The sequence below is a fragment of the Nostoc sp. LEGE 06077 genome (assembly GCF_015207705.1).
In the GTDB taxonomy this organism is placed as follows: domain Bacteria; phylum Cyanobacteriota; class Cyanobacteriia; order Cyanobacteriales; family Nostocaceae; genus Nostoc_B.
Window position 1 is genome coordinate 1 of sequence record NZ_JADEWI010000031.1, and the last position, 57,671, is coordinate 57,671.

General features: G+C 41.1%; 50 protein-coding genes (1 of these 50 running past the window's edge). 34 read left to right on the forward strand and 16 right to left on the reverse strand.

Features of this window, described 5'->3' with window-relative positions:
- Nucleotides 1-217: 217 nt before the first annotated feature.
- Nucleotides 218-1,114, forward strand: coding sequence for a hypothetical protein (locus IQ244_RS18895; protein ID WP_193896867.1), 897 nt, complete (start codon nt 218-220; stop codon nt 1,112-1,114).
- Between the two features lie 212 nt (nt 1,115-1,326).
- Here IQ244_RS18895 and IQ244_RS18900 read toward each other — a convergent pair whose 3' ends face one another.
- On the reverse strand, nt 1,327-2,529 hold the full coding sequence (locus tag IQ244_RS18900; RefSeq protein ID WP_193896869.1) for a phosphoglycerate kinase: 1,203 nt from the start codon (nt 2,527-2,529) through the stop codon (nt 1,327-1,329).
- A gap of 88 nt (nt 2,530-2,617) precedes the next feature.
- On the opposite strand from IQ244_RS18900, the gene IQ244_RS18905 reads away from it, so the two are divergent.
- Nucleotides 2,618-3,025 (forward strand): universal stress protein, encoded by a 408-nt coding sequence (locus IQ244_RS18905; protein WP_193896871.1) that lies wholly within the window; start codon nt 2,618-2,620, stop codon nt 3,023-3,025.
- 408 nt (nt 3,026-3,433) lie between these two features.
- Here IQ244_RS18905 and IQ244_RS18910 read toward each other — a convergent pair whose 3' ends face one another.
- Nucleotides 3,434-4,696 carry a hypothetical protein gene (locus IQ244_RS18910; protein ID WP_193896873.1) on the reverse strand — a complete coding sequence of 421 codons (1,263 nt, stop codon included), beginning with the start codon at nt 4,694-4,696 and terminating at the stop codon, nt 3,434-3,436.
- Between the two features lie 429 nt (nt 4,697-5,125).
- Here IQ244_RS18910 and IQ244_RS18915 point away from each other — a divergent pair, with 429 nt between their 5' ends.
- From IQ244_RS18915 to IQ244_RS18925, 3 genes are all read left to right on the forward strand, one after another.
- On the forward strand, nt 5,126-6,454 hold the full coding sequence (locus tag IQ244_RS18915; RefSeq protein ID WP_193896875.1) for an acetyl ornithine aminotransferase family protein: 1,329 nt from the start codon (nt 5,126-5,128) through the stop codon (nt 6,452-6,454).
- Nucleotides 6,455-6,537: 83 nt separating this feature from the next.
- Nucleotides 6,538-7,455, forward strand: a complete 918-nt coding sequence (locus IQ244_RS18920) for a DUF1338 domain-containing protein (protein ID WP_193896877.1) — start codon at nt 6,538-6,540, stop codon at nt 7,453-7,455.
- A gap of 221 nt (nt 7,456-7,676) precedes the next feature.
- Nucleotides 7,677-8,030: a hypothetical protein gene (locus tag IQ244_RS18925; protein ID WP_193896879.1), complete on the forward strand. Its 354-nt coding sequence runs from the start codon at nt 7,677-7,679 to the stop codon at nt 8,028-8,030.
- Between the two features lie 94 nt (nt 8,031-8,124).
- On the opposite strand, the gene IQ244_RS18930 is transcribed toward IQ244_RS18925, so the two are convergent.
- Nucleotides 8,125-8,673, reverse strand: a complete 549-nt coding sequence (locus tag IQ244_RS18930; protein ID WP_193896881.1) for a pentapeptide repeat-containing protein — start codon at nt 8,671-8,673, stop codon at nt 8,125-8,127.
- Nucleotides 8,674-10,096: 1,423 nt separating this feature from the next.
- Between IQ244_RS18930 and IQ244_RS18935 the strand changes: the two genes are divergently transcribed.
- From IQ244_RS18935 to IQ244_RS18975, 9 genes are all read left to right on the forward strand, one after another.
- Nucleotides 10,097-11,017, forward strand: a complete 921-nt coding sequence (locus IQ244_RS18935; protein ID WP_193896883.1) for a DUF11 domain-containing protein — start codon at nt 10,097-10,099, stop codon at nt 11,015-11,017.
- Nucleotide 11,018: 1 nt separating this feature from the next.
- Nucleotides 11,019-14,678, forward strand: coding sequence for a hypothetical protein (locus IQ244_RS18940; protein WP_193896885.1), 3,660 nt, complete (start codon nt 11,019-11,021; stop codon nt 14,676-14,678).
- A gap of 9 nt (nt 14,679-14,687) precedes the next feature.
- The gene (locus IQ244_RS18945) at nt 14,688-16,865 is read left to right on the forward strand and encodes an OmpA family protein (protein WP_193896887.1); all 2,178 of its coding nucleotides are present in this window, start codon (nt 14,688-14,690) and stop codon (nt 16,863-16,865) included.
- 211 nt (nt 16,866-17,076) lie between these two features.
- Entirely contained in the window at nt 17,077-19,710 is a 2,634-nt protein-coding gene (locus tag IQ244_RS18950; protein WP_193896889.1) for a beta strand repeat-containing protein, read from the forward strand.
- Nucleotides 19,711-19,716: 6 nt separating this feature from the next.
- On the forward strand, nt 19,717-19,884 hold the full coding sequence (locus IQ244_RS18955; RefSeq protein ID WP_193896891.1) for a hypothetical protein: 168 nt from the start codon (nt 19,717-19,719) through the stop codon (nt 19,882-19,884).
- A 349-nt stretch (nt 19,885-20,233) separates the two neighbouring features.
- The gene (locus IQ244_RS18960) at nt 20,234-21,724 is read left to right on the forward strand and encodes a DUF1800 domain-containing protein (protein ID WP_193896893.1); all 1,491 of its coding nucleotides are present in this window, start codon (nt 20,234-20,236) and stop codon (nt 21,722-21,724) included.
- Nucleotides 21,725-21,801: 77 nt separating this feature from the next.
- Nucleotides 21,802-23,028, forward strand: coding sequence for a DUF1501 domain-containing protein (locus tag IQ244_RS18965; RefSeq protein WP_193896895.1), 1,227 nt, complete (start codon nt 21,802-21,804; stop codon nt 23,026-23,028).
- A gap of 151 nt (nt 23,029-23,179) precedes the next feature.
- On the forward strand, nt 23,180-24,469 hold the full coding sequence (locus IQ244_RS18970) for an amino acid permease (RefSeq protein ID WP_193896897.1): 1,290 nt from the start codon (nt 23,180-23,182) through the stop codon (nt 24,467-24,469).
- Nucleotides 24,466-25,011, forward strand: coding sequence for an RNA 2'-phosphotransferase (locus IQ244_RS18975; RefSeq protein WP_193896899.1), 546 nt, complete (start codon nt 24,466-24,468; stop codon nt 25,009-25,011). The genes IQ244_RS18970 and IQ244_RS18975 overlap by 4 nt, the downstream gene beginning before the upstream one ends.
- Nucleotides 25,012-25,024: 13 nt before the next feature.
- Here the strand turns inward: IQ244_RS18975 and IQ244_RS18980 are convergent, their stop codons facing one another.
- The gene (locus IQ244_RS18980; RefSeq protein WP_193896901.1) at nt 25,025-25,453 is read right to left on the reverse strand and encodes a hypothetical protein; all 429 of its coding nucleotides are present in this window, start codon (nt 25,451-25,453) and stop codon (nt 25,025-25,027) included.
- A 757-nt stretch (nt 25,454-26,210) separates the two neighbouring features.
- On the opposite strand from IQ244_RS18980, the gene crtA reads away from it, so the two are divergent.
- Nucleotides 26,211-27,104 carry a cyanoexosortase A gene (gene crtA, locus IQ244_RS18985; RefSeq protein ID WP_193896903.1) on the forward strand — a complete coding sequence of 298 codons (894 nt, stop codon included), beginning with the start codon at nt 26,211-26,213 and terminating at the stop codon, nt 27,102-27,104.
- A gap of 200 nt (nt 27,105-27,304) precedes the next feature.
- Nucleotides 27,305-28,024, forward strand: a complete 720-nt coding sequence (locus IQ244_RS18990) for an HpsJ family protein (RefSeq protein ID WP_193896906.1) — start codon at nt 27,305-27,307, stop codon at nt 28,022-28,024.
- A gap of 88 nt (nt 28,025-28,112) precedes the next feature.
- On the opposite strand, the gene rpe is transcribed toward IQ244_RS18990, so the two are convergent.
- Nucleotides 28,113-28,820: a ribulose-phosphate 3-epimerase gene (rpe, locus tag IQ244_RS18995; protein WP_193896908.1), complete on the reverse strand. Its 708-nt coding sequence runs from the start codon at nt 28,818-28,820 to the stop codon at nt 28,113-28,115.
- 193 nt (nt 28,821-29,013) lie between these two features.
- Here rpe and IQ244_RS19000 point away from each other — a divergent pair, with 193 nt between their 5' ends.
- Together IQ244_RS19000 and IQ244_RS19005 are read left to right on the forward strand one after the other, a co-directional pair.
- Complete coding sequence (locus IQ244_RS19000) at nt 29,014-30,603, forward strand: S8 family serine peptidase (protein ID WP_193896910.1); 1,590 nt, start codon at nt 29,014-29,016, stop codon at nt 30,601-30,603.
- A 242-nt stretch (nt 30,604-30,845) separates the two neighbouring features.
- Nucleotides 30,846-32,171: a serpin family protein gene (locus IQ244_RS19005; RefSeq protein WP_193896912.1), complete on the forward strand. Its 1,326-nt coding sequence runs from the start codon at nt 30,846-30,848 to the stop codon at nt 32,169-32,171.
- 46 nt (nt 32,172-32,217) lie between these two features.
- Here the strand turns inward: IQ244_RS19005 and IQ244_RS19010 are convergent, their stop codons facing one another.
- On the reverse strand, nt 32,218-33,396 hold the full coding sequence (locus IQ244_RS19010) for an AI-2E family transporter (protein ID WP_193896914.1): 1,179 nt from the start codon (nt 33,394-33,396) through the stop codon (nt 32,218-32,220).
- A 108-nt stretch (nt 33,397-33,504) separates the two neighbouring features.
- Here IQ244_RS19010 and IQ244_RS19015 point away from each other — a divergent pair, with 108 nt between their 5' ends.
- Both IQ244_RS19015 and IQ244_RS19020 read left to right on the forward strand, forming a co-directional pair.
- The gene (locus tag IQ244_RS19015; RefSeq protein ID WP_193896916.1) at nt 33,505-33,936 is read left to right on the forward strand and encodes a hypothetical protein; all 432 of its coding nucleotides are present in this window, start codon (nt 33,505-33,507) and stop codon (nt 33,934-33,936) included.
- A 280-nt stretch (nt 33,937-34,216) separates the two neighbouring features.
- A complete protein-coding gene (locus IQ244_RS19020; protein ID WP_193896918.1) occupies nt 34,217-35,650 on the forward strand; it encodes an LCP family protein in 1,434 nt (477 codons plus the stop codon).
- A 79-nt stretch (nt 35,651-35,729) separates the two neighbouring features.
- Here the strand turns inward: IQ244_RS19020 and IQ244_RS19025 are convergent, their stop codons facing one another.
- Complete coding sequence (locus IQ244_RS19025) at nt 35,730-36,392, reverse strand: hypothetical protein (protein ID WP_193896920.1); 663 nt, start codon at nt 36,390-36,392, stop codon at nt 35,730-35,732.
- 327 nt (nt 36,393-36,719) lie between these two features.
- Nucleotides 36,720-37,082, reverse strand: coding sequence for a four-helix bundle copper-binding protein (locus IQ244_RS19030; RefSeq protein ID WP_193897002.1), 363 nt, complete (start codon nt 37,080-37,082; stop codon nt 36,720-36,722).
- A 756-nt stretch (nt 37,083-37,838) separates the two neighbouring features.
- Between IQ244_RS19030 and IQ244_RS33010 the strand changes: the two genes are divergently transcribed.
- A complete protein-coding gene (locus IQ244_RS33010; RefSeq protein WP_265578938.1) occupies nt 37,839-37,970 on the forward strand; it encodes a hypothetical protein in 132 nt (43 codons plus the stop codon).
- A gap of 285 nt (nt 37,971-38,255) precedes the next feature.
- Entirely contained in the window at nt 38,256-40,841 is a 2,586-nt protein-coding gene (locus IQ244_RS19035) for a GAF domain-containing protein (RefSeq protein WP_193896929.1), read from the forward strand.
- Between the two features lie 56 nt (nt 40,842-40,897).
- Here the strand turns inward: IQ244_RS19035 and IQ244_RS19040 are convergent, their stop codons facing one another.
- Nucleotides 40,898-41,476, reverse strand: coding sequence for a DUF2808 domain-containing protein (locus IQ244_RS19040; protein ID WP_193897004.1), 579 nt, complete (start codon nt 41,474-41,476; stop codon nt 40,898-40,900).
- A 289-nt stretch (nt 41,477-41,765) separates the two neighbouring features.
- On the opposite strand from IQ244_RS19040, the gene IQ244_RS19045 reads away from it, so the two are divergent.
- Nucleotides 41,766-42,257, forward strand: a complete 492-nt coding sequence (locus IQ244_RS19045; protein ID WP_193896931.1) for a hypothetical protein — start codon at nt 41,766-41,768, stop codon at nt 42,255-42,257.
- A 126-nt stretch (nt 42,258-42,383) separates the two neighbouring features.
- Here IQ244_RS19045 and IQ244_RS19050 read toward each other — a convergent pair whose 3' ends face one another.
- The 5 genes from IQ244_RS19050 to IQ244_RS19070 form a co-directional block, all read right to left on the reverse strand.
- Nucleotides 42,384-42,686 carry a TMEM165/GDT1 family protein gene (locus IQ244_RS19050; protein WP_193896933.1) on the reverse strand — a complete coding sequence of 101 codons (303 nt, stop codon included), beginning with the start codon at nt 42,684-42,686 and terminating at the stop codon, nt 42,384-42,386.
- A gap of 60 nt (nt 42,687-42,746) precedes the next feature.
- The gene (locus IQ244_RS19055) at nt 42,747-43,163 is read right to left on the reverse strand and encodes a TMEM165/GDT1 family protein (protein ID WP_193896935.1); all 417 of its coding nucleotides are present in this window, start codon (nt 43,161-43,163) and stop codon (nt 42,747-42,749) included.
- 363 nt (nt 43,164-43,526) lie between these two features.
- The gene (locus IQ244_RS19060; protein WP_193896937.1) at nt 43,527-44,210 is read right to left on the reverse strand and encodes a J domain-containing protein; all 684 of its coding nucleotides are present in this window, start codon (nt 44,208-44,210) and stop codon (nt 43,527-43,529) included.
- Nucleotides 44,211-44,399: 189 nt separating this feature from the next.
- Nucleotides 44,400-44,993, reverse strand: a complete 594-nt coding sequence (locus IQ244_RS19065) for an ATP-dependent Clp protease proteolytic subunit (protein WP_193896939.1) — start codon at nt 44,991-44,993, stop codon at nt 44,400-44,402.
- Nucleotides 44,994-45,193: 200 nt separating this feature from the next.
- Nucleotides 45,194-45,856 (reverse strand): ATP-dependent Clp protease proteolytic subunit, encoded by a 663-nt coding sequence (locus IQ244_RS19070; RefSeq protein WP_193896941.1) that lies wholly within the window; start codon nt 45,854-45,856, stop codon nt 45,194-45,196.
- Nucleotides 45,857-46,234: 378 nt separating this feature from the next.
- On the opposite strand from IQ244_RS19070, the gene IQ244_RS19075 reads away from it, so the two are divergent.
- The 3 genes from IQ244_RS19075 (at nt 46,235) to IQ244_RS19085 (ending at nt 50,021) form a co-directional block, all read left to right on the forward strand.
- Nucleotides 46,235-47,491, forward strand: coding sequence for a vWA domain-containing protein (locus IQ244_RS19075; protein WP_193896943.1), 1,257 nt, complete (start codon nt 46,235-46,237; stop codon nt 47,489-47,491).
- Nucleotides 47,488-48,768 carry a vWA domain-containing protein gene (locus IQ244_RS19080; protein ID WP_193896946.1) on the forward strand — a complete coding sequence of 427 codons (1,281 nt, stop codon included), beginning with the start codon at nt 47,488-47,490 and terminating at the stop codon, nt 48,766-48,768. Before IQ244_RS19075 ends, IQ244_RS19080 begins: the two co-directional genes overlap by 4 nt.
- 353 nt (nt 48,769-49,121) lie before the next feature.
- Nucleotides 49,122-50,021, forward strand: a complete 900-nt coding sequence (locus IQ244_RS19085) for a hypothetical protein (protein ID WP_193896948.1) — start codon at nt 49,122-49,124, stop codon at nt 50,019-50,021.
- Between the two features lie 342 nt (nt 50,022-50,363).
- On the opposite strand, the gene IQ244_RS19090 is transcribed toward IQ244_RS19085, so the two are convergent.
- Nucleotides 50,364-50,681 (reverse strand): hypothetical protein, encoded by a 318-nt coding sequence (locus IQ244_RS19090; protein ID WP_193897008.1) that lies wholly within the window; start codon nt 50,679-50,681, stop codon nt 50,364-50,366.
- A 38-nt stretch (nt 50,682-50,719) separates the two neighbouring features.
- On the opposite strand from IQ244_RS19090, the gene IQ244_RS19095 reads away from it, so the two are divergent.
- From IQ244_RS19095 to ureC, 6 genes are all read left to right on the forward strand, one after another.
- Nucleotides 50,720-51,616: an urease accessory protein UreD gene (locus IQ244_RS19095; RefSeq protein ID WP_193896950.1), complete on the forward strand. Its 897-nt coding sequence runs from the start codon at nt 50,720-50,722 to the stop codon at nt 51,614-51,616.
- Nucleotides 51,617-51,638: 22 nt separating this feature from the next.
- On the forward strand, nt 51,639-51,941 hold the full coding sequence (gene ureA / locus IQ244_RS19100) for an urease subunit gamma (protein ID WP_193896952.1): 303 nt from the start codon (nt 51,639-51,641) through the stop codon (nt 51,939-51,941).
- Between the two features lie 119 nt (nt 51,942-52,060).
- On the forward strand, nt 52,061-52,675 hold the full coding sequence (locus IQ244_RS19105; RefSeq protein WP_228059018.1) for a hypothetical protein: 615 nt from the start codon (nt 52,061-52,063) through the stop codon (nt 52,673-52,675).
- 2 nt (nt 52,676-52,677) lie between these two features.
- Nucleotides 52,678-52,992, forward strand: coding sequence for an urease subunit beta (locus IQ244_RS19110; protein WP_193896960.1), 315 nt, complete (start codon nt 52,678-52,680; stop codon nt 52,990-52,992).
- Between the two features lie 28 nt (nt 52,993-53,020).
- Complete coding sequence (locus tag IQ244_RS19115) at nt 53,021-53,698, forward strand: Coq4 family protein (protein ID WP_193896962.1); 678 nt, start codon at nt 53,021-53,023, stop codon at nt 53,696-53,698.
- A 30-nt stretch (nt 53,699-53,728) separates the two neighbouring features.
- Nucleotides 53,729-55,435, forward strand: a complete 1,707-nt coding sequence (ureC, locus tag IQ244_RS19120; RefSeq protein ID WP_193896964.1) for an urease subunit alpha — start codon at nt 53,729-53,731, stop codon at nt 55,433-55,435.
- Nucleotides 55,436-55,493: 58 nt separating this feature from the next.
- Here ureC and IQ244_RS19125 read toward each other — a convergent pair whose 3' ends face one another.
- Nucleotides 55,494-56,270: a hypothetical protein gene (locus IQ244_RS19125; protein WP_193896966.1), complete on the reverse strand. Its 777-nt coding sequence runs from the start codon at nt 56,268-56,270 to the stop codon at nt 55,494-55,496.
- 548 nt (nt 56,271-56,818) lie between these two features.
- Between IQ244_RS19125 and IQ244_RS19130 the strand changes: the two genes are divergently transcribed.
- Together IQ244_RS19130 and IQ244_RS19135 are read left to right on the forward strand one after the other, a co-directional pair.
- Entirely contained in the window at nt 56,819-57,283 is a 465-nt protein-coding gene (locus IQ244_RS19130) for a hypothetical protein (protein WP_193896968.1), read from the forward strand.
- 99 nt (nt 57,284-57,382) lie between these two features.
- A protein-coding gene (locus IQ244_RS19135) for a tetratricopeptide repeat protein (protein ID WP_193896970.1) crosses the window boundary here: on the forward strand, nt 57,383-57,671 show its 5' portion. 2,207 nt of this gene lie beyond the right edge of the window; the window shows 289 of its 2,496 coding nt (coding positions 1-289); its start codon is at nt 57,383-57,385; its stop codon lies off the right edge, out of view.

The window sequence follows — 57,671 nt, forward strand, 5'->3', positions numbered from 1 at the left end:
CCAATTCCGATTTATTGCTTGGATTTAATCACCTAATTTTTACAATGAACCAATTTAAACCTTTTTTCTCTTCTGGATAATTTCATTTATTTACTACTTGCTTATTTCGGAAAGTGACAGAAGAGGGCTATTCCCCACCCACACAAGTAATTTCAATAATCAAGTCGGATTCCTATATTGTGTGTTAGGTAGAGTATTACCGCAGTTTGCACAGGGTATGGCAGAACCAATCAAAATTCTTTTACAAACCACAATTCCCACCACTGAAAACGACTGGAGCATTTTTAGATTCTCAATGCTACAGGAATATTTAGCATCGATTCAAGATGATCAGGGGAATGCTGTCTTTACAGTTGTAGCACGCGATCGCACATCAGATGCAGAAGGTAATGATCCCATTTTAGGTAGCCTTGACCAATCTGATTTTGATGAACTTTGGTTATTTGCTTTAGATGTTGGTGACGGTTTAACAGCCAAAGATATTGTCGGAATTAACGCTTTTCGCCGACGTGGTGGCGGGATTTTAACCACACGCGATCATCAAGATATGGGTTGTTCTATGTGCGATTTAATTGATATTGGCGATATTCATTATTTCAATAGCAAAAATCCCGACCCTGATCAATCTCGTTGGTGTCGAGATGACCCGTATACAACTTATATTTCATGGCCCAATTATCATTCAGGGGCGAATGGTGACTATCAAAAAATCACTGTTCTTGAACCAATTCACGAACTATTAAAAAACCCCAATTCACCTTCAGGTGTAATTGAATTTTTCCCCGCCCATCCCCACGAAGGAGGTATTGGTATACCTCCTAGCCATTCTCAGGCGCAGGTAATTGCTTTAGGAAAAAGCTTAGTTACAGGTCGTAATTTTAATTTAATTGTCGCAATTGACCATTACCAAGATACCCAAGGTAATAATTTAGGACGTACTGTCGCTAACTCTAGTTTTCATCATTTTGTTGATTACAACTGGGATATTACCAAAGGCTGTCCTAGTTTTGTTGATGAACCGCCTGGAGATGGGATGAAAAATGAGCCACAGGCTGTAGAAGATATTAAAACCTATGTTCGGAATCTGGCTTTGTGGCTGGCAAAAAAAGGCTGAAGTCTGAAGTCTGAAGTCTGAAGTCTGAAGTCTGAAGTCTGAAGTCTGAAGTCTGAAGTCTGAAATGATGAAACTTTTACAGTCAGGCTTTTAGCAATTCATAATGGGTTAGCGTATTGTCAAGATGAAGTATGAAGATGAAAGTATGAAATTTCACACTTCATACTTCACCCTAGCCTGCGGCAAGCCGCTACGCGTCTACATACTTCTAATTACGCTTCATCTAAAGCCGCAATACCGGGCAGAACTTTGCCTTCGAGTAATTCTAAGCTTGCGCCGCCACCGGTAGAGATATGACTCATTTGATCAGCCAAACCTACTTTTTCCACAGCCGCAACGGAGTCACCACCACCGATAATAGTAGTTGTACCTGTTTTGCTAATGTCTGCGAGAGTATGTGCGATCGCTTCTGTACCGACAGCAAATTTATCAAACTCAAACACGCCCATCGGCCCATTCCAAATTACGGTCTTACAGTCAGCCAAAGCTTCTTGGAAGACTTTTACAGAGTCAGGGCCAATATCCAAACCCATACTATCGCCAGGGATATTCTCAATGCTGACAGTGGTTGCATTTGCATCGGGGGCAAACTTATCTGCTGCGACTACATCTGTAGGTAACAAGAAAGTAACGCCTTTTTCCTTAGCTTTTGCTTCCAAAGATTTCGCTAGTTCTAGCTTGTCTTCTTCTACCAAAGATTTACCAACATTTAAACCACGGGCTTTGTAGAAGGTGAAAATCATCCCACCACCAATAATCAGCTTGTCGCACTTCTCTAAGAGAGTTTCAATTACGCCAATTTTGCTAGATACTTTGGAACCACCAACAATTGCGGCTAAAGGACGTTGGGGATTTTCAATTGCATTTTGGAGGTATTGCAATTCCTTTTCCACCAAATATCCAGCCACAGAAGGACTCAGGAATTGAGTCACCCCTTCAGTAGAAGCATGGGCGCGGTGTGCAGTACCGAAAGCATCATTTACATAAAAGTCAGCATTAGCCGCTAGTTTTTTTGCAAATTCTGGATCGTTTTTCTCTTCTTCTTTGTAAAAACGCACATTTTCTAGTAACAGCACTTGCCCGTTTTGCAAAGCGCCAACTTTCGCAGCGACCTCATCGCCGATAGAGTCATCAGTTTTAACAACCTCTTGACCCAACAACTCAGACAAGCGCTTGGCAACTGGTGTTAAACGCAGTTTCTCATCCACGCCCTTGGGACGACCAAAGTGGCTTACTAGAATTACCTTAGCACCCTTCTTTGTTAAATCTTGGATGGTTGGCAGCGCAGCGCGGATACGAGTATCATCGGTAATGTTGCCTTGATCATCAACAGGCACATTAAAGTCAACCCGCACTAAGGCACGTTTACCAGAAATATCAGCCGCCGATAAACTTGCTAAACTTTTTTTGGACACAGCCAAACCCTCCTGATTGCCTTTTTGTTATCGTTTTGAAAGTATATCCATCAAGATTTTACCGGAGTCTGGGGTGCGGAGGTGAGATATGTTTAAGACAGTGTTATTTCCAATCGATCAAAGTCGGGAAGCACGGGAAGCTGCTGATGTAGTCGCCAATATCGTGCAGAAGTACGGAAGCCGCTTGGTATTGCTATCTGTGGTGGAGGAACCCTCCGCAGAAGCAACCAGTGCTGATCCGATGGTGTCACCACAGGTAGTTGCCAAACTACTAGAAAATGCTCAAGCCTTATTCTTACAGGAGGGTATTCAGTCTGAAGTTTTAGAACGTCAAGGTAAACCAGCATTTACTATTTGTGATGTTGCTGATGAAATTGGCGCAGATCTAATTATTATGGGCTGTCGAGGGCTTGGCTTAACAGATGAGGGTGCAACTGAAAGCGTGACGACACGGGTGATTAATCTTTCTCCTTGCCCAGTTTTGATAGTGCCTTAATTATTTTGCTAGGTGCATACTGGCAAAACAAATTGCTGGTTTAAATCAATACGTCGCCAAAAAAAGAATAGATGATAAAGGGCTGATGTAGTGAAGTTATTTTCTGACACAATAACTTAAAAGCTAGTTTCAGCCCATTTTTGTCTGCGATTTATAGCAGGTGACAGGTTACAGGTTAAAGAGTTGAAAGTTTTTGAGTGATACCTGATTTTTACGTTGTTGGCATTCCCCCATCTTAGGTTATTGAGAATGGTACAAAATATCAAACAAGCAGCAAGAAACTATAGCAATCCTATTTGATTTACAAATTTACTCGTCAAGAAAGGGAACGGGGAACAGGGAACAGGAAAAAGATTCGTTTGTATCTTATTTAGGACTGCTATATCAGCCTATACTTCAGAAGTGGAGTTATTTCTTGACTAAAAAATATGCTGTAGCATACTCAGGTAATTGCCTAATATGTTGGTTAAATTCTTGCCGATTTTGAAAAATTCCGGCTAAAAAATCGAGTTGATACAGATTTGGTAAAAATGCTCCACCTGTATCTGCAATTACTCCCATTCTGAGATTTTTTCGTCCGCCTTGGGTATTCTCTATTACTACTATTTTACCTACCCCAATATTCAAAACATCTCCAGCAAAGGTCACTCCTGGTTTAATCGAAATTTTGGCATCTATTTTGTGACCATAACCTTTAATGGCATCTACCTTTTTAAAATACCAATAACGTTTTTGGGCGGTGCCTTTTAAACCCCGGATATAAGACATCCCATTATTTCGATCTACATTGAAAAATGCTTGAGAGCCATCAGTGAAGTTAATCAAAATAGTACCCTGTAAAAGTGCTTCTTCTAACCCATCGCGGGTCAGATAAGCTAAGGGTTGAACTTTGCCAAATTCTTTACCTCCAGGTTCATAAATGCCTGATAAAACATCTTGCTTAGTATATTTAGTATAGAATTTATCTGTAGCTGCATTATCTTTTAAACTATAAATTGGTGTATTAAATTTAGCTGTTTTAGTGCGAGAACCTGGATGTTTAAAAACCGCGTATTTGGTGATGCGTAGCTGTTTTTGACTAGTGTTTTGCTTGTTGTAAGCATTCCATTTAATAACCCGAAAATTCTTATTAATAAAGTTTGGATCTTGCAGACGGGTTGGACGATTATTCGCAATGTCTTCTTTTAAGACAACAATCATAAAGTCTAAAGTTTTCAGAACGTCTTCTACACTGACTCCTTGAGTTCCTAACAAACCTTTACGTTGGATATCTGGATCGTCAGCAGTGTGATCTTGGAAGTATTGACGGGTATTAACCAGGGTACTTAATAAATCTGGCTGATTGAAATTAACTTTACTCGCTGGTAATTTAGTTGGAGATAAAATCTGATTACCATTAATACTAAATTTATAATTCTTCCACTCATCGATAACTGGATATCCTACAGATACTGATGCTGCATATCTATCCAGCGGATTTATGCTGAAAGTTTGCATTGCAGCCAAGGAAACTTGTGGTTGAGATAAAGCAAAATTATCCTGAATGTTCTCTGCTTGAGCTAGTTCTGTGTTTTTTGCCGGAGAGGATAAATAGCTATGGACGAGGGTAGTAGTTAATAAGGCGGCGATACCCAAAGAGAGGCTGAGTTTTTGACGGAAAAAGTTACTCATAGGTGGGAAAAAATTTCTATTAATCAATAATAATTACACTTGCTTAATATCCGGGTGATATTAATTTGACAATCCAGAAACCATGATTACAATAGTGGCATTATAACTGGTGCAAATTTCATCCATACCTGATCAAGCAGCATAACTCTGTTAGCTTTGGCAAGTTCATCTTGGTGTAATTAGCGTAGCAAAAATCAGTACTTCCCATATTCAGTAAATTATAGATACTCAGTAAGAGCATAGCCATGAAACTCTTGTGCTAAATCGTTCGGAGAATTCATGAAGAATTTTCGAGATTTATGCAGAAGAAAATAACTCATATTACCGTTTTTCTGTCAATACGTAACATTTATACAAATGGCAGCAAATGATACTGTCAAAAATCTTACATGACTGTTTAATCATCAATAATCTAAAAAAATCTAAAAAATGTTAAGTATATCCATTAATCAACCCTTACCTAGTGTGCCGCGGTTGGTAACAACTTTACCAGGAACTCGCGCTAAAGCAATTGTAGAACGCGATCGCGCTGTAACTTCCCCATCTTATACCCGTGACTATCCTTTAGTAGTGGCTCGCGGGCAAGGTTGTATGGTGGAAGACGTGGATGGCAATGTATTTTTAGATATGACTGCTGGTATCGCTGTTACTGCTACCGGACACGCCCACCCGGAAGTTGTCAAAGCTATTCAAGAACAGTCGGCTTGTTTGCTGCATATGTCAGGGACGGATTTTTATTATGAATCGATGGTGGAATTGGCGGAGAAGTTAGCGTTTCGCGCCCCGTTCCCCGAAGGTGCAAAGGTATTTTTTACTAACTCTGGGGCGGAGTCTAACGAAGGAGCAATTAAACTAGCTCGATATTACACCAAGCGATCGCTCATCGTGGCTTTTTTGGGTGCATTCCACGGACGCACTTACGGCGCAATGTCTTTGACGGGTTCTAAAACAGTGCAACGGGCTAACTTTGGGGCGTTAGTTCCTGGTGTAACGCACATTCCTTACGGTACTCATGCAAGTTTAGATTATTTAGAAACACAACTATTTAATACCATGCTACCGCCCCAGGAAGTTGCAGCGATTTTTGTCGAGCCAATTCAAGGGGAAGGCGGTTATATTGTCCCGGAAGATGGATTTTTGCAAAGAATTCGAGATATCTGCGATCGCTACGGCATATTAATGGTAGTAGATGAAGTGCAATCAGGAATGGGGCGTACAGGTCGCCTATTTGCCGTTGAACATTGGGGAGTGATGCCTGATATTATCACCACAGCTAAAGGTATCGCCAGTGGTTTACCTCTCGGTGCAATTCTCGCCCGCCCAGAATTAATGACATGGCCGCCTGGTTCCCACGCCACCACCTTTGGCGGAAATCCTGTGGCTTGTGCGGCGGGTTTGGCAACTCTACGACTTTTAGAAAGTGGCTTAATTACCAACGCCACCCAAATGGGGGAATTATTACAAGCTGGCTTAACCCAGTTGCACCAAAAATTTCCCCAAATGTCTTTACCCAGAGGCAAAGGTTTAATGGTAGCGGTAGATTTAATTGATGCAGTCGGTAATTATGATAGTAAACTACGCGATCGCATCATCCAAGAAGCCTTTTTACGTGGTTTATTATTACTTGGTTGTGGTAAAGCCGCCATTCGTTTTTGTCCACCCTTAATTATTGACAGCCACCAAATCCAAACCGCCCTCGATATTCTCTCAGATATTCTCAAAAGTGTTGAGTCTTCAGTGCTGAGTGCTGAGTGCTGAGTTAAAAATTCTACTTCTTCCCCTGCTTCACTCACTCTGTCCCCTGTCACCTATTCCCTATTCCCTGTTTCCTTCTTCTATATATGAACCCCGAACTCGCATCTTACCTCTGGGAAGGACTTTGGCAAGAATACAAAGCCAGAGTCAACTATGCTCAAATCTATCAAAATATGATCATCTCTGCGGGGGGAACCGTCGCCAATGATCATATTGCTTTTCGGTCTTTGCGTTTAGTAGTCGATAGTCCCCAAGGCGAAATTAACTTAGGTATCAACCACTTAGCACAAATAGCCGAAGCCTTGGGTTACGAACCAGCGGGTGAATATACATTTGCCGCAACCCATCTTTATGCGCGTCACTATCGCCATCCCCAACAAGCAGAATTCGATTTACCTAAACTGTTTATTAGTGAATTAATTGTTGATGAATTACCAGAAAATATTGCCCAACTCATTTATCAAACAGTATCCGCAATTCCCAACGAAAGTATCTCTGCCTTGACACTTGTTTTACCAGATGGAAATAATCTTGCCAGCACTACCCAACAATTAAAGCAAACTTTCACTCGACCTTGGCAAATTCCTCGACGTTCCGTTGTGGAGGAAGTGAATAAAATCACCCAATATGGCGCTTGGGTATTGTTGCATGGTTACGCTGTCAACCACTTTACAGGTTATATTAACCGCCAAAATACTACTGCATATCCAGATATAGATACCACTGCTGAAGCTTTGGCTAACTTGGGCGTACCAATGAAAGCCGAAATCGAAGGGGATGTGACTTGTGGTTTGCGCCAAACCGCAACCCAAGCAGTGACAGAAATGGTGAGTGTGGTAGATGACAGTAGTCATGCAGAAATCCAGATTCCTTGGACTTACGCTTATTATGAACTTGCCCAGCGTTACCTCATAGAAACTGAACCGGGAAAGCCACAACTATTTGATGCTTTTTTAGGTAAAAATGCTCAACAATTATTTGAAATGACCAGAAAAATAGCCTAAACAACCCCACAAAGATTTTCTCTGAAGACGGGGTGTAAGGACTTTGAGTACCTCAACTCTTCTCTAAAACCTCAAGTTCCCATAAGTCCTAATTCTTTAACCTGTCCCCTGTCTCCTGTAACCTGATTATTTAGGAAACATAAGCTCCTGATGGACATTCATGGTAAACGTAAGATTTAATCGAAGTATTTTGAGTAGTTAGGATTTTTTGCAAGAAACAGATGAACAAAATTATACTAAGCTTACTTTCGACCCCTGTATTGATTAGTTCGATTTTGTCGATGACAGCGATGTTTAATCAAGCACAAGCAGCAGAACCAGAGGTAAAAGCTACAGAAGACCGTTTATCTTGTATCCGCAACAAGCATAAGGTTGGCTTAGTGTGTGCAAGAGTTTCTGTGTTAGCACAAATTCCTAGAGAACAGGCTGAGGTAGAGTTCTCTAATGATAATGTGCCGATGCTGGAGTTTAGTGACCAAGAAAGCGATATGGCAATTACTTTGTTTGGTTGTGACTGTGCAGCCTGCATCAATTCGTTGCGTCAGATGAGTGGTGCTAAACCTTTGGTTTATTAAACTTGCATAGGCGATCGCTTTAATTTTAGCTGTTGTAGACAAAAATTTTTAGGGACACGATCGCTTGTTGTGTCCCTATTGCATTCTGTACTCACTAGTAACAGCCAGCCCAAGTTACCCATTTATGAGATAAACCTATATGCAGTACTTTGCCAGTCATCTCATATTCCGTAACAATTGCTTTGGTGAAATCAGCACCTCTAATTTCTGCTTCATTAATGTTACTAGCAATCAAATTTGCTTTCCGAAGATTAGCACCACTGAAATCTGCACCACTCATTTCCGCTTCACTGAGGTTTGCACCTAGCAGGTTTGCTAGTAACAAATTAGCACCCCGCAAATCTGCACGGCTGAGATTAGTTCCTTCAAGGTTAGACCTAATCAAGTCTGCACCTATTAAGTTGACTTCACTTAAGTTTGCACCACTCAGATTGCTACCACTGATATCTGCATCAGTCAGATTTGCTCGACTAAAGTTACATCCACTTAAGTTAGCGTGACTTAAATCGGTTCCACTTAAGTCAGCTTCAACAAAGTTTGCTCCCCTCAAGTCAGCACCACCAAGATTAACTTGATGCAGATTTGCACCCACAAAATCTCGCTCTCCTGCTGCATATAAATTCAGGAGTTTGTTAGCATCCATATTTTCACCTCAACACGTCTATAGGTACGCAAGTCTGTGCATTAACACTACCCAAACCACACTAAAGACTATTTTTTGAGTTGCTATAGCAATTGGGAATTTTCAGAAAAGCTCGTTCTTTTATTGTCCTATGCTTTACTCGATTTGTAACTGTTACTTCATGGAAATATACTTATAGCATTTTTCTGGAGTCCTCGTTAGCTAAAAAAACTCGTCTTGTTTCTCCTGACGGACTTTTTTCTTTTCCAAATACACTATTTTGATAATTTATTGACTTTTTCATTCTCTAACATTTAAATGCCTCTATTATTTGTGTAGGTAGGGATAGAGAAGAGGAAAAGAAGTAACAGAGGTGTACTGAGTTTTTTTCTCCAAATTAAATCATATTTGATTTCTAGATAAAAATGATGGGTTTTCGAGGTGGTACATAATCTTTTATAAGTTAACTAACTACTCGAAGAGAGATTGATGTGAGTAAAAGCGATTAATCAGCCAGCTTTTACATCATGACATTAGGGGAAAACTCGCAGAGATTATTAATTTATAATCTTCTGGCTCAGTATGATCACTTGCAGGGAAAATAAACCTAAAAATTTGATTGAGTAAATTAGTAAATACTAGGAAAATTTTAAGTTTTCGATAAGATACTTGTAGCAAAGAATCATGATATTCACATAGATATTTACCATTCTTGGTGTTTGAAAAATAACAACAATGATCTTTCTGTGAATAAATTGCCATTTAATCTTGCTATGGTTATATTTGTTTTAATTAAGCCGCTGCATCTACCTGAATTCTTAGCGCATTTACCTAAACACTGATAATAGTATTAACCATTGTTTTCTACCTCAGAATAAGTAGATATACAACAGAAAATACCATCAGAGTGATTGTCATTTTCAAATTACTCTCATTCAGAACTATCAAATAAATATTTTGTAGAGATTGGAACTACATCAATAATGGTGTGTCTATCTGCTTGAGAAGGTCATTAGTTACTTGTAGTGTTCTACTTGCCTTGAGGGAAGTCGAAAGGAGCAGAAGTATTTGTCCTTTGCAAATACAAATGAATAATGAATATGGACGAAATTTAAAGGTAGTTATGTAATTTAGATATGGTTTAGCTTAGTTAAAAGCTGGATGGAACATAAAACTGCTGGGAATTTCCGAATAAATATTGGAATTAATGAAACTCAAGCAAAATTTAATTAAAACAATAAATATGAATTTCATGTGTTGATTAAAAAAACATCTGGATATAAATAATAGTTGAAGGAAAAGCATAATATTCGACTTGTATATTTGGTTTTGAGCAAAGGGTATTTTAAATAATCATGATTAATTATTTTCAATAATAAACATCATCATTTTGACTACTCATAATTTGTTCTTTTGAAGAATAAACATATTTATTAACATAGCTATGAAGTTCATAAAAGACTGGAAGCAAAGTTATATCCTCTTGCTTCTGTTGCTTCCTGGAATTTTTTCTGTTGGCATTTCAGCGGTAATCGCTGATGAAACTACTAATACAGCAGTGTTGGGAGGCGACAATATTCAGCCTGTTACTTCTAATACTGTGTTCTTTACTAGAGGTGCAACTGCTTTAGAAATTATCAAAACTGCCGATCGCATCGCCGTGGAACCAGGAGATACAGTTGTTTATCGGCTTGCTATCCGCAACACTGGTACTTCTCCAGCTAGTAATATCACCCTTACAGATACTCTTCCCCTTGGATTGAATTTCGAGACGCGATCGCTGCAAGTATCTTTAACCAGCAATAACACCACTACACCTATAACTGTATCGAGTAGCCGAGATAACCGCACAGTAACCATCAACTACGCTGGTACTATCCCTGCACAGGGAACGATGAATGTTGTCTATGCAGTCACCGTCACACCCGATGCTGTTCGCGGAACAGGGAAAAACTTAGCAGTCGCCGCCGCAGGTAATATCCGCAGTAACACAGCCAGCCATTTACTTAAAATTCGTCCCGGTATTATCTCCGATTGTGCAACTTTGATTGGACGAGTCTTCGTTGATAAAAACTTTGATGGCGAACAACAACCAGGAGAACCAGGAATACCCAACGCCGTAATTTACATGGATGACGGGAACCGCATTCTTACCGATGCTAATGGGATATTCTCTCTAGCCAATGTGATTGCTGGGAATCGGACTGGAACTTTAGATTTAACCAGCCTACCCGGATATAGCCTTGCTCCTAACCTCTACAACATTGAGAGAAATAGCCAATCGCGCCTCGTCCGACTCGCACCCAGAAGCATGGGAAGGATGAATTTTGGAGTTACTCCAGCGTCAGGAGAGGGACGTAATTAAGATGACGCAGATTACTGTTAAAAAACGTGACTTAACTTTACTCAGCCTTTGTAGTGCATTTCCTATCCTCCCAATTGCGGCGGCGACTGCACAAACACCGCCACAAACACAACAAAAAGTTGAATCTCCCAATGTACCAGAGTTAATTGCACCTGTAGAAGATGATCTTGAAGCTATTTTCTCACCACCAAGACCAAGCCAACCTGATAAATTAGTCACTTCAGATCAGGTGGAGTTGTTCACTTCTATAGAAACGACAGAAGAAAATCAGACGAAGATTTCCTCAGATCAGATAGACTCTTTCACTTCTGGAGAGAAAGCCGAAAACAAGCAGACGGAAGAAAAAGCAGAAACCCCTATTTCCTCAGAAATCCGTATTATCACACCAGTTGCAGGCGTAACGACTGCCAAAACCACTAACTTGGGAGTTCAATATCATCCTACTAACCAAGTAACGGTGACATTGAATGGTAAACCTATTGATGCGGCTATCTCTAACTATTTACACAAAGACGAAGCACAGCAGCTAAACACCTTAATTTGGTATAACTTGCCGTTAAACAAAGGTGAAAATACCATAACTGCTCAAGGCGCTGATGGTAAATCAACCAGTATAAAAGTCACTGTAGAGGAAGTGCAGAAAAAAATTGCGATCGCACCTACCCAAGAACCCCGAATCCCCGCAGATGGACGTTCTCTCATCACCTTAGAAGGTAAAATTACTGACGAAAAAGGCGAAATCATCACCGAAGATATTCCTGTCACCTTAACAGCTAGTGCAGGTCAATTTGTCGGTGCAGACCAAGATAAAGATGCACCAGGGTTTCAGGTACTTGCGCGGAAAGGTGAGTTTACAGCCACACTCCAAGCGGGTTTAATCGCTCAAAACGTGAAAATTCGCGCGGCGATTAATCAAGATGCAGAACTTGAAGCTTATACAAATGTAGAATTTATTACCAACTTGCGTCCTTCCTTAGCCACAGGTAGCATCAACGTGAGGATTGGCGCAGGCGGTACAGATTACCGAGGTAGCTTCCGCGACTATCTCAACCCTGATAAAATCGGTCGCACAAGTGTAGATATAGATGCAGCAGTCTTCGCCACGAGTAAAGTTGGAGATTGGTTATTTACAGGCGCATTTAATAGCAAACGTCCCCTCAATCAAGATTGCAACGGAGATAATCGCCTGTTTGGTGGTATCCAATCTTGTGAAAAAGACTATCCCGTCTATGGTGATAGTTCTAGCTTTACTAACACTGCACCTTCTACAGATAGTGTCTATGCTCGCATTGAACGCACACCAGACATCCCAGGCGCAGAATCAGACTATTTTATGTGGGGTGACTACAACACCGAAGAATTTGCTAGATCATCCCAGTTATATACAGCTACCACAAGACATCTACACGGCTTCAAAGGTAATTACAACTTCGGCAACCTGCAACTAACAGCCTTGTATGCCAACAATATTCAAGGTTTCCAACGAGATGCAATTACCCCTAATGGGACAAGCGGTTACTACTTTCTTTCACGTCGCTTGGTAGTTCCTGGTAGTGAAAACGTCTTTATTGAAGCCGAAGAAATCAATCGTCCCGGTACAGTCTTGGAACGTAAATCCTTATCTCGTGGTTCCGACTATGAAATAGATTACGATCGCGGTACATTATTATTCCGTCGTCCAATTCTCGCCACAGAATTAAACCCCTTTGGGAAAAACTTAGTACGGCGCATCGTCGTTACTTATCAAAACGACGCAGGGGAAGACAGCAAGCTTTACGCTGGACGACTGCAATATAACCTGAGAAATTCCGACAACCTCAATACTAAAAACGGACATCCATTTATCGGTGCAAGTTACCTCAGAGAAGACCAAGGACAGCAAGATTTTGAACTATACGGAATCGATTTCTTTGCACCTTTGGGAAATTCTGGGCAAATTATCGGGGAATACGCCCACTCTCGCCATAATACCCTCGCCTTTGGTAACGTCAGTGGTTCCGCGTACCGTTTAGAAGCCAGTGCGAATCTCGGTAAAAACTTTCAAGGACAAGCTTACTATCGTTCTGTCACCGAAAACTTTGCCAATAACGCCACTTGGAGTTTCACCCCCGGACAAACTCGCTACGGTGCAGCCTTAACTGGGAAACTGGGACAAACCACCAGCTTTAATCTAGGGTACGATCGCGAAGACAATTTTGGTATCGCCCCAGCCGAACGCACCCAGTTAGTTGACTTATTCAATCCCCAACCCCAAGCCGCACCAGGAAGCAAAATTAATAATTCCCTCACCACCATCCGCGCAGGTATTCAACAAAAAATTGGTCAATCTGATTTAAGTCTGGAATACGTCAACCGTTCCCGTGAAGACCACATTACTAACAAATTCAATGGAAACGCCAGCCAGTTAGTCTCTCGTCTGGACGTTCCCTTATCTGAATCACTCACATTTCGCGCGCAAAACGAACTCAACTTAAGTAAAAGCGACCCACTCTATCCCAACCGCACAACTTTCGGCTTAGATTGGGCATTGTATCCTGGCGTAAGTATGCGACTAGCACACCAATTTTATGAAGGTGGCTTATTACAAGGCAACAGCATCACCAGCCTAGATACAATTGTCGAACACAAATTTTCGCCCGACACCACCGTCAGAGGTCGTTACTCGATTTTAGGCGGCGCTGATGGGATGACTGACCAAGGTTCCATAGCGCTAAATCACGGTATCCGCCTCGCACCAGGATTGAAATTAAGCCTCGGTTACGAACACATCTTCAAAGATATTTTTGGAGATTCCGCCACAGGCATCAGATTTGCTCAACCCTATGCAGTCGGACAAAGTGCTTCCTCATTAGGTTTGTTTGCTGGCGATGTTTACAGCATTGGCTTAGATTATACCGATAACCCCAACTTCCAAGCCAACGCCAGATTAGAACATCGTAGTGGCAGCGAAGGCAATCATACAGTAATTTCCGCAGCCGCATCAGGTAAACTTTCCCCCGCCATCACAGCGGCGGTACGCTATCAACAAGCAGGCGGCGCAAATCAACTATTGCAAGGATTAGGAGACACCGCAAATCTGCGCTTCGGTTTAGCTTACCGTGACCCCAACGACGATAAATTCAATGCTTTATTAGGGTATGAATATCGCCAAAACCCCGCAACTACACCCGATACCTTATTAGCCGGGAGTGGTAACGGTTCCATAGATCATATTTTCTCAGCCGAGGCGATTTATGCACCCAACTGGCAATGGGAATTGTATGGTAAATATGCCTTCCGCAGCAGTTCTAGCTCCCTGTCCGAGGATTTTACCAACCATAGCAGCGTTCATTTAGCGCAGTTACGAGCAACTTACCAATTAAACTACCGCACAGATGTAGCCGTCGAAGGACGTTGGTTAGGTCAACCAGACCAAGGTTTTAACGAATTTGGTTTAGCTGTAGAAGGTGGGTATCATTTAACATCTGATTTACGAATTGGATTAGGTTACGCCTTTGGTGAAGCGAGCGATCGCGATTTTAGCGGTTATCGCTCCGCAGGCGGCCCCTATTTAAACATTAGTTTTAAACTCAATGAACTTTTCGGTGGTTTCGGTAGGCAAAAAGTAGTACCACCACAACAGCAAGAGTCAGTAGTTCAACCCGTAGCTTTAGGGAAGTGAGAAAAAACGATGATCCAAAAAACTACATCTTATTCCCTAACACTTACACAACAACCATCTCTCACTCTTCTTTCTTCGCGTACTTTGCGTCCTTTGCGGTTCGTTTTATCTTTACTTGTAATAATAACCCTGCCACAAATTGCAGTTGCTCAACCATCCCCCACATCCTTACGAGTCATAGTCAACAGTAACCAAGACGGACAAATACAACCAGACGACAAACTCACCTTACGCGAAGCCATTGAAGTAGTAAATGGTAATCTCTCCGTAGAAAAACTGAGTAACCAAGAAAAAGCGCAGATACAACCCAGTAATGACAACGCGCGAATTGAATTTAACTTACCGTCAAATCAAACCACTATCCAACTACAGCAAGAATTACCACCCCTAGCCACACCAAAATTAATCATAGACGGTACTAGCCAACCCGGTTACGATGCTTCCCGTTCTGCAACGGCGGAAATTGCCATTCCTCAACCAATAGTTGCTATCACTCCCGCCGCTAACCAAGAGATATTGCGTGGTTTTACCGTAGTTACTGATAATGTGCAGATTCGCGGCTTAAGTATCTACGGTTTCCGTTCCCTAAATCAAGGCGCAACCTTAACCACACCGCCAGCCGATATTCTTATTTCTCATCGCTTACCGCCTCCTAATACCAAACAACAACAACCACCCAACAGTAATTTTCCCTTTGGAGACAAGGACATTCCCCCCAAAGGCGTGGTAATTGAAAATAATTGGTTAGGCATTACCCCAGATGAGAAAATGCCAGAGAAAACATCGGCTTTTGGTGTCTACGTTTTCAACAGCACCGGGACAACAATTCGCCGTAACCGTATTTCTTACCATGAAGGCAGTGCAATTATTACCTCAGTACGTGCCGAAAATACCTTAATGACAGAAAACATCATCGTTGGTAATGGTATAGCTGGAATGCCTGACGCTGTGAGATTAGAAGGCGTAATTACTAATTCCCAACTGCAAGGAAATTTGATTTGTGGTAACGATGGGGCTGGTATTTATTTATTCAAACCCACAGGTAACGTCAAAATTCACGACAACCGTATCACCTTTAACGGTAGACGTTTGCGCCGCGCCGCAGTTTACTTAATGGGGAACGAAAATCAAGTTACCGATAACGAAATTCGCCACCAAACAGGGCCGGGAGTAGCGGTGACAGCATTTGGTACTCATGGTAGTTTTGGGAGTGCGATCGCCAACATAATCCAAAATAACAAGTTTGGTGAGTTAGAAGGTTTAAGTATTGACCTCAACACCCAACAACAACTAAATATCAGCGACTTTCAACGAGGAGACGGCCCCAACCCCAAACGCAACAGTCCCAACCGCAGACTCGAAACAGCAAATGGCGCGATAAATGCACCAGAATTCGCCAGTTCTCAGTTATTGCTAGTTAATGGTCAAGCCTTAATTAGCGGTCAAGCTGACCCTGATACCCAGGTGCAAATATATCGCGTCCAGGGAGAAGATAAATACGGCCCTTTAAGTGAACCACTCACAACATTAACTGTGGATGAAAAAGGTAACTTTAGCGATAGTTTAGCAGGTTTGCGAAGAGGGGATAAGATAAGCGCGATCGCCACCCATCCCAAATACGGTACTTCCGAGCCAGCCTACAACGCAGTCATCACAGACCCCACAGCAAAGAATGATTCACCTTCTCCTGTAAAAAATTCCCCACCACCCAAATGTGTCAGCGCACCCCAACCACTCCAACCAACCCCACAACCCGAACCAAAACCAGAACCCATCCGGCTGAAAGTTCCGCGCATCATTCACTTTGCCTTAGATAAAGACTTCATCAGCCAAGAAAGCACTAAAGTGCTAAATCAAGTTGCCCAAGTCTTACAACAATATCCCTTCATCGTCATTGAAATTGAAGGGCATACAGATATCCGCGCCAGTGATGCCTATAACCTAGACCTAGGCAAACGCCGCGCCATATCTGCGAGAAATTACCTACTCAAACAAGGCATTACCGCCGAAAGAATGACCATTCGCACCTTTGGCGAAAAACAGCGAAGAACTTCCGGTAACACCGTCATCGATACAGCCAGAGATAGACGAGTAGAAATAATTTTCAAAGATACCAGAGGACTAGAAATCATCCTTGAAGAACAAGAGAAAGACTTACAAATAGAAGCCATAGGAGGGGACAGGTAATAGGTTACAGGTGACAGAGTTAAAAGTTAGGACTTACACAAAAAATCTCTCAAACTCTCATTTCTCCGTGACCTCTGGTTACTGAGCGAAGTCGAAGTATGCGCCTCTGTGGTTCGTATTTCTTTGTGTCCTACCCTTCTCCTATCGGAGACGCTACGCGAACGGGAAGCCACTTCGTGTCTATGCGCCCTTTGCAGTTTATTTATTCAAAATGCTAAAACCCCAAACCTCTCAACCCCATCCCCTCAAACTCATCCGTAGTTTAACCCTTATCCTCACTACCCTCAGCTATCAAAGCCTAATATTACTCACCCAAACACCAGCCACAGCCCAAGTAACACCTAACTTATGCGCCACCCCCGGCAAAGATGGCCCTAGCAGTTTAGGCGGCATCATCAACACTTACTACGCTGGTGCAACAAATACAACTGTTGCCGCAGGCTCAAGCTCCATCCCTGTTGGTGCAATTAACCCCAACGGTTCTACTACTCCCATTGCGGCGGGTGACTTGTTGCTCATCATCCAAATGCAAGGCGCAGATATTAACTCTAGCAATACAGATAGTTACGGTAATGGAGTTTCTGGTGGAGGCAATAATAGTAATCCTGCGGTTGCGCCGGCAACTACAGGCGCTAGTGGCAACCTCAACAATGCCAACTTCACAGCAGGTAATTATGAATACGTTGTAGCCACTGGCCCCGTAACCGCTGGTTCCATCCCAATTCAGGGAACAAATGGGGGAGGATTAATTAATTCCTACAGCAACACTCCCTTTGGTTCTCAAGGACAAAGAACCTATCAAGTAATTCGTGTACCTCAATATTCCAGCGCCACCATGAGTTCTAGTCTCAATGCTGCCCCTTGGAATGGTGCTACAGGAGGAATTTTAATTTATGACGTTGCAGGTAACTTGAATTTAGGCAGCGCCACTGTAGATGTTAGTGGCATTGGTTTTCGTGGTGGTGCAGGCCGTGACCTAGATGGCGCTACTGGTGTTCGTACCGATTACGTGACTTTATCAACCAACGCTGCTAACGGCTCCAAAGGAGAAGGTACTGCTGGAACACCCCGCTTTGTCTTTAATCCAGCGACACTTGGATTTATTGACAATCTTGTCGAAGGCTATCCTGGCGGTAGTTACGGCCGTGGCGCACCAGGTAACGCTGGCGGTGGTAGCACCGATGGTCAACCAACTACCAACAGACATAATTCTGGTGGTGGTGGTGGTAGTAATGGTGGTGCAGGCGGATTGGGTGGTCGTTCTTGGGCATCTGGAGTATATATTGGTGGTTTTGGTGGTGGCACTTTTCCTGCTAACAGTAATCGGGTTGTTTTAGGTGGCGGTGGTGGTGCTGGTACAACAAATCAGGCAACGACAGCAACCACTGGTGTTCCCAATACAGGTATTGCTAGTAGTGGCGCTAATGGTGGCGGAATGGTGTTAATTCGTACTGCCAGTGTCAGTGGCAGCGGTACTATCAATGCTAATGGAGCCACCGCATTTGATGTCCGACAAGATGGTACTGGTGGGGGCGGTGCTGGTGGTAGTGTGGTGGTGAGATCTGCAAATAATAACCTTGCTGGTTTAACGGTAAATGCTAGAGGTGGCAATGGTGGCAACGTCAAATACAGCAATGCTAATGAACCTTTTGATGGCGCTCACGGCCCTGGTGGCGGTGGCGGTGGTGGAGTTGTTTTTACTAGTTCTGGTGCTAGTGTTAACGTTACAGGTGGACAAAGCGGCACAGCAAAAGACCCGATTGATCCTGTAGACCCTTACTTTGGTGCTACCGCAGGTGTGGGTGGCATTAACCAAGCTGTTGGCACTATCCCTGGGGCAAATTCTGGTGCAGAATGTGTTCCTCAACTGACTATTACTAAAACCACCAGTACGCCAGGGCCAATTATCAAGCCAGGTAAGGCAATTTATACAATTACTGTTGCTAATGCAGCTAACCGAGCTACCGCTACTAATATTGATATTACCGATCCTTTGCCTAGCGGTTTTAGTTTTGATGGTTCTGTTACTCCTACTGTGACATTGAATGGAGGCGCAACACGTACCAGTGTAAGTAACCCTACAGCTGGTGCAACAACGCTGAATTTTGGTAGCTTCAATATTCCTGGTGGCGCAAGTGTGCAAATTACTTTTACTACCGATGTGGCTGCAACTGTGCCTGATGGAGTGTATAACAATGGTGCCACTGCGACCTATCTTGACCCCACCCGAACAACGGTAAATGGCACAACCAGCGTTACTTACGACCCAGCAACAGTAGGAGAGGAAGTAGCTGTAGGCTCTGCTGCACCAACTCCAATTGTCAGGTTGCGGGGCGTGAAACGAATTACCAATGTTGTGAGAAATGGTTTGCCTTTGAGTGGTGTTAACTTTGGTAGTTTTATTGATGATCCTAATGACCAAAACGATAACGCGGTAGGTTGGTCTCAACTTCCACCAGTCGGAATTACTCGCCTCAGTTCGCAATTCACTTTACAAAGTGGCGATGAAGTGGAATATACAATTTACTTTCTAGCAGACGGCAACCAACCAATACAAAATGCGAGATTCTGTGACCCTATCCCCACAGGGACAATATTTCTCAGTAACAGCTTTGCTTCCGCTAGTGGAATTTTAGTAAATCTAGCTAACACAACTACACCTAGAACTAATGCTATGGATGGCGACAATGGTAGCTTTTTCTCGCCTTTAGCGCCTTTAAGTGCAAATAATGTTTGTCCTAATCAAACTAATCCCACAGGTGCTGTAGTAGTGAATTTTAGCACTCTCAATTATGTATCTGGGAGTAATTTTGGTTTTGTGCGCTTCCGTGTGCGAGTAGATTAATAGCTGTTGCAGGAGCCATCTGGGTTTACTAGCTATGGACAAATTCAACAATGGCTTATGAGCGAATTAGGTCTTGCACTGGCTTACAAAATCATAGAAATTACACCTTCCATGATTACCTCTGTCACTTCTTACAACTTTATTCTTGAAGCTTTATTTAGCGCTTCTTCATAAAGAATTGGTATCAGCTACAGGTTGTAATTCTCTCAATCCCCATTTTTCCATATCAACTACCCTTGATTTCTCTCCTTTGCCAAAAGTATACATAACAAGCCTTCTAAGTATTTTTAAGTAACTTTTTGTTTTGTTGAGAAAGATCCGGGTAATGGATAGCCTTACAAAAGAAGGGGAGGAAGAATCAAAGCCTCTTCCTGCAACGGAGAGATGTTTAAAAAATAAGTCGCACATCGCGTAAGGTTGCTAAATTATATTTAGGAAATTACTGAGGAGATTTTGAACTTTTTTTCGCGTTCGCCAGTCAAATAACGATGTGTTCGCCAACCGAGAAAGGATAACTCAAGTTATGACAGTAAAACCGAGATATTTGGTATTGTTGCTGTTCATCTTGTTGGTAGGAAGTAACCCCATCTATGCAGCTACTAAGCCTGTTGAACCCAAAATCTTACACATAATTAATCGTCTGAGTTTTGGGGTTAACCCGGGAGACATTCAAAAAGTCCAGTCTTTAGGTGTAGAGGGCTATATTAAACAACAACTTTCACCCAATTCCATATCCGAACCGCCCAGCCTCACCCGTCAGCTTTCACAGCTAGACACGCTCAGGTTAAATACAGTCGAAGTTAGAGAATATATCAAGAATTCGCCACAAGCAACTCCAGAAGAAAAGAAAGCCCAGCAAAGGAAAGGAAACAAAATTTTACCACAAGCAGTCAAAGCGCGGTTACTGCGAGCCACTAGTAGTAACCGCCAACTGCAAGAAGTGATGGTGGACTTTTGGTATAACCACTTCAATGTTCATGGGGGTAAAGGAAATGCTCGCTACTGGACGAGTGCATACGAACAAGAAGCCATCAGACCTTATGTTTTCGGGCGATTTCGTGATTTGTTAGGTGCAACAGCCCATCATCCAGCAATGCTGGTTTATTTAGATAACGCGCAAAATAAGGGGAGTAGTCGTCGTGGTGTCACTCCCAAGGTGAACGAAAACTACGCGCGGGAATTGATGGAACTGCATACTCTAGGTGCAGATGGTGGCTATAGCCAACAAGATGTGATTACTTTAGCGAGAATTTTTACTGGTTGGGGAATAGCTCGTCCTAATCAACCGACCAATGGCAAGTCACTATTTTACTTTGAACCCAAGTTTCATGATCAGAGTGATAAGGTTTTTTTAGGACGTACGATTAAAGCCGGTGGCAAAGCTGAAGGAGAAGAAGCTTTAGATATGTTGGCACGGAGTCCCGCTACGGCTCATCATATCAGTTATAAATTGGCTCAATATTTTGTCAGCGATCGCCCACCCGCATCTTTAGTTAATCGTCTCTCACAACGCTTTCTCAAAACCGATGGCAATATTCGCGCTGTTTTAGAAACTTTATTCCAAAGCCCAGAATTTTGGGAGCAAAAATATTTCAACGCTAAATTTAAAACACCGTTGCAATATACTGTCTCCGCCGTCCGGGCGACAGGGATGGAGGTAACAAATACCATACCCCTTTCTCGCAACTTGGAACAGTTAGAAATGCCTTTGTACGGTTGTCGGACTCCTGATGGGTACAAAAATACACAAGATGTTTGGTTAAATCCCGAAGCGATGAACCGTCGCCTCAGCTTTGCAACTGCATTAGGTGGTGGTCGCGTCCCACTGCTTGGAACAGTCAATAATGACCCTAAAAGTAAAAGCATTAACCGCATTCAACCCCTCGATGCGACTCAGTTAATCAACACCTTGGGTAACTCTCTTTCGCCCAAAACCCAAAGTGCGATCGCCTCTAGTCCCCCAGAACTCAAAGCCGCATTAGTCTTGGGTAGCCCAGAATTTATGCGTCGTTAGTTATGGACAGCTACTAGGTTCATACTCAGCACGGGCTGAACGCCCCGCTACCGCTAACAGCACTTTAAATTACCAATATGAAAAGACGTGATTTTCTCATCCAAGCCGGACTGTTTTCTACAACTGCGATCGCCTCTGTTGGTTGTAATACTTGGGTAGTTCATTCTGCTACCAAGAAAAGCGATCGCCAGCGTTTGATCGTGGTTTTTATGCGTGGTGGTGCAGATGGTTTAAATATCGTCGTTCCTTATACAGAACCAGCTTACTATCAAGCCCGACCAAAAATCGCCCTTGCCAAACCAGGACAAGAAAAAGGTGTTTTAGATTTAGATGGACACTTTGGCTTACATCCAGCTTTATCACCAATCATGCCCCTGTGGCAACAAGGTAATTTAGCCTTTGTTCATGCTGCGGGTTCTCCCGATCCCTCTCGTTCCCATTTTGACGCGCAGCTTTATATGGAAATTGGCATTCCTGGAAACCAAAGAATCAACGAAGGTTGGATGAATCGCTTATTGGGTGCTATCTCTAACAAAACACCCATTCAAGCAGTCAGTTTAGGTAGCACTAAACCCCGCATTTTAAATGGTTTAATGCCAGTTGCAAATATAGGCTCTGGGAGAAATGCTAACAAACCAATTTCCTTAGATCGACCACAAGTAGGCGCAGCATTTGACCGACTATATAGTGGTAATGATGTTCTTAGTCAAACCTATCATCAAGGACGCGTTGCCCGTGCCGCCTTGATGGATGACTTCGCCCAAGAAATGAAAATGGCGAATAATGGCGCACCATCACCGAATGTTTTTGTTGGTGATGCTCAACGCTTAGGTAAACTCATGGCCAAAGACCCCAGAATTGAGTTAGGCTTTATGGCCTTGGGTGGTTGGGATACCCATGTTGATCAAGGTAGCGATCGCGGTTATTTAGGCAAAAGCTTAGGAAGTTTGGGCAAAGGTTTAGCGGCTTTAGTCCAAAATTTAGGCCCAGCCTATCAAAACACTGTGATTTTAGTTATGTCTGAATTTGGTCGGACATTACGGGAAAATGGCAATGGTGGCACTGATCATGGTCACGGAAATGTTATGTGGGTTTTAGGTGGCAAAGTTCGTGGTGGCAAAGTTTACGGCGAATGGCCTGGTTTGGAAACTACTGCACTTTACGAAAAAAGAGATTTAGCTGTGACTACTGATTTTCGAGATGTGATTTCTGATGTGTTAGCACAACATCTGTCTGTGAATGACACACAACTCAGTAAAATTTTCCCCAGTTATACTCCCAAGCAAAAAATCGCTTTGTTATAGCTGGTGATAGGTTACAGGTTACAGGTTACAGGTTACAGGTTACAGGTTACAGGTTACAAAGTAAGTATTATTTATCACATTTTTAACCAAATACGTATTACCCAAAAGTGTTTGCTAAGATGATTGGTTACATAAGTTAACATTTTCCCCTATGACCACAATTAAGACGGCTTTCCAGGTACATCAAGAAGAAGTCACGCGATTGTTTTCCCATCTGCAAGTTGAAGGAAACAAGCTGACTCATCAACCTGGCAGTGTACTGGGAAGTACCGCCTTAGTTGCAGGTACAACTGTTGGCGCGGGAATTTTGGCCTTACCCGCTGTAACATTGCCTTCTGGTGTGATTCCATCAACAGTTTTGTTGATTGCTGTCTGGCTATACACTTTAGTTTCAGGGTTGTTAATTGCCGAAGTTAGCATTAATACTATGCGTCTAGCTGGTCGTCTCAGTGTAGGTTTATTGGCAATGATTGAAAATACCTTGGGGATTAACGGAGCGCGGATAGCTGGTGCGGCTTATCTGTTTCTGCATTATGCTTTGTTAGTAGCATATATTACCCAAGGCGGAGAGATTTTGATGTCTGCGGTTGCTCATCTTTGGGGTATGCAGAATTCATTACCTAGCTGGATAGGAACTACCGCTTTCACACTGCTGTTTGGCAGCATTATGTATTTGGGGCGGGGAAAATTTATGGAAAAATTGAATAACTTCTTGGTGGGAATTGTACTTGCATCTTTTCTGGGACTATTGTTGCTAGGAGTTACCCAAGTCAAAGGTGTACATTTATTGTTTCAAAACTGGAGCGCTTTAAGTACTGCCATCCCAGTCATGCTCGTAGCATTGTTTTACCATAACATTGTGCCAGTGGTGGTAACGCAGTTAGAAGGAGACAGTCGCAAGGTTCGCCAGTCAATTATTATTGGTTCAATAATTCCTCTGCTGATGTTTTTAGCTTGGAATGCTGTGATTTTAGGCAGTATCAGTCCAGAGATGATAAATGGTAGAAGTATTTTCGACCCCATACAAGTGCTACGGGCGGGTGGCGGCGGAGAATTGTTAGGGGTATTAGTGTCTATTTTTTCAGAATTTGCGATCGCTACCTCCTTTATCGGATTTGTTTACGGTTTGCTAGATTTCTTCCAAGGTATTTCTGCAACTCAACAAAACAAACCAGCTAATCGCTTACCCTTATATTCACTGGTTTTACTCCCACCCATAGGCTTAGGCGCAGTCAACCCCAGCGTTTTCTTTACAGCTTTAGATTTTGCTGGTACTTTTAGCATCTCTATTTTAGGTGGCATCATTCCCGCATTAGCCACATGGAAACAACGCCAACAACTGCAACACGCAAATCACTTTGTCCCTGGCGGTAAACTGACATTGATTTTCATGATTAGCATTGCATCAGGCATAATCTTAAAAGAAATTTTTGCTGTATGAACACTCCACGCTTAGTCAAGATTAGTAAATTCTTGAGCAAATATCTCCGCCATCAACCAGAATCTTTAGGAATTACACTTGCGCCTGGTGGTTGGGTTGCAGTTGATGAACTTTTAGCGGCTTGTGCAGAACAGAACTTTCCCATTACGCGCCAGGAATTAGCCGATGTAGTCACCACTAACGATAAACAACGCTTTAGTTTCGACTCTACAGGTAATTTAATTCGCGCTAACCAAGGCCACAGCGTCGAAATTGATTTACAATTACTCCCCTCCGTTCCCCCTGACGTGCTGTATCACGGTACAGGACACAAAGCTGTTGACTCTATCTTGCAAACTGGACTGAGTAAAATGTCTCGACATCATGTCCATTTATCACAAGATCTCACTACAGCCAAAACTGTCGGCGCACGACATGGTAAACCCGTTGTTTTTGCTGTAGATGCAGCGACTATGTATCAAGCGGGTTACATATTCTACTGTTCTGACAATGGTGTTTGGCTAGTAGATGCTGTACCGCCTGAATATCTGCGTCAGCTATGAACTTCACGAAATATTAGAATCGACTACTAGGGAAAAATAGCAAATCGACAGCTTCACCAATAAATAAACCTGTTCCTGCCAAGAGTGTTATCATCCGAAATGAAGATTTTTTATCGAAACCAGAAAACCGCATTTCTAAATCTGCCAACAGTGTAGTTGCGATCGGTATCAGAAATAAACTAAACAACAGCGACCAAGTGGCAACTAAAGCAACTGATGCACCTAAAGATAAAATAACAATTAAAATTTTAGAACCAAAAGCCGTTAACTCCTCCAGCCAAGCATTACTCCTGCGGACAACAGCTATAGCCACAACCGCAACAAAAGCCCCGACTAACCAAACGATGTGATGCACAGCCAGATACCATCCCAGCAAGGCATAAGCCAGCCACAATAGTACAAGCGGCATCAGAGGAATCCTAGCCGAAAATTCCGCGTTCATATTTTTTAAGAATGATCATAATTTTAAAATTGATCACTTAAATTCTAATCAGAAATTGATGATAGAAATTTCATTGAAACTGTAATTAATATTTTGTAAATATCTCACACAAAAACAAACACTAAAAAATATTAAAATCTGCATAATAATAGTTGCATTATACTAACAATTATGCATTTACAAAATTAGAGCGATTTTTAACAAATTCAACGCATCTTTGATCAGTTAGAGAGAAATTAGGATTTGTTATGACTTCAACCTAACGCACCGCCAGATGATGATGGTGCGTTAGGCGATCGTAGATAGTTTTTGTGATTAGTTAGCTCACAATATCCGCCTTGCCACGCCACTACGAGAATTCTTATTTTGACTTTATAAATAACCTCTTAGATGTTTTTTAGGCATTGGGTATGAAATACATCTAAAAACTTTATAAACTCAGCGTTAGGCAATTTATTTTAAGTATAAAATCTACCTAAGTTTACTATTTATTAAACATAAGTTTACATAAACTTCATATAAGCACTAAACTCGTTATTATGCCAGAAACTGGATATTACAGTATTTATCACGGAATATAAAGTAATATTCAGAAGTTGCTAAGATTAAAGATTTAATAAAAATTCATAAAAAAGGTTGATTATATTTACTTAAGTAGTAATCTTAATTACTAAGCACATTGGGAAAGATTACTTAAATTTGGTTGATTGCAACTTAATAGTAATCGCTTGATCTTAGCTGTTTCATCTGAAAGTACATGAAAGCAACTCGCATTTTAAATCAACCACTAACAAATCCCCAATTGTGGTTATTAGGAATAAGCGGCGGCTTAGTTGCAATACTTTTAACCATAATTTGGAAAGCAGGTGATGATTCTCACTTAGGAATGATAGTTTTATCCTTATTTGCTGTAGTCTCCTTATTAGGAGATAAAAAACATAAACTTAAATTAGAAAGCGATATTATTTCTAGTGTTATCGGGACAGTTTTAATAGCTATTGTACTTTTGTATAGTACTCACTTCCCTCCTGGAAAATTATTTGCAGTATATACTCACGTCGCACCTTTTGTTGCTGCACTTGCAATAAGTTTGCTTGCTTCTGGATTGAAGGGATTAAAGCAATATTGGCAAGAACTACTAATTCTTTTTTTTGCTAGTGTACCTAAAGTCTTAATTTTTGCGTTACTAAATGTCAAACCATTGTCGGTCTTAACGGCTAAATTGTCTACATTAATGCTTTGGTATGCTGGGTTTGAAGTACACCTCCAAGATGTCTATATAAATTTACCAACTGGAGGAATTAAAGTTGCCGAAAACTGTGCAGGTATAGAGTGGATATGCCATCTATTAGGGCTATCTGTAATTGGTTTATTAATGTTTCCTCCAGAACGTAAAAAAAGAATATTTGTGCCTATAGTAGCTGTAATTATCGCTTTTATAGTTAATGCGGTCAGAGTTGCCATTTTAGCTGTCATCGCCTCTAATCAGCATCAGCAAGCTTTTAAGTTTTGGCATGTGGGAGATGGTTCATTAATATTTGGGATGATTACAGTGATACTTTTTGGCTTATTTTACTGGTTTTTACTCAATCAAACAGAACCTAAAAAAAGAGAATTAAGAGGTCTCAAAGCGAATGAAGATTTGGAGTAAATTGCGTATTGTATTGCTGGCTCTTAATCTAGGCTGTATCATTTTAGTTTTGGTAAATGTCATCCAGAAAGAATCATCAAAAAAGCCCAAATTAGAAGAATATACAAGTCAAGCTTTGGTTGGTGAATATCAGAACCCAGAATTCAAAATTAGATTTTTATTTAAAGCCTAGATTTAACTTTTTAACATTTGCTAGAAGTATGACAAAATCAAACAGTGATAAACTTATTCCCGTAATTCAAGAGTTGCAAGAATTTGCTTACAACCAAGTAGGCTCGATGACTATTTTACGAGTTCTTGGTTATGGGCTATTGTTGCTGGCATTATTCGATATAGTTGAAACCATTTTTCCGCCTAGCTTTATGAATCCCGTTTGGGAATTTCAAACTTTTGGCGCATTAGTTGAAAGAGTACCTGTGAGTTTGATTGGTTTGGCATTAGTGTTTTATGGTGAATTAAATGTACGCTCTAAGTGGGAATTTTTAACTGTAAAATTGCTATCTTGGATAAGTTTATTGTTAGCTATAATCTTTATACTGCTGATTCCTGTGGGTATTAGTAATACAGTCAGACTTAGTAAGCAAAGTTTTAATCAAATTAGCAACTTATCTCAGCAACAACTATCGCAAGCTGAACAAGTTGAACAAAGACTTAGCCAAGCTAAACCAGAGCAAATAGAAAGTTTTCTTAAAAGCCAAGGCCGTTCAGTCGATGCAAGTAATCCTCAAGAATTAAAAGAAAAAGTGTTATCAGAGGTTTCTCAAGCTAAAGAGAAAATTAAACTACAAGCGCAAGCTAATCAATCTACTCAGCGGTTAAATTTACTAAAAAATTCCGTGAAATGGAATTTGGGAGCTTTAGTGACATCTGCTTTATTTTTCATCTTTTGGAAAACTACAAATTGGGCCAGAAGTAAGTAATACCAAAATTGAAATTTATTAAAGCAAAAATTAGGGTAGGCAATTTAAATTACCTACCCTAATTTAATTAAGGCAAAACTTGACTAAATTAAACTTTTGCTAGTTCTGGTGTAGGACGTTTACTGTTGCGAATATTAGTAATTGCTTCAGCATAATCTTTGGCGTTGAACACAGCAGAACCAGCCACAATTGCATTAGCGCCGGCTTCTAAAACCTGCCAAGTATTGTTAGCTTTCAGTCCACCGTCAACTTCAATCCAGGGGTTAAGTCCACGCTCGTCGCACATCTGACGCAGCTTTCTAATTTTGGGTACAACGCCGGGAATGAAACTTTGACCACCGAAACCGGGGTTAACACTCATAATTAGGATTAAATCGCAAAGTTCCAGTACGTACTCAATAAATTCTAGTGGTGTGGAAGGATTGAGTACTACCCCTGCTTGTTTACCAAGTTCTTTAATTTGACCGAGAGTGCGGTGTAAGTGTGGTGAAGCATTATGTTCGGCGTGTACAGAGATAATATCTGCACCTGCTTTAGCAAAGCCTTCTACGTACTTTTCTGGTTCCACAATCATCAAGTGGACATCCAGAGGTTTTATAGTGACTGGACGAATCGCCTCCACAACCAGAGGGCCTATCGTAATATTAGGTACAAAACGACCGTCCATTACATCAACATGAATCCAATCTGCTCCAGCTGCGTCTACAGCGCGAATTTCATCGCCCAGACGACTAAAATCGGCTGATAGTATAGATGGAGAGATCACAATGGGCTTTTCAGATCGGTTTTGGGTCATGGCTAGTGGGTTTTTAAGCGTCCTCGTCTGTAAGCATTGTAACAAAACACTGTAACAAAATATTGAGTAATTCTCTGGAATTTAATCTTGCTTTGTCAGGTAAAGGCCATAAGCCGCTTAACTGTTGAGGCCAGCAGAGAAGAAAGAGAGAATTACAAATGACCGATGACTATTGACTATTTGACTATTAACTATGAACAAAAAACTAGGTTGGCTAATTTGGGGTTTGAGTGCGTCTTGTTTGAGTGTACCTGTATTGGCTTCAGGGTTAGATACTTCTTTAGGAACAAATGGTATTGATGCTGCAAAACTACATCAGCCTCCTTATAATTTAATCGGTCGTAAAATAGCCATTGGTCAAGTAGAAATCGGTCGTCCAGGAATGTTTGGTTGGGATAAAGCAGTCTCGAAAAATCGGGCGATATCTCTAGCAGCAGTTTTCTTACGCAATGGCCCGGCAAAATCAAATAATGGTGTTGACCCCCACGCTTACAATGTTGCTGGGATGATGGTGAGTACAGATAAAGGTCTACCGGGGGTAGCGCCAGGAGCCAGACTCTATTCTTCTGCTGTCGGTTCTACGAAAAACATGGGTCAGCCAGAAGAGTGTTTATCAGCACAACACATTGCAATGCAAAATGGTGGTGATATCCGCGCGATTAACTTTAGCTTTGGTGAACCTCTTAACCGTGATCCACGACCTGATGCTGTGCTTGATGGGAATGCTTTGTTAACATTATGCGTTGACTGGTCGAGTCGCGTTCACAATGTTTTGTATGCGATCGCAGGTAATCAGGGTAAAGGTGGGATTCCGATTCCTACAGATAATTTTAATGGAGTTAACGTGGCTTTTTCATCCCGACGCGGCGGGATTTTTAATAAAGTAGATGTTTCTAATCTCGCAGGGGTGAATCAGGGAGCCAGTGGAAGGTTAGCTGGCAAAGAATTTAATCTTGATGGTCGTCGTGCTATTAGTATTGTTGCTCCTGGAAGTAATATTCCTTTGCTAAATCCTGACGGCAAAATTAATAAAGCTACAGGTACCAGTTTTGCTGCACCTCATGTTACAGCTACCGTTGCGTTGTTACAAGAATTTAGCGATCGCCAACTCCGCGCCAAAAAACCTAATTGGAGTGTTGATAGCCGCCGCCATCAAGTCATGAAAGCAGTGTTACTCAACTCCGCCGATAAAATTCAAGATAATGGTAATGGCTTGCGCTTGGGGATGACGCGGACGCTCATCGATAAACAGAATCAAAATTGGTTAGATTCTGATGCTTATAAAGACCCGAAAATTCCCTTAGATGCTCAAATGGGTGCAGGTCATTTAAATGCTTTTCGCGCTTATCAACAATTTAACGCGGGTCAATGGCAACCAGCAAAGGCTGTCCCCTCAATTGGGTGGGATTATCGCCAAGTTGCAACGGGGACTAGTGTTGATTATCAGTTAACAAAACCGCTAAAGCAGGGGAGCTTCGTTTCCATCACCCTCAGTTGGGATAGATTGGTCGAGTTGAGCGATCGCAATCAAAACCAGCAGTTTGATGTCGGTGAAACTTTTCGTGATCAGGGTTTGAATAACCTCGACCTATACTTAGTCAAAGCTGATGCTAAAAATTCCGATGCTGGTACTGTTTGTTCTTCCGTTAGTCAAGTTGATAGTGTAGAACATATTTTTTGTCCCGTTCCTGCTAGTGGCGATTACAAAATCCGTGTGCAATTTCGCCAACAGGTAAACGCCGCAACTCAACCTTATGCTTTGGCTTGGTGGACTGTGAATTAAAGTCAAAAGCAGGAAGTCAAAAGTCAAAAGCCCAATGTTACTTTTGACTTTTGACTATCGAATGAGTAAGTATACCAACTAACAGCTTAATTAAGAAACTACTGCTACTCACTGAATTGCCGTTACCAAAACTGTAACCGTCAAAGGTTGATGCCACTGCTAATGCAATAGTTAATCATTAACGCATGATCAGCATCAATCTTGATTAATAGCTAAAACTCTTTGGTAAGTGAGGTAGAAGCATGAATCGGCAAAAGTTGCGTGGAATGAAAGAAAATTTTCTGCAAAGACGTTACGCTGTCAGCCTGGGAAGGCGTTATGTCCTAGCTGCTGCTAGTGTTGTTTTATTTGGTGTACTGGGTTGTTCTCAAGTTAATAGTAATAGTGATGCCTTTGCCGAATCAAAAATGCCTCAACCAGAGCTACCATTGCAAAAAAAAACAGTAAAAGCTGATACCAAATTGGTAAATGCTAATAATAAATTTGGCTTCAAGCTGTTCTCGGAAATTCTCAAAGAAGAAAGTAGTGATCAAAACATTTTTATCTCACCTTCTAGTTTAGCGATCGCCTTAGCCATGACCTACAACGGTGCAAGTGGTTCTACTCAACAAGCAATGGCTAAAACTTTAGAAATCCAGGGTATGAGTTTGGCAGAAATCAACTCTAATTATGCAATCTTAAAAAGTTTGTTAGAAAATCCCGACGCTAATGTGGAATTAAATATTGCTAACTCACTTTGGGTAAATAAAGATGTGAGCTTGCGTTCCGATTTTTTGCAAAGAAATCAAGAGTTCTACAAAGCTAAAGTAGCAAATTTAGATTTTGAATCTGCATCGGCTTTGAGTAGCATTAATAATTGGGTTAACGATAATACCCGCGGCAAAATCAGCAAAATAGTTGACAAAATCGAACCTAATCAAGCATTGTTTTTGATTAATGCTATTTACTTCAAAGGGCAATGGAGTGATAAATTTGATAAAAAGCAAACTGCTGAACATCCTTTTTACAGTGCATCAGGGCAGAAAAAAATACACCTAATGATGTCTCAAACAGGTGAGTATAAATATTATGAAAACGAGCAATTTCAAGCAGTAAGTTTACCTTACGGCCAAGAGGGTAAAGTCAGCTTTGATATCTTTTTGCCGAAACAAAACTCGAATCTCAAAACCTTTTATCAAAATTTAAATCCTGAAAACTGGGAAAAATGGCTGGGACAGTTTACTAGCCAAGAAGGTTTCATTCGCCTACCCCGCTTTAAAACCGACTACGAAGTAACACTTAACGATGCGCTGAAAGCGTTAGGTATGCAGGAAGCTTTTAGTAATCAAGCTAACTTTTCTGGTATAGGAAAAAATTTGGCTATTAGCCAGGTAAAGCATAAAACTTTTATCGAAGTCAATGAAGAAGGCACAGAAGCCGCAGCAGCGACATCAGTAGGAATAGTCACAACATCTTTGAGAGAAAAGCCACAACCATTCCGAATGATTGTTGACCGTCCCTTCTTCTATGCCATTCGAGATAATCAAACAGGTAGTATTTTGTTTATGGGTTCAATTTTAGAACCATAATCAAAGGTTAAAAGGCAAAAGGCAAAAGGCGAAAGAATAAAAAAAGTTAAGGTAATGTTGGTTCGGAAAAACTCAGAGGATTTTTGACTTCGGCTTTAGGTGGTTCTCCCGTTATGCTGGGTGCAGATTTCTCATATTTAGAGGTGCTTTCATCTGCTTCGCCATTTAGCCTATTAGGACGGAGTGCGCCTAATGCAGTCTTAACTATGACAGCTGTGGGGACGGCGACAATCACACCCAACAATCCACCAACTCTCGCGCCAGTCAAGACGGAAATTAATATCCAAACTGGGTTTAAGCCTGTAAAACTGCCTAATATCCGCGGAGCAATTAAATTTTCTAAAATTTGCTGCACAATGACGGCGGCTAATAAAACTCTTGTTCCCATCCAGAAGTCTTGCAACGCGACTAGTGAGGTAGTCAAGACAATCCCGACAGAACCACCAAAGGGAACCAGCGCCATAATACCGATAGTAAGACCAAATAACAAACCAAATGGCACTTTCAGCCACAAAAAGGCTGGAATCAAGGCCGAGGCCATACAGGTAGATAAAATTAGCTGAGTAATAAAAAAGTTTTGGAAACTGAGGCGGACTGTTTGGGAAAAAGGCTCACGAAATCTGCTGGGTAGCCACTCTACTAAACTTTGCCACAGTTCATCGCCATGCTGCAAAAGATAAAAGGTCAAAACCATTGTCAATAGAAAATCTAGCAAGCTAGTGAAGGTGACAACAGCCAAATTCAGAACTTGTCCAGCTATAGCCTGTAATTGTCCCTTGACGCGATCGTTTATTTGCACTACAAGAGCATCAAGGTTAATCGGTAAGCCGAGAACTTCTGCTTTCTCGTTTAACATCATTAACTGCGATCGCCCAGAATCAATCAATTCTGGTAAGCGGGCCACCAGCTGTTGGGCTTGAGTTAACGCTAATGGAAACAGAGTTACACCCAATGCTAATAAAATCGATAACGCTAATAAAAACACCAGGATAGCGACTTGCTCTCGCTTCGCCCCGTGATGCTGCATCCAGCTAACAGGGTAGTTGAGCAGAAATGCCAGTACCGAGGCTCCGACTAAAATAACTATGAGGGAGTGGAAATATTCAAAAATTGCGGAAAGCGCCCAACCATTGAGAACTAGTAGTGGGGCGAATAGGGCGATCGCTCCGATTCGCGCTATTGGTGTTAGTGTCTGCCACCAGTCGATTAGCTTGCGTGTCTGCATCTTTAGCCGCTTGCGAGATAAAACTAAATAAAATCTTTCTCTAAAGCCTATTATCTCTAACTACATTACAGTCTTTCATCTCTCTAGTTTAGGATTAGACTCACCCAAATGGAAAATCTTGAACCAATTAATGATTCTTCCGGCGTAGAGGCGGGGAATCCCTCTGTCTTACCTGAAATTTTTAGTCAAAACTCCCATCCCCACCCCAGACAGTTACTGATTTATGTCATCCCAGTTATTGGCGTTTTTCCATCTCTGTGGACTCTCTATCGTCGGCAGGGAAGTCGGGAACAACTGACCATTAGTCGTCAGTCTGTTACTATGACATTTACTTGGCTGTTAGCTTATCTTTTGTTAGCAACAGGATCTGCATCTTCTGATTTTTTAGCATTGCGTTTATTAATACTCAATAGCTTCATCACATCTGGTTATTTTTTAGTGAGTATTTGGCTAATTTTCCGGATTATTCGGGGTCAATCTAGTCGTTTGCCAGGGATGGGCAACCTAGCCGAACGAGTGTTAGGGAAGTATTTATCATGATGCTGATCAGTCAAACTCTAGACAGTATTATTACTGAATTTTTAGCTAATTACAGATTATCTCCTAGAGGCTCTGGTCAAAGTGACTTATTGTTGTCATACTTCTATAAAACATATCGGGATTTGCCCCAAAAAAGAAAAATCCTGCTATAAGTGTTGTGGTTGACATAATAACGAAAAGTCAACATGGTTAATTAAGAGTTAACTACTATGAATTGATGTATTTGCATATTGATAATCTGCAAATTTACCGAATTTAATCAGCAAGTGTGAGGCAGTCTGTGACCAGTCAAAGAACTTCGGCGGAAGAAAACCACTCAAAAACCCCCAATTTGAAGGGCAGAAAGTCAATAAACCCTAAATCGGGACGTTGGTTGTGGTTCTGGGTGGGTATGAGTGGTATTGCAATGGTGTCAGCAATGGCAGGAGCTTTGTTGGCAGTTTCTTTAACCAGTACGCCATTGCAGCAAGCCGACCTTAGTCCTCAAGAAGAGGCTGTCTTTGATAGCGATGCGATCGCTGGTGGCGGATTGCGCTTTTCGGAATTAACTCGCCCTGTGAATCTTTTGGTGATGGGGATGAGCGTATTACCACCAGATGTTCAAAATCCTCCCAGCGATACCAAAAATCTTCGTTACTTACCGCAAGTCAATTCTTTTGATGGTCTTTCTGATGTCATGCTGTTGGTCAAATTTGACCCAGAGACGAAAAAAATAGTCATGCTTTCGATTCCCAGAGATACCCGCACGGAAATTGAAGGGCATGGGACACGAAAAATTAATGCTGCTAATGTCGAAGGCGGCCCGGCTTTAACTGCCAAAACTGTGAGCAATCTTTTGGGCGGTGTTGGTATTGACCGCTATATTCGGATTAATGTTCTGGGAGTTGCTAAACTCATTGATGCTTTGGGTGGTGTGACAGTCTATGTTCCCAAAGATATGAAATACCAAGATGATTCTCAGCATCTATATATTAATTTAAAAGCAGGTAAGCAGCATCTCAACGGGGAGCAAACGCTACAATTACTCCGTTTTCGTCATGATGAATTAGGCGATATCGGCCGAATTCAGCGCCAGCAAATGGTAATTCGCGCCTTGACTGACCAAAGTCTCAACCCTGCTACCCTAACTCAATTACCCAAAATCCTCAATGTGGTCAAAGAACACATTGATACTAATTTGACGGTTGAAGAATTAGTGGCTTTATTAGGTTTTGGTGTGCGGACTAATCGCGCCAACATGCAGATGTCAATGCTGCCAGGTCGTTTTAGCGAGAAAGGCGAGTATGATGCCAGTTATTGGTTGCCCAGCAAAAATGGGATTGCCAAACTCATGGCTAAACAATTTGGCTTACAATCAAACGCTGAAAATACCGAAACTCAGCAGGTGAATGATCCTGGTTCTGTGCGGATAGCAATTCAAGATAGTACAGGTAGCGATCGCGCCACCCTAAGACCTTTAATTCGCGCTTTAGAAAGGTCTGGATATCGTAATATTTATGTGTCTAAGCCTTGGAGTGAACCTCTAGAAGTAACTCATATTGTTGCCCAACAGGGAGACGGCAATAGTGCTGAATCAATTCGAGATGTTTTGGGAATAGGCGAAGTGCGCGTTGAAAGCACTGGTAGTCTGGATTCCGATATCAGCATTCAAGTGGGCAAAGATTGGTTGCAACACCAAATGCCTTTGAATGATTCTAGTCAATCTTCTTATTAACCCAAAGATTTTTTCCATAGCAGAGGAGATGTGAGCGCATTTTCCTCTGCTATTTATTTTGCTCAAGACCCATTTCTATCTATTTGAGAAATGTGAAGGAATTCACCACCTGTTGATATGCTCGGCGGTAAATTGCATCATTAATGCCATAACCAGTTTTAGATAATGATACAACAATAATTCGGGAATCTTTAGGGCTGATAAAAGCGACATTTTCTTTTTCGTACAAACCACTAGATTGAAATTTTATTCCCATTTGTCCAGCAATCTTCGCAGATTTAAAGTCACGGCTACCTGTAAATTCGTTACTCTGCTTCACCCACTGCTGCAAAGAGAGTTTGAGCGGGTTATTATATATAGCTACTTGAACATTAGCTGGATATTCCGTACCGCCGTTGTATGCGCCAGATCGGATTTTTTGCGCGTGTTGTTTAGTCCAGATATCAACAGCCGCCAGGGGAGATGCAACATTATTTCTCGGAGTTGATATCTTGTTATCTATAACAAAATCTTTGATGGAGTAATTAAACCGAAACCGAAAGCGATCGCTGCGGTAAATTCCTCGTGCTTGTGGTACAGCTTTGGGAGTGGACTTTTCTAAGGAGACAACTGATGTGGCGATCGCTTGGCTAGTTGGAGAAGAACTAATTTTAGATTGACCAGCGAGTATTCCGACTGCGAATAAACTCATCAAAATTGGCGGCAAAATCCATTGCTGAATTTGCTTGTAGTCAACTTGCATTATTCCCTCCTGAAAATTTTATCGTTTAGATGATTGGGAAATAATAGATCCAAGTTTTCCACAACAATTTCCACAATTTAGAATTGAGAGTTTCCTATCCCCAGCCTCTTGAAGAAGTTGGGGATATGATTGATTAAGCTAAAACACATCTAGTTTGCAAATAAAATTTTATCAATCTTTTGTAGGGTGGGCATCTTGCCTGCTCAAATAATGCAACTTAAATGCCGATTAGCTGACTATATTTATTTACAAAACTTCAAGCGCCCAGACTGCTAGAGTCTGGGCGCTTGAATAATAGGTTGCAGAAACTTCTGCGGAGTAGTTAAATTAAGCAGGCATCATTTCCATAGAACGGCAGACTTCAGCACATTTGCGGCAAGCTGCTGCACAATCCATCATCTTGGAATCGTCGCTCATTTTTTCACAAGCCATTGCACAGCGATCGCACATTTCGGCACACAGCATACAAGTGCGTCCCATGAATTCTGAACCGCCCATCATCATGTTCATACACATCATGCACATCTCCGAGCAATCACGCATCATGCTCATCATGCTCATGTCCATATACTTACCGCCTTTGCTCATACAGTAAGTCATAGTTTCCATACACATTTTGTGACATTCCATGAAAGCATCCATACAAGTTTGCATTTCTGAAGTCATGGATTCAGTCATCATCATCATCATAAGAAAAATCTCCTGATTTTTTGATGCTTTAATACTGTCCTTTATAGGACTTACCCATAACATTAATCTGATATTTTTAAGTGGTCAATAGATTTGTTTATGTCATTTTTTTAAGACATCAATCCCGATAAGTTTACCGGAATTAGTAGATAATTACCCCTAAATAAGTGATGTTTATCAGCGAATGATTCAGAGAGCAAGCTTTGAAACAACGGTTGCTAACTAGAGATTCTTTGGCAAAGTTCAAATCCCTTGAGAGATTAACTTTAGAATCATATTTATCACTGTACATAATGTTATATTTCTTTAACTATCAATTGAAAAATGTTTTAAACTTAATCTAACCTTTTTGATAAATTTCATTCACCTCAAGATAGATATATGTAAATACATCTAGAAAATAATTTAGGGTTTTTATAATATGTGAAAATCAAAAGTCTATTTACATAAATAGACAAATTATCAAAGTTTTTATCTGGATAAAATAAATATACAAGACAAGATAATACTCTATTTATATAGATTTTAGTTAATATTTGGACAAATCTCTCTCGTTAAGTAAGTAGCAGTTCACGAAGGCTACTTATAGCATTTTAGATTTTGGAGTTTGGCAGGGGTTATTGGTAAGCTTTTCCATAATCTAACTGTCGCAATCATTTTTAAATTTAGTATGAAATATCCCCTACCATCTCATACCGTCACTGATCATGAATGAGATGCCCACCATAATTCAGGAGACTCAATCAGATACTCAAAATGGATAGAATTACAGCATTATGTGCAACTTTCGTCTATCCAGAAATTTCGGTTGTTAGTTTAGCCAAAGTTTTGGGAATTATACAAAATAGTAATCTCATAGAGATTGTCAGTCAGATCAATCATGACTGACTGGGCTGGTCTAATCCACGAAAATTCCAGATCACAGCTAAGTTTTCGCTCATGCATCTTCCACACAGAATATGGCAACAAAGATGAACTGTATTTATTTGTCATCGCCAAAATTGCATCAAACCCAGGATTGGCAAAGACAGGGGTAAAGCAGGATGACGCTGGCTCAACGAGGGATTAAACTGTGGGTAATGTCAATCATTTATGGTTAAAAGAGACACATAAATAAAACAAATGGCCTTGTTAATTATTCCTAAAGTCTAATTCTGCTATACAAAACTACTTATGACAGTGCATCAACGTGGTGTTGGGGAGACCGCTGATTTAATTATTGGTGTTCACAACCAAGAAAATCAACAATTACAACCCAATTCTGCTCCTGTGGGTGCTCTTGCCAGAAGAAAAGGCACTATTTCTACTTTTCTTGCTCCCCTGACTCAGGATACTTTTAAACAAGTTGTGACTGAAGTCGAGCATAAATTACAGATTGTACATCAAACCCTGTCAATGTTGGATTCTCACGGTTTTGAAACAATCTTGCAAGAAATGTTGCAGTCAATTACCTTAAAAACTGGGGAATTATTAGGAGCAGACCGGACAACTATCTTTTTGTTAGATGAAGAAAAACAAGAACTGTGGTCAATTGTTGCTGCGGGAGAAGGCGATCGCTCACTCGAAATTCGCATCCCCGCCGATAAAGGGATTGCTGGTGAAGTCGCTACCTTAAAACAAGTAGTGAATATTCCCTTTGATTTTTATAATGATCCCCGTTCGATATTTGCCCAAGCACAAGAAAAAGTTACAGGCTACCGTACCTATACAATGCTGGCTTTGCCATTGTTAAATGAGCAAGGGCAGTTAGTGGCAGTAGTACAGTTACTCAATAAATTAAAGTCAATACATGATATCCATGCGCCACTAGGCGAGCGAATTGATACCAAAGGTTTTACACACAGCGACGAACAGTTATTTCAAGAATTTGCGCCGTCGATTCGCTTGATTTTAGAATCATCGCGCTCTTTTTACATAGCGACGCAAAAACAAAGAGCCGCGGCGGCGTTGATGAAAGCGATTAAGTCTTTGAGTCAAAGCAGTCTGGACTTAGAAGATACCCTGAAGCGGGTAATGGACGAAGCCAAAGAACTGATGAACGCTGATCGCAGTACCCTATGGTTAATCGATCGCGATCGCCATGAGTTATGGACAAAAATTACTCAAGATGACGGTTCAACCAGAGAATTACGTGTACATATCGGTAAGGGTTTTGCGGGTATGGTCGCAGTATCTGGCAAAACACTGAATATTCCCTTTGATTTGTACGATCATCAAGACTCAGAAACAGCCAAACACATTGACCAGCAAAATGGTTATCGTACCTGTAGTTTATTGTGTATGCCAGTGTTTAACGCCGATCAAGAATTGATTGGTGTTACACAATTGGTAAATAAAAAGAAATCTGGGGATTTTCCGCCTTATAATCCGGCAACTTGGCCGAAAGCGCCTGAATGCTTCCAAGCTAGTTTTGACCGTAATGACGAAGATTTCATGGAAGCTTTTAACATCCAAGCAGGGGTGGCGTTGCAAAATGCTCAACTGTTTGCCACAGTCAAACAACAAGAACAAATGCAACGGGATATTTTGCGAAGTCTTTCTAATGGTGTAATTTCTACAGATAAATCAGGTTGTATTATTGCTGCTAATGAAAGTGCAAAACGCTTACTGGGTATAGAAACAGAAGAACGTTTAGAAGGTAAATTAATTAATGAAGCGATCGCCATTAAAGAAGGCGACTTTAGCAAATGGTTTCAAGATGCCTTACATGGAGATGATATCAAACGCCGCCAGCAATATTATCCTGACCGTACACTCATAACTACAGATACTGAACAGCACAGTATTAATTTATCAATTAATTCCATTGCTGATGCCAGCGACCAACAGCAAGTACGCGGCGCATTGGTGGTGATGGAAGACATTAGTGATGAGAAACGCCTCAAAAGTACAATGTACCGCTACATGACTCAGGAATTAGCGGAAGAATTACTCAAATTAGATGATGCCAAATTAGGAGGCGATCGCAAAGAAGTTTCAATTTTATTCTCTGATATTCGCGGCTACACCACTTTGACAGAAAACCTGGAAGCAGAAGAAGTGGTGAGTATGCTCAATGAATATTTTGAGTCAATGGTAGAAGCCGTTTTTAAACACAAAGGTACTCTCGATAAATACATTGGCGATGCCATTATGGCTGTGTTTGGTTCTCCTCTACCTTTAGAAGAACACGCTTGGATGGCCGTACAAACATCTGTCGAAATGCGCCATCGCTTGCACGAATTTAACCAACGTCGCTACGCAGCTAATAAACCCAGAATTAATATTGGCATTGGGATCAATTCCGATACAGTAATTAGTGGCAACATTGGCTCAAGTAAGCGGATGGAATTTACCGCCATTGGTGATGGTGTTAACCTCGGTTCCCGCTTGGAAAGTGTTAGCAAACAATACGGTTGTGACATTATTCTCAGTGATAATACATTTAAACCCTGCCGAGAATATATTTGGGCAAGAGAATTAGATTACATTCGTGTCAAAGGTAGAAACGAGCCGGTATCTATATATGAATTAGTGGGTTTACGTACTGACCCCATTCCTAGTGACAAATTGCAAGTTATTGAACACTATCACAAAGGGCGTGAATATTATCTCCAGCGTGAGTTTTCTTATGCTAGGGCTGAATTTGCCAAGGTTTTAGCATTTGACAACCAAGATAAAGCTGCGATGTTACATCTTTTGCGTTGTCAGCATTGGCTACAATCACCCCCAACTGAGTTCGATTGGGATGATGGTGTTTGGACGTTTAATGAGAAGTAATTCTGAAAAAATTAGCAGTTAGAATTCTAAATTTATTGGTAAAACAGGCTTTTTGACTACGGAAATCCCCAAGGACGAAACCATGAATCACTATAGTTGTAAAATTGCAATCTGCCAAAACCTAAAAATTGGCCGTGAGACTTTTCCCCTGGGGGAAAAGCTGTGACTCCAAAGAGATAAACACCAGTACTTCGCGGATTTTGCCAGGGTTTTAGACCAATTGTAATTGTTTTACCTGGAGACACTGGCGGATCAAATCTTAGGGTGACAGTCCGTGTTTTGCTATCGCCTGCGACATTTTGTAATTCTACCTTTTGTCCTTTGCCTGAAGGCTTGCCTTCAAAAGCTACACTATCGTTCAAATCAAAGCGAATATTATCTACTCCCTCATGCTGATTAATCGCTAGACTTTGTAGTGGTTCTCCAGCGTTTTCTGGCAAGCTGATTGTAAAGTAATATGTAGCACCCCATGCGTAAACCTCGTTATAGGTAGTACTTGCATTAACGAGGCGTGGTGGTTGTGCAAAATACACTGTGCCATCTCGTAATTGAATGGCATAACTTGGCGGGCGAAGGTATCCGTTGATTAAGGTTATGCTGGCGATCGCTGCACCTAACAACACTCTAGAACGCATCACTTTTTTTGGATGATTACTTAATTAATATTGTATGTTGAGTGCGCCATCCCTGTATTATTTAAGTCAAATTCAGTTATCAACAAGCACAACAATAGATACTTTTGTTACAGTTATTTGACTAATTTAACTTTCTAGATAAACTGCATTTTTTACCTCTATTTATATTTATGTAACTTGTTTGCTTCTCCTAGTTAATACTAATTTATAAAAGTTAATTGATATTTGTTGTCAAAGTCACTCTTTAAGTTAGAAACTAAGAGTAAAAGAGCAGCAATTATTTCGTATTATGAATACACTTGCTACAGTTACATTTAAGCGGTCAATTTGGCAACCAGCCATTATGTTGACCTTGGTTTTTTGGCTCAGTGCCAGCGTTATTTTAGATTGGGTAATAATGCCTAGTCTTTATCTTTCTGGAATGATGACCGAAGCTAGTTTTACTACAGCTGGCTATGCAATTTTTTGGAATTTTAATCGGATTGAATTGTTATCTGCTGCGGTAATTTTAAGCGGTGTATTGGCTTTGAGTAAAACCAAACATAACTGGCATCCAAATACTATTGTTTTTGCTATCATCTTGCTAACAGTATCTCTGCTACAAACGTACTTTTTAACTCCCAATATGTGCGCCGCTGGAATTCATCTCAATTTGTTTGAAACAGGTACAATTCCAGCATCAATGGATGTATTACACGGTGGTTACTGGATGTTAGAAGTGGTTAAGTTGGTGACTGGGGGAATATTGTTAAGCCAATGTTGGCGGATACAAGCAGAATAAAGGGAATAGGGAGTAGGAAAGATAAAACTTCTCCACAGTGGCTTATTCAAGACTCGTTGCAAAAATTGAATGTGAAAAAACCCCAGCTTTTGTCAAAAACTGGGGTTCTCATTTTTCAGTAATAATTTAGGGTGTTGGTTCCGAGTCTGGTGATTCTTCGTTGTTAAAAAATAACAACCTTGCAGCTAAAATGGCAAAACCCACAGCCGCGATCGCTTTTAATATACGTGTAGGTAATAACTCTGCTACTGCACCACCGGCTAATGAGCCTAAAAGACTGGTTAATAATAGTGCGCCTGCTGTACCAAAAAATATAGCCTTCTGAGATTGGCCACGGCTAGATAGTGCGATCGCCGCTAACTGGCTTTTATCACCCAATTCTGATAAAAAAACTGTAATAAAGCTTATTCCTAAAAGATGCCAATCCATATTTTTATAGGGAGTAGTGTAATTTTGGTTTTATAGTTAAATAAAATTTGGGGAGATTAATTAACCTTGCAAGACATCCCAAAACAGCATCACGGAAATTAATAGCAACATAACTCCGGCTGATTTTTCTACAGTCTTGACACTGAGGCGACTGGATATCCAACTACCTAAAAGCACACCCAATAAACTTGTAGTGATTAGTGCAGCCGCAGATCCAATAAAAACTACCCAAGGTGCATGAGATTCTGCACTCATTAACAAGGTCGATAGCTGGGTTTTATCGCCAATTTCTGCGAGAAATATGGTAACGAAAGTTGTACCAAAAACTACAAAAGCTGATTCTTGCTTTTTGTGACTAGCAGTAATTATCGGTTCTAGTGGCTCAATAGTGGCCGTAGTGAGATGAGATTGAGAATTTTCGAGGAATTCTGGCAAGTCTTTGGCCGAAATAGCTATAGGTGTAGAGTCAAGTTTCACAGGCAGGAGTTTTTTACTAAGTTATTTTCATATTCTTCTCATTTTCTCAGATATTTGTCATAAATTGCAACTGTATTGCCTAAATATTTAGTGAGAATAAAGTTTTGTGTACGGCTAGTGTGCATTAAAGTTGCGGATTATCTGGTTGAGACTGTCCTTTGTGAATACAAATGACCAATGAACGCCGCATTGCTTCTCTTAATCGGAGACATTGTGCGTACCTTGCTTCCCCCTACCTAGGGATACAAGACAATATGTCCCCAACGCACTGGCTGCTAATGACCAAGGACGACCTTTATGGATAATTCTGTAATGTAGATGTGTTTTAGCTCACGGGTTGGATTTCACTTCGTTCCACAAATTTTAAAAAATTTGCTCCAGCTTCTGGAAATCTCGTTGCACTTCATTCCACAAAGCCTTGTTATTAGGATCGGTTTTTAGGGCTTTTTTTAGGTAAATTCTGGCTTTTAGGACTTGATTATCGTTAATTAGCGCCCTTCCCCAAATTTGATAGGCGATCGCTAACCATTGGCGGACTTCCGCATCTGTAGGTAAACGGTCAGCTAAGGCTTCCGCCAGGGCGATCGCTTGGGGAAATCTTTTTTCTTTTAAAAATCTTTGTAATTGTTCATAAGTCTTCCACTTCAAACGTTGTTCAATTTCCGCAATATTCGCTGGCGGTGTTTGTGGTTTTTCCGTGGTGACTGTGGTTTTGGGCGCAGTCTCTTGACGCGTCGCCTTTGGTTCTTCGCGCCGAGAAACGAACGTTTCTGTGCTGATTTTAGTTTTGGGCGTTGCTTTTGGTTCTTCGCGCCTATGCGTGAAGGGCTGACTTGAGAGCTTTTCGACTGTTTCTTCTGGCGGTACTACCGTTAAGAGCAGCCTATAAGCTTCTGTCAAGGCAATAAACTTATCTTTAGCTTTTTTGTCATCCTGGTTAATATCGGGATGGTATTGCTGCGCCAGCCGTCTGTAAGACGTTTTGATTTCGGCAAAAGAGGCTCCCGACCTTAAACCCAATAAACGGTAGCAATCTCCTAGATCCATTTCGAGATATCAGCTATCTAATATACAGCTATCAGCCTTCTGCTTTGAGCATAAGGTTTTAATGATAAACAATAATTTTCTAATTTATAGTTCAAACTAGACAGTTTTGGGAAAGTATGAAGTATGAAGGCTGAAGTCTGAAAACTAAAACATAAAATTTCATACTTCACACTTCACACTTCACACTTGCTAGATTCGCTCTTCAATTACACGGTCAATCAATCCGTATTCTTTAGCTTCTTGGGCAGACATAAAGAAATCACGATCCATGTCTTTCTCAATCTTGGCCAAAGCTTGACCAGTATTTTGAGCGTAAATGTTATTGAGTTGATGGCGAATCCGCAGGATTTCTCTGGCTTCGATTTCGATGTCAGTAGCCTGTCCACGGGTTCCACCAGAAGGTTGGTGAATCATAATCCGAGAATGGGGCAGTGCCAACCGCTTGCCTTTAGTACCAGCAGTTAATAAGAAAGAACCCATTGAGGCAGCTAGACCGACGCAAATGGTGACAACATCAGATTTGATGTGCTGCATCGTATCATAAATTGCCAAGCCAGATGTGACCATCCCACCGGGGGAATTGATATACAAGTAGATATCTTTACCTGGGTCTTCCGAATCCAGATACAGCATGACAGCGATGATTTGGTTAGCAATTTCATCATCAACATCGCGCCCCAAGAAAATAATCCTTTCCCGATAAAGGCGATCGTAAATGCTAATCCAGTCTGTATACTGCCCTCCGGGCATCCGGTAAGGAACTTTAGGAACGCCTATAGGCATTTTCTTGACTCCGTTTGTGATTTAGTAATTATTTAAAGGAATAGGAAACAGGAAATTTAATTTTTTCTACCTCCTGCCTCCTACCCTCTGAATTCGGCAGTACCCCAGACGCTCGTTCCTCGCTACCGCTAGAGCTAACGACGGGAACCGCCAAGACGGGGGCTACCTCACTCACCTCCTGCCTTCTGCCTTTTGCCTTCTTAAAGGACACTAGCAGGTAGCGGTGGATTGGCGAGTTCTTCTTTTTCAAACACGCGGTCGATTAAACCGTAGTCTTTAGCTTGGTAGGCATTCATGTAGAAGAGACGATCCATGTCTTTAATGATTTTTTCTACCGGCTGTCCAGTGGTACGAGTCAAAATCTCCACCAACGATCCTTTGTTTGCCAAAACTTCCTTCGCCCGAATTTGAATATCCGTAGCTTGACCTTGGGCGTAGCTCTTCGGCTGGTGCAGGATAATACTAGCGTTGGGTAAGCTGGCGCGGCAACCTTTGGTTCCAGCACTGAGTAGCATTGCTGCCATACCCATCGCCGAACCAATACAAATGGTGTGGATGGGTGGCTTAATGTATTTCATTGTGTCAAAGATGGCGAAGGCTTCAGTTTCAAAGCCAACGGGTTCGCCACTATAACCGGAAGTGCCGGTCGAGTTGATATAGATTTTAATAGGCTTTTCGGGATCGTCTGACTGCAAATACAATAGTTGAGCGACGATCAATTCCGTGACAGCAGGTACCAGTGGCATTCCCAGATAGACAATTCGCTCCTTTAACAGAAGAGAGGGTAAATCTGGCGGCGGTGTCCGGTAGAAGTTATCGCCGTAGTATGGGGCTTGAACAGCCTTGATGGGGGAAATGTCCATAGCAACTGATCGCCTGAAATTATGCCGTTAACTGTAATACATCCTAGCGCGATGCCAGCTTGAGTCAGGTGCGGTTTCCTCGCTAATGGGCGAGATAGCTGGCATCTGCTCAAGCTAGGCTTCTAAGATATTGTGAATATCTTAATCCATCTGAGTGGGATCAGTTTTCCGTAGCGCGGATCTGGCGATTTGGAGTTATTTATAAATATGGTGAGAATTCAGGAGTCAGAATTCAGGAGTCAGGAGTCACAATAGTGAGAACATTCAGTAACTCAACTGACTAATCATCTAGAATTTCTGCTAAATGCTGGCTTCTAGCTTTTGAGTGCTGGATTCTTACTAAATTATGTATATATCCTGAATTAGGAATTTTGGGTTATGAAGGTCAATTTGCAGCCTACCCTGAATGATGTGAATGTTGACGCGAATCAAACTAGCAGTCAACGTCAGTTATCTATTTCGGTTTCAGCGATCGCGGATACTCAAGACCGCAGTCTACCAATTAATTTATGTTTAATTCTTGACCATAGCGGTTCTATGAATGGTAGACCACTAGAAACTGTGAAAAAAGCCGCGAATTTGTTGGTTGACAGGCTTAAACCCAGCGATCGCCTGAGTGTGGTAGTTTTCGATCACCGGGCGAATGTCTTGATTCCAAATCAATCTGTGGAAGATCCAGAAAAAATCAAAAAGCAAATTAACCGCTTATCTGCTGATGGTGGAACGGCCATTGATGAAGGTTTGCGTTTGGCCATTGAAGAATTAGCTAAGGGTAAAAAAGACAGAATTTCTCAAGCTTTTTTGTTAACTGATGGGGAAAATGAACACGGCGACAACAATCGCTGCTTTAAGTTCGCCCAGTTAGCGGCTGGCTATAACTTGACTTTGAATACTTTGGGCTTTGGCGACAATTGGAACCAAGATGTTTTAGAAAGAATTGCCGATGCTGGTTTAGGTACTTTATCTTATATTCAAAAACCCGATCAAGCCATCAATGAGTTTGGTCGTTTGTTCAGCCGGATGCAAACTGTCGGCTTGACAAATGCTTATCTTTTGTTTTCTTTGATGCCCAATGTCCGGTTAGCAGAACTCAAGCCTGTTGCCCAAGTTTACCCAGATACTATTGAACTTCCCCTGCAACAAGAAACCGATGGACGCTTTGCTATCCGGTTGGGCGATTTAATGAAAGACTCAGAACGAGTAATTTTAGCTAATATTTATCTGGGACAGTTGCCTGAAGGTAAACAAGCGATCGCCAATGTCCAAATTCGCTACGATGATCCCGCCCAAAATCAAACTGGGTTATTTACTACTAATCTCCCCGTATACGGAAATGTTACCAGGGCTTATCAACCAAATATTAATCCCCAGGTGCAGCAATCTATTTTGGCTTTAGCTAAGTATCGTCAAACCCAACTTGCAGAAGCAAAATTGCAACAAGGCGATCGCGCTGGTGCGGCAACTATGCTGCAAACTGCGGCTAAAACAGCTTTGCAAATGGGAGACACTGGTGCAGCCACAGTATTGCAAACTTCTGCCACACAATTACAATCGGGAGGAGAATTAAGCGAAAGCGATCGCAAGAAAACTCGCATTGTCTCTAAAACTATACTGCAAGATATCCCCCCGCAATGAAAGTTCAATTGCTCTGGTCGCTAAGTGATCGTAACGTTGATGTGGCGCAAGTCAGCAGTCAACGTCAATTGGCAATTTCGGTTTCTGCGCTTGCTGATCAGGTTGAGGGGCGTTTGCCGTTGAATTTATGCTTAATTCTGGATAAAAGCGGTTCAATGCACGGCAAGCCAATGCAAACTGTCATTCAAGCAGTAGAGCAATTATTAGATAGGTTACAGCCTGGCGATCGCATTTCAATTGTGGCTTTTTCTGGTGCTGCGGAGGTGATTGTTCCCAATCAGGTAATTCAAGATCCCATTACCATAAAATCGCTGTTGAAAAACAAGCTCAACGCCAGTGGCGGTACTGCTATTGCTGCCGGATTAGAATTGGGAATCACGGAACTGATGCAAGGTGCCAAAGGCGCTGTTTCTCAAGCCTTTCTCCTCACCGATGGACATGGCGAAAGTAGTTTAAGGCTGTGGAAATGGGAAATCGGCAACGATGACAATAAACGCTGTTTAGAATTGGCGCAAAAGGCAGCTAAAATCAATCTGACTATCAACACTCTGGGATTTGGTAATAACTGGAACTCAGATTTACTCGAAAAAATTGCCGATGCTGGTGGTGGGAGTTTAGCTTATATTGAGCAACCAGAACAAGTTGTTGAACAATTTAGCCGTTTGTTTGGACGGATATCATCAATAGGGCTAACAAATGCTTATTTGTTGTTGTCATTTGTACCTAATATCCGACTTGCAGAACTCAAACCCATCGCCCAAGTTTCCCCAGACACAATTGAATTACCAGTACAAATAGAAACTGATGGTGGTTTTACTGTACGTTTGGGCGATTTAATGCAGGATGTTGAGCGGGTAGTGTTGGTAAATCTTTATTTAGGACAATTACCCGCAGGAGAACAGGTAATTGGACAGATGCAAATTCGTTACGATAACCCAGCGCTGAAACAAGAGTGCTTACTCAGCCCGGCTGTAACGATATCTGCAAATCTGGTGAAAACCTATCAACCCGCCCTCAATCTCCAGGTACAGCAATCTATTTTGACATTAGCGAAGTATCGCCAAACTCAGTTAGCTGAATTTAAATTAAACCAAGGCGATCGCCTTGGTGCCGCAACCATGTTACAAACTGCGGCGAAAACTGCTTTACAAATCGGCGATACTAACGCAGCCGCGATTCTGCAAACATCTGCTACCCGACTGCAAGCTGGTGAAGAACTCTCTCCTGCCGAACTAAAAAAGACTCGAATTGTCTCCAAAACGACTTTACAAAATTAACTATTGGTGCATTTGGTAAGGGATTTGTGCAGCTATACTTGATTATGAAAATTTAGCTGAGATATTTCAGCTAAATTTAATATTTCTGTAAACAAATGTTGTTACTCTTAGTGTCATAGGGGATAAAAAGCTGAAGAGATAGGCTTTTTAGATTGTTACATCAAGTTAACTCAGCAAAGTTTATCTCTAGTCGAATAATCTTTGCTCAGATAATAATTTACAAAAATTTACTGAGAGAATACTTATAATATGAAGACTAAACATAATCTTAGATTATTCCTATCTTAACCAAAATCTTAAATAATACTAAAGAAAGCACAGTTTATCATTTTCGTAGGGTATATGAGGATTCCATGCTAATTAACATACTTCAACGCTACTTACTAGGACTTGTATTTGCCACTACCTTGAGTGCAAACTTACAATCGGTAGACGCATCGACGACTGAGCCTGTTGATCAGTTACAAGGTAATGCAACTTCCCTAAGTACCAATCAGATAAGTACACCTACTTTTGTACTAGATTCGACCTTCGCACCTTTAGCAATTACTGGTTTGCAGATACTTCATAGCAATCAATATGAACCAAATACCCGCTTAATTCCCTTCAATCATGATCTTCAGCCAAAAGCCATTATGCCTAATTATGATGGGGGATTGTTTAAAGACATAGATACCATGTCTCAAGCAATGGAAGCGGCTGTAATGGGTCTGACGGTAAGTAAATATGACAAAATTCCAATGGCTGCTAATAAAATTTTTGTGAGTAGCCAGCATGAAAGCGTCATGATGATTGTCAGTATTACATCTAAGGAAGGTACTCCTATATCTAGAGACAGCCAACCCAACAACATCATAGGTTTACCAGAACGAAATCGAAGTTATGTACCTAACTCTCAGTATCTCAGACGCGGTACTCTTGTCAGTACTAACTACAATGCAGTTAGTATGCTGCGGACGATGGAAGATTTACAGAACATCGGCTCCCTGGGGATGAACGAATTTAATCCTCAACCGATCTCCGATGCTTTAACCAGAGAACTGAAGATGACAACTCACTTAGCTTTTGTGTCAGATAATATGTGTGTTAATTCTGAAGATTTAAAACTCCCAAAAACTTGCCAAAACAAAAATGCAGAGAAGATAGTAACTGCAATGCCGATGATGCATGATAAAGATTGGTCAGCACAGTTGAATAAAGATTTCTCTTTTTGGGACAAGATGAATATTTCTACCGACGTAGCCAGTAAATAAACTGTTGTAGAACATTAGTGGGAAGCCAATCAAGAGTGTGAGTAAGACAATATAAAGCATTTTAAATTCAAATGAAATGCTTTGCTGGAAACAATATCCTATATATTAGGAATCCACTTTGATTACTGAAATGATTTGCGTAGGAAGGGAACAAGGAACAGGGAACAGGTAAGAAGGAATAAAAGTGTACTGAGTTTTTTTCTAAATCAAATATGATTCCTATAGCGGTTCCCAATTATCAAAGGTATACTATAACTAGTTTCTAGTCTCTGACCTCAACAAAATATACCTCAGCAGATTAGAAAACACTATAGCAGTCCTCAATCATTTCGTGAGCAAAAACTAAGGACAATCGTCAGTAGCACGAGCTTGAAAAGAATACTCCCCAGCAACAATATCCCACCGCACCCATACAAAAGGAAAGTTAGATTCTCTCCGTTTGCCTTTAGATAGCGCAACCACGGGATAATCTTGAACCATCAACACCATTTGTGCCATTTTCGCAATGCGATCGCGCCGAAATTCTTCGATAATTTGAATAAAGCTGGAATTTTTTGTTAGTCTGCACAAATAGACTTGATTTTTGCTGGGCTGAATTCCCCAGTTTCTTGTGCTGACTTCTGGATTCTTCTTCAAGGTAGTTACTAAGAATGCAAACATAAGTAAGTCGGCGTGAATATTTGCTTTTTTGATTAAAAATGATTGAGAACCCACAAACAGCAGCTTGGCATGGCAAACTTAACTTAATCTACGCCCATCGCCAAAATTCTACCCAGCTGATTTACAATCATCATCAAGCGCCGCTAAAAGTGCAACGAGCATTTTACCCAGAAGGCGAAAAAGTTTGTCATAGCGTTATGTTACATACAGCCGGCGGAGTTGTGGGAGGCGATCGCTTATCATCTCATTTTCACCTCCAACCCAACACCCAAGCTTTAATTACCACAGCCGCAGCCAGCAAAATCTACCGCAGTAATGGCTTGCAAGCGAGACAAACTATCGATATCCAAATTGATGCGGGTGCTTGTTTAGAATTCTTACCCCAAGAAACAATTTTATTTAACGGCGCAGATTATCGCCAAGATTTACGGGTAGAATTAGCCACTGGAGCCAGTTTTTTAGGCTGGGAAATTACGCGCCTTGGTCGCAGTGCTAGAGGAGAGAAATTTTTAGAAGGAGAATGGCGATCGCATACGGAAATTTGGCAGCAAGGTGTTCCATTATGGATAGATCGTCAATTTTTACCAGGGAACACAGAAATATTTCACAGTCCACATGGTTTGTTTGGACAGCCAATTGTCGGTAGCTTGCTTTGGCTGGGTTATCCAGTCTCCACAGAAATCATTGAACAAGTCCGTTCTCTCTTTACTCAGCACTCAGCACTGAGCACTGAGCACTCAACACTCTATACTCAACACTCTATACTCAACACTCAGCACTTAGTAGGAGTGACACAACTAGAACATGGACTTTTGTGTAGATATCGCGGCGCTTCCACATCAGAAGTGAGAAACTGGTTTACGGCTGTTTGGCAGATATTACGGACATCTTTTTTGAATCGTAATATCTGTATACCAAGAGTTTGGCAGATTTAAACAAACCACAAAGGACGCAAAGATGCAACTTACGCCGCAGGAAAAAGATAAATTATTAATTTTTACTGCTGCTTTATTAGCGGAGAGAAGAAAAGAAAGAGGTTTGAAATTAAATTATCCCGAAGCCGTTGCTTATATCTCTGCTGCGATTTTAGAAGGTGCAAGAGATGGACATACTGTTGCAGAATTGATGAGTTATGGCACAACTTTATTAACACGCGATGATGTGATGGAAGGTGTACCAGAAATGGTGCATGAAGTCCAAGTAGAAGCAACCTTTCCTGATGGGACTAAGTTAGTAACAGTACATAATCCAATTCGTTAACTTTACATGGTTTTGTGCTATTTGGAATATGGATATTTATGTAGCCAATGGCGAATAACACCTAAAAAACTAGTATCCAACTAAATTTTGACTGCGGCTTATACTCAATAATAAAGCTAATGAATACAGGAAACGCTGGCTTTAACACAACAATTATAACTACTGCCATAACTACTGCTTTTGCCATTGTAGCCGGGATAATTAATCATATTATGTCTGGCAAGAGGGATAGACATAATCAACAAACTGCTGCATCTTTAAAATATACAGAACAGCAATTAGAACAATTATATGGCCCACTTGCTTTTCTAGTTTGGGAAGGTAGACATACCTATACTGATTTAGTAAACAAGTTTATAGAAATACGTGAGGAAAAACAAATATCAGAAAAAAATATAAATAATTATGCAATATTTAATTTAAAAAATGAAGCTGAGATACAACTTTGGATTTTTTGGATAGAAAAAGATGCTTTTCCTCGTCATGAAAAAATCAAAGAACTTTTAATGACAAAAACACATTTAATCGAAGGTACAAGAATGCCAGATAGCTATTTAAACTTTTTAAACTATCATAATTCCTGGAAAATAGAACACCTACAATGGAAAGAACAGCAAATTGAATATTCATATAAATCAAAAGTTGAGTTTCCTCCAAATTTTGAGGAGGACGTAATTAATACTTTTGAAAAACTTAAACTGAGACAAGCAAAATTTATTAAACTAATTAGATGATTATGAGCCCCGGAGAAATTATTCCAGCTACAGGTGAAATAGAACTAAATGCAGGTCGTCCAACAGTAAAATTGCAGGTAGCAAATACAGGCGATCGCCCTATACAAGTTGGTTCGCATTTCCACTTTTATGAAGTCAACAATGCCCTAAATTTTGAGAGAGAACAAACGCGAGGAATGCGTCTTGATATTCCCGCCGGGACAGCAGTCCGCTTTGAACCAGGGGATGAAAAGGAAGTTACATTAGTTCCTTTGGTTGGTAGTCGTCAAGTCTATGGGTTTAATGGCAAAGTCAACGGAAAGCTGCCACAAGTCTAAAATAGATGAAACACCTTAAGGATTTGCTATGTTGCTATTAGAACGACATCAACGCCTCAGTGCTGATTTTAAAGTCATCTTGAAAGCACTGGTGAATTTGTACAGAGACCCAACTAATCTTGACTATGTTTACGATATTGAAGATGGATTGCATGATAGCAAAGCCGCTAAATCATCAGTAAATTGGCTCAAAACACAATCAGCAATAGAACAACTGATTCAAGAACGATATATTGCACCTCATCCTGATATAGAAAAGCTCTTACAATATCCCGAAACATCTTTAGGCTATGCTTATGCATCCTATATTCAAAAAAATGGTTTCGACCCTGGATTTTATCGCCCAATCAAAGTTGAAGATGATATTAGTTATCTAACTTTGCGTATGCGCCAAACTCATGATATTTGGCATGTAGTCACAGGTTTTAAGACTGATGGACTCGGAGAAATTGGACTAAAAGCTTTTGAAATGGCGCAGACACGCAGAAATTTAGCATTTGTATTAGTAGGAGTAAGTCTATTAGGTACATTGGTAAAATCGCCAGACCAACTGCCTAATTTATTAGAACAAATAACTCTGGGATATAAGATGGGGTCAACAGCAAAGCCACTATTGACGCAAAAATGGGAAGAACATTGGGATAAGCCTTTATCAGAATGGAGAGACAAATTAGATATTCAACCAGCATCATTCAATTCTTTTTGACCACATCTTACATCTCGAAGGAATTAAATAATGAGTTATAGAATGGATCGCCGCGCCTACGCAGAAACATACGGGCCGACAGTAGGCGATCGCATCCGCCTGGCTGATACAGAATTATTTATCGAAGTAGAACAAGACTTTACTACCTACGGCGATGAAGTGAAATTCGGTGGTGGTAAAGTTATTCGTGATGGGATGGGACAATCCCCCATTTCTAACGCCGATGGTGCTGTAGATTTAGTCATTACTAATGCTTTGATTCTCGATTGGTGGGGAGTAGTCAAAGCAGACATCGGCATTAAAGATGGCAAGATATTTAAAATTGGTAAAGCGGGTAATCCATATATTCAAGACAATGTAGATATTATTATTGGCCCCGGAACCGAAGCCTTAGCTGGGGAAGGAATGATTCTCACCGCTGGCGGGATTGATAGCCATATTCATTTTATTTGTCCCCAACAAATTGAAGTTGCGATCGCCTCTGGAATTACAACGATGATTGGTGGCGGAACTGGCCCCGCTACGGGAACCAACGCCACCACCTGTACCCCCGGCCCTTGGAACATTTACCGGATGTTACAAGCTGCGGATGCTTTTCCTGTCAACTTAGGTTTTTTGGGTAAAGGTAATGCCAGTCAACCCCAAGCATTAGCCGAACAAGTCCAAGCTGGTGCAATGGGTTTAAAGCTGCATGAAGATTGGGGGACAACTCCCGCGGCGATTGATACTTGTTTGAGTGTGGCTGATGAATACGATGTGCAGGTAGCCATCCATACCGATACTCTCAACGAAGCTGGATTTGTGGAAGATACCATCGCCGCTTTCAAAAACCGCACTATTCACACATACCACACCGAAGGCGCAGGCGGTGGACATGCACCAGATATTATTAAAGTCTGCGGTCAAGCCAATGTTTTACCATCTTCTACTAATCCCACCCGTCCCTACACTCTCAATACCTTAGATGAACACCTAGATATGTTGATGGTATGTCATCACCTCGACCCAGCAATTCCCGAAGATGTGGCTTTTGCTGAATCTCGGATACGCCGAGAAACCATCGCCGCTGAAGATATTTTGCACGACTTAGGCGCGTTCAGTATGATTTCTTCTGACTCCCAAGCAATGGGAAGAGTGGGCGAGGTGATAATTCGCACATGGCAAACAGCCCACAAGATGAAGGTACAGCGGGGAAGTCTGGAGGGAGATAGTCAAGCTGACAATTTACGCGCCAAAAGATATGTTGCTAAGTACACCATTAACCCAGCAATTACGCATGGTATTGCTGATTATGTCGGTTCGGTAGAAGCAGGAAAACTCGCAGACTTATGTTTGTGGCGACCTGCGTTTTTTGGTGTCAAACCAGAGATTGTAATTAAAGGTGGGATGATTGCTTGGGCGCAAATGGGGGATGCTAACGCCAGTATTCCCACACCGCAACCAGTACATACAAGGCCGATGTTTGGCAGTTTTGCTGGTGCTAGAAGTGCGACATCTTTCACTTTTGTTTCCCAAGCAGCGTTAGAAAGAGAAATTCCTAGTCAGTTGAAATTGCAAAAAATCGCTGTTGCTGTAACTGGAACACGTCAGTTAAGTAAAGGCGACTTGAAGCTAAATGACGCGTTACCCCAAATCGAAGTAGATCCAGAAACATATCAAGTCAGGGCTGATGGCGAATTGCTGACTTGTGAACCTGCAACAGTTTTACCAATGGCGCAGCGTTACTTTTTATTTTGAGGTGCAAAAATGAAGAGAGACAATGCGATCGCATTGTCTCTCTTCATTTTTCAATCCCTTACTTGGAAGGAGATGCCGAGCCTGGTTTAATGCTATTGTCAGGTGTACCAGTAGAATCTGGTGCAGGAGTTACACTGCCAGGAGTGCTGGAATCTGGTGTAGTTGTGCTACCTGGGGCTGGTGTAATTTGATTCGGAGTTGTGGAATCTGGTGCAGGAGTTACACTACCAGGAGTTGTGGAATCTGGTGCAGGAGTTACACTACCAGGAGTTGTGGAATCTGGTACAGGAGTTACACTACCAGGAGTTGTGGAATCTGGTGCAGGAGTTACACTACCAGGAATTGTGGAATCTGGTGTAGTTGTGCTACCTGGGGCTGGTGTAATTTGATTCGGAGTTGTGCTACCAGGAGTTGTGGAATCTGGTAAAGTTGTGCCGCCTGGGGCTGGTGTTGTATTGGTAGGATTGGTAGTATCTGGTACTGTTGTACTGCCAGGAGTGGTAGGTTCAGCAGGTACTGTTGTACTGTCTGGAGTTGTTCCAGGTGTGGTTGTGCTGTCGGGTGTTGTACTTCCCGAAGGCTGTGTTTCTGGTACGGTGGTAGTACCGGAGGAACTTGGGGTGAGTGGTTGACCGTTGGGACAACGGGAATTTAAGGGGAAACGTTCACACAGAATTTTTAACCCTTCTGGTGAAAGCTGAATTTCCGTTGGTGAACTAGTGGATGTGCTACTGGATTGAGCAATTGGGGATTTACTGGATTGAGCAACTGCAACGTTAGCACTCAAAGCCAAAGTCAAAGCTGTACCAATCAACGACAGAGATTTTCCCTTCATTATGAAATTAACCTCAACGGAAACAGAACACTCGCCCCATTAAACCAAACAATTAAATTTAGAAAATCATCCTAAAAGCTGATGTTTATTTATGCTGTGGAATTTAGCTGTAGATGCTATAAAATAGCAGCCTTAATGGTTTACCTCAAGCATCTTAGTTGTTATAAATACAAAAATATCTGCGAGTAGATCTAGTTATGAAAGGAAAAATGCCTGATAAAATCAGAGATATAGAATCAAAAACAGAAATTTATCAATGTAATTCAGATAACTCAACCAATTAAATTTAATTGCTGTTTAGATATTGTCTAGAAAATTATTAAAATGTTTTAGGCGACGCGACTCAATATTCTACAAACTATTGCAACAATTACCATCTTTGTTATTTTAGCTACTGAAACATTCTCCAAATAATGTTGAAAGTTATATTCTTCAACCCAATCGACACTAGGTGTAATTTTTAACTTTTTGCGATCGCTTCAAAATCCGAAAAGTTGTACAGTAAGCTTGTATATCACTTTGTTACTACTCAATTTAAGTACAAGCTTATGGTAGAACCTTTAACAGCAGCAGTGATTGTCACCTTATTTTTCTCGGAAGCAATCAAAGAAAGTGGTAAAGCTTTAGGTAAAGGTGCGGCTGATACATTTACGAAACTAGTAGACACCATTCGCGAAAAGTTTCAAGCGAATAGCATAGATGGAATACTAACACAAGCACAAAATCAACCAACAGACACAAATAAAACAATTCTTCAAAGTGTACTGCAAACTCAGATGGATGCAGATGCAGAATTTGCGAATAAATTGAAAGCACTAGTTGAACAGCTAAAGTCACAAGATGCAACTATCCGTCAAGTAGTTTTGAGTGATATTGCATTAACTGAGGGTGTCACAGTAAAAGATCTGACTCAAAAAGTTGCGGGGGATGGTTCAGTTGAGCAAGTAAACGTTAAAGGAGTGACAGCTAAAAACATTGATGTGAGTAATTTAAACCAACAAGTTGAAAGATAATTCATAATTTTCAATTTATCGCAGTTTGTAGGTTGGGTGGAGCGATAGCAAAACCCAACAAAAGCCTCATAATGTAATGCCATATTTTAATTTAAAATTATGACTAACGAGTCAGACTCTGAAGTTGTACAAGTAAAACTTGAAAATTTACAAGTTGGTGGCAATATCACAATAAAAGATATTACCCAGATTTACCAAACATTTAATAATTTAGATAATATTCCTAAACCAACTGGATTTCCGCAAAACATTCCTAAAAGTAACACAGATAAATTTGTCGGAAGAGAGGGAAAATTAAAACGCCTCTATCAACAGTTGCAACGTAATGATGAAGTAGTCATTGCGGCTGTGGAAGGTATGGGGGGCGTGGGAAAAACTGAATTAGCGA

What these genes read in the sequence shown, in the direction of transcription:
- IQ244_RS18895 (WP_193896867.1), top strand. Translation starts at nt 218, where the DNA reads ATGGCAGAACCAATCAAAATTCTTTTACAAACCACAATTCCCACCACT.
- IQ244_RS18905 (WP_193896871.1), top strand. Translation starts at nt 2,618, where the DNA reads ATGTTTAAGACAGTGTTATTTCCAATCGATCAAAGTCGGGAAGCACGG.
- IQ244_RS18910 (WP_193896873.1), bottom strand. Translation starts at nt 4,696, where the DNA reads ATGAGTAACTTTTTCCGTCAAAAACTCAGCCTCTCTTTGGGTATCGCC.
- IQ244_RS18915 (WP_193896875.1), top strand. Translation starts at nt 5,126, where the DNA reads ATGTTAAGTATATCCATTAATCAACCCTTACCTAGTGTGCCGCGGTTG.
- IQ244_RS18920 (WP_193896877.1), top strand. Translation starts at nt 6,538, where the DNA reads ATGAACCCCGAACTCGCATCTTACCTCTGGGAAGGACTTTGGCAAGAA.
- IQ244_RS18925 (WP_193896879.1), top strand. Translation starts at nt 7,677, where the DNA reads ATGAACAAAATTATACTAAGCTTACTTTCGACCCCTGTATTGATTAGT.
- IQ244_RS18930 (WP_193896881.1), bottom strand. Translation starts at nt 8,673, where the DNA reads ATGGATGCTAACAAACTCCTGAATTTATATGCAGCAGGAGAGCGAGAT.
- IQ244_RS18935 (WP_193896883.1), top strand. Translation starts at nt 10,097, where the DNA reads ATGAAGTTCATAAAAGACTGGAAGCAAAGTTATATCCTCTTGCTTCTG.
- IQ244_RS18940 (WP_193896885.1), top strand. Translation starts at nt 11,019, where the DNA reads ATGACGCAGATTACTGTTAAAAAACGTGACTTAACTTTACTCAGCCTT.
- IQ244_RS18945 (WP_193896887.1), top strand. Translation starts at nt 14,688, where the DNA reads ATGATCCAAAAAACTACATCTTATTCCCTAACACTTACACAACAACCA.
- IQ244_RS18950 (WP_193896889.1), top strand. Translation starts at nt 17,077, where the DNA reads ATGCTAAAACCCCAAACCTCTCAACCCCATCCCCTCAAACTCATCCGT.
- IQ244_RS18960 (WP_193896893.1), top strand. Translation starts at nt 20,234, where the DNA reads ATGACAGTAAAACCGAGATATTTGGTATTGTTGCTGTTCATCTTGTTG.
- IQ244_RS18965 (WP_193896895.1), top strand. Translation starts at nt 21,802, where the DNA reads ATGAAAAGACGTGATTTTCTCATCCAAGCCGGACTGTTTTCTACAACT.
- IQ244_RS18970 (WP_193896897.1), top strand. Translation starts at nt 23,180, where the DNA reads ATGACCACAATTAAGACGGCTTTCCAGGTACATCAAGAAGAAGTCACG.
- IQ244_RS18975 (WP_193896899.1), top strand. Translation starts at nt 24,466, where the DNA reads ATGAACACTCCACGCTTAGTCAAGATTAGTAAATTCTTGAGCAAATAT.
- IQ244_RS18980 (WP_193896901.1), bottom strand. Translation starts at nt 25,453, where the DNA reads ATGAACGCGGAATTTTCGGCTAGGATTCCTCTGATGCCGCTTGTACTA.
- crtA (WP_193896903.1), top strand. Translation starts at nt 26,211, where the DNA reads ATGAAAGCAACTCGCATTTTAAATCAACCACTAACAAATCCCCAATTG.
- IQ244_RS18990 (WP_193896906.1), top strand. Translation starts at nt 27,305, where the DNA reads ATGACAAAATCAAACAGTGATAAACTTATTCCCGTAATTCAAGAGTTG.
- rpe (WP_193896908.1), bottom strand. Translation starts at nt 28,820, where the DNA reads ATGACCCAAAACCGATCTGAAAAGCCCATTGTGATCTCTCCATCTATA.
- IQ244_RS19000 (WP_193896910.1), top strand. Translation starts at nt 29,014, where the DNA reads ATGAACAAAAAACTAGGTTGGCTAATTTGGGGTTTGAGTGCGTCTTGT.
- IQ244_RS19005 (WP_193896912.1), top strand. Translation starts at nt 30,846, where the DNA reads ATGAATCGGCAAAAGTTGCGTGGAATGAAAGAAAATTTTCTGCAAAGA.
- IQ244_RS19010 (WP_193896914.1), bottom strand. Translation starts at nt 33,396, where the DNA reads ATGCAGACACGCAAGCTAATCGACTGGTGGCAGACACTAACACCAATA.
- IQ244_RS19015 (WP_193896916.1), top strand. Translation starts at nt 33,505, where the DNA reads ATGGAAAATCTTGAACCAATTAATGATTCTTCCGGCGTAGAGGCGGGG.
- IQ244_RS19025 (WP_193896920.1), bottom strand. Translation starts at nt 36,392, where the DNA reads ATGCAAGTTGACTACAAGCAAATTCAGCAATGGATTTTGCCGCCAATT.
- IQ244_RS19030 (WP_193897002.1), bottom strand. Translation starts at nt 37,082, where the DNA reads ATGATGATGATGATGACTGAATCCATGACTTCAGAAATGCAAACTTGT.
- IQ244_RS33010 (WP_265578938.1), top strand. Translation starts at nt 37,839, where the DNA reads ATGGATAGAATTACAGCATTATGTGCAACTTTCGTCTATCCAGAAATT.
- IQ244_RS19035 (WP_193896929.1), top strand. Translation starts at nt 38,256, where the DNA reads ATGACAGTGCATCAACGTGGTGTTGGGGAGACCGCTGATTTAATTATT.
- IQ244_RS19040 (WP_193897004.1), bottom strand. Translation starts at nt 41,476, where the DNA reads ATGCGTTCTAGAGTGTTGTTAGGTGCAGCGATCGCCAGCATAACCTTA.
- IQ244_RS19045 (WP_193896931.1), top strand. Translation starts at nt 41,766, where the DNA reads ATGAATACACTTGCTACAGTTACATTTAAGCGGTCAATTTGGCAACCA.
- IQ244_RS19050 (WP_193896933.1), bottom strand. Translation starts at nt 42,686, where the DNA reads ATGGATTGGCATCTTTTAGGAATAAGCTTTATTACAGTTTTTTTATCA.
- IQ244_RS19060 (WP_193896937.1), bottom strand. Translation starts at nt 44,210, where the DNA reads ATGGATCTAGGAGATTGCTACCGTTTATTGGGTTTAAGGTCGGGAGCC.
- IQ244_RS19065 (WP_193896939.1), bottom strand. Translation starts at nt 44,993, where the DNA reads ATGCCTATAGGCGTTCCTAAAGTTCCTTACCGGATGCCCGGAGGGCAG.
- IQ244_RS19070 (WP_193896941.1), bottom strand. Translation starts at nt 45,856, where the DNA reads ATGGACATTTCCCCCATCAAGGCTGTTCAAGCCCCATACTACGGCGAT.
- IQ244_RS19075 (WP_193896943.1), top strand. Translation starts at nt 46,235, where the DNA reads ATGAAGGTCAATTTGCAGCCTACCCTGAATGATGTGAATGTTGACGCG.
- IQ244_RS19080 (WP_193896946.1), top strand. Translation starts at nt 47,488, where the DNA reads ATGAAAGTTCAATTGCTCTGGTCGCTAAGTGATCGTAACGTTGATGTG.
- IQ244_RS19085 (WP_193896948.1), top strand. Translation starts at nt 49,122, where the DNA reads ATGCTAATTAACATACTTCAACGCTACTTACTAGGACTTGTATTTGCC.
- IQ244_RS19090 (WP_193897008.1), bottom strand. Translation starts at nt 50,681, where the DNA reads ATGTTTGCATTCTTAGTAACTACCTTGAAGAAGAATCCAGAAGTCAGC.
- IQ244_RS19095 (WP_193896950.1), top strand. Translation starts at nt 50,720, where the DNA reads ATGATTGAGAACCCACAAACAGCAGCTTGGCATGGCAAACTTAACTTA.
- ureA (WP_193896952.1), top strand. Translation starts at nt 51,639, where the DNA reads ATGCAACTTACGCCGCAGGAAAAAGATAAATTATTAATTTTTACTGCT.
- IQ244_RS19105 (WP_228059018.1), top strand. Translation starts at nt 52,061, where the DNA reads ATGAATACAGGAAACGCTGGCTTTAACACAACAATTATAACTACTGCC.
- IQ244_RS19110 (WP_193896960.1), top strand. Translation starts at nt 52,678, where the DNA reads ATGAGCCCCGGAGAAATTATTCCAGCTACAGGTGAAATAGAACTAAAT.
- IQ244_RS19115 (WP_193896962.1), top strand. Translation starts at nt 53,021, where the DNA reads ATGTTGCTATTAGAACGACATCAACGCCTCAGTGCTGATTTTAAAGTC.
- ureC (WP_193896964.1), top strand. Translation starts at nt 53,729, where the DNA reads ATGAGTTATAGAATGGATCGCCGCGCCTACGCAGAAACATACGGGCCG.
- IQ244_RS19125 (WP_193896966.1), bottom strand. Translation starts at nt 56,270, where the DNA reads ATGAAGGGAAAATCTCTGTCGTTGATTGGTACAGCTTTGACTTTGGCT.
- IQ244_RS19130 (WP_193896968.1), top strand. Translation starts at nt 56,819, where the DNA reads ATGGTAGAACCTTTAACAGCAGCAGTGATTGTCACCTTATTTTTCTCG.